The organism is Gammaproteobacteria bacterium, from assembly GCA_013003425.1.
Lineage (GTDB): Bacteria > Pseudomonadota > Gammaproteobacteria > Steroidobacterales > JABDKV01 > JABDJB01.
Genome location: JABDJB010000006.1, coordinates 1 through 57,086, shown reverse-complemented (window position 1 = coordinate 57,086; position 57,086 = coordinate 1). Strand labels below are relative to the sequence as shown.

Annotated in this window: 56 protein-coding genes (1 of these 56 running past the window's edge); 44 read left to right on the top strand and 12 right to left on the bottom strand. The window is 60.2% G+C overall.

The genetic code is table 11. The features are described from left to right. The gene (gene prfB, locus HKN06_00610; protein ID NNF59807.1) for a peptide chain release factor 2 occupies positions 1-456 on the top strand (it extends 715 nt beyond the left edge of the window). Within the gene, positions 1-456 belong to an annotated coding region that runs on past the window's edge; the region does not span the whole gene. A 2-nt stretch (positions 457-458) separates the two neighbouring features. After that, entirely contained in the window at positions 459-1,943 is a 1,485-nt protein-coding gene (gene lysS / locus HKN06_00605; protein NNF59806.1) for a lysine--tRNA ligase, read from the top strand. A gap of 286 nt (positions 1,944-2,229) precedes the next feature. On the opposite strand, the gene HKN06_00600 is transcribed toward lysS, so the two are convergent. Beyond that, positions 2,230-3,066, bottom strand: coding sequence for a folate-binding protein YgfZ (locus HKN06_00600; protein NNF59805.1), 837 nt, complete (start codon positions 3,064-3,066; stop codon positions 2,230-2,232). A 98-nt stretch (positions 3,067-3,164) separates the two neighbouring features. Between HKN06_00600 and HKN06_00595 the strand changes: the two genes are divergently transcribed. The 18 genes from HKN06_00595 to HKN06_00510 all read left to right on the top strand — a co-directional run bounded on the left by HKN06_00595 (position 3,165) and on the right by HKN06_00510 (position 16,035). Then, positions 3,165-3,323 (top strand): DUF1674 domain-containing protein, encoded by a 159-nt coding sequence (locus tag HKN06_00595; GenBank protein ID NNF59804.1) that lies wholly within the window; start codon positions 3,165-3,167, stop codon positions 3,321-3,323. 32 nt (positions 3,324-3,355) lie between these two features. Next, on the top strand, positions 3,356-3,742 hold the full coding sequence (gene sdhC / locus HKN06_00590; protein NNF59803.1) for a succinate dehydrogenase, cytochrome b556 subunit: 387 nt from the start codon (positions 3,356-3,358) through the stop codon (positions 3,740-3,742). Then, positions 3,743-4,129, top strand: coding sequence for a succinate dehydrogenase, hydrophobic membrane anchor protein (sdhD, locus tag HKN06_00585; protein NNF59802.1), 387 nt, complete (start codon positions 3,743-3,745; stop codon positions 4,127-4,129). It abuts the gene before it with no gap. Further along, positions 4,130-5,905 carry a succinate dehydrogenase flavoprotein subunit gene (locus HKN06_00580; GenBank protein NNF59801.1) on the top strand — a complete coding sequence of 592 codons (1,776 nt, stop codon included), beginning with the start codon at positions 4,130-4,132 and terminating at the stop codon, positions 5,903-5,905. It abuts the gene before it with no gap. Positions 5,906-5,915: 10 nt separating this feature from the next. Further along, positions 5,916-6,695 (top strand): succinate dehydrogenase iron-sulfur subunit, encoded by a 780-nt coding sequence (locus tag HKN06_00575; GenBank protein ID NNF59800.1) that lies wholly within the window; start codon positions 5,916-5,918, stop codon positions 6,693-6,695. Next, entirely contained in the window at positions 6,692-6,934 is a 243-nt protein-coding gene (locus HKN06_00570) for a succinate dehydrogenase assembly factor 2 (protein NNF59799.1), read from the top strand. Before HKN06_00575 ends, HKN06_00570 begins: the two co-directional genes overlap by 4 nt. Before the next feature lie 496 nt (positions 6,935-7,430). Further along, entirely contained in the window at positions 7,431-8,006 is a 576-nt protein-coding gene (gene rpoE / locus HKN06_00565; GenBank protein ID NNF59798.1) for an RNA polymerase sigma factor RpoE, read from the top strand. 8 nt (positions 8,007-8,014) lie between these two features. After that, positions 8,015-8,659, top strand: coding sequence for a sigma-E factor negative regulatory protein (locus tag HKN06_00560; GenBank protein ID NNF59797.1), 645 nt, complete (start codon positions 8,015-8,017; stop codon positions 8,657-8,659). Beyond that, a complete protein-coding gene (locus HKN06_00555) occupies positions 8,659-9,621 on the top strand; it encodes a hypothetical protein (protein ID NNF59796.1) in 963 nt (320 codons plus the stop codon). Before HKN06_00560 ends, HKN06_00555 begins: the two co-directional genes overlap by 1 nt. A gap of 12 nt (positions 9,622-9,633) precedes the next feature. After that, entirely contained in the window at positions 9,634-10,050 is a 417-nt protein-coding gene (locus HKN06_00550) for a Fis family transcriptional regulator (protein ID NNF59795.1), read from the top strand. Between the two features lie 56 nt (positions 10,051-10,106). Next, positions 10,107-10,295 (top strand): glutaredoxin family protein, encoded by a 189-nt coding sequence (locus HKN06_00545; protein NNF59794.1) that lies wholly within the window; start codon positions 10,107-10,109, stop codon positions 10,293-10,295. Between the two features lie 72 nt (positions 10,296-10,367). Beyond that, entirely contained in the window at positions 10,368-12,161 is a 1,794-nt protein-coding gene (lepA, locus tag HKN06_00540; GenBank protein NNF59793.1) for an elongation factor 4, read from the top strand. Positions 12,162-12,195: 34 nt separating this feature from the next. Beyond that, on the top strand, positions 12,196-12,987 hold the full coding sequence (lepB, locus tag HKN06_00535; protein NNF59792.1) for a signal peptidase I: 792 nt from the start codon (positions 12,196-12,198) through the stop codon (positions 12,985-12,987). Positions 12,988-13,000: 13 nt separating this feature from the next. Then, a complete protein-coding gene (locus tag HKN06_00530; GenBank protein NNF59791.1) occupies positions 13,001-13,366 on the top strand; it encodes a DUF4845 domain-containing protein in 366 nt (121 codons plus the stop codon). Positions 13,367-13,371: 5 nt separating this feature from the next. Then, entirely contained in the window at positions 13,372-14,046 is a 675-nt protein-coding gene (rnc, locus tag HKN06_00525; GenBank protein ID NNF59790.1) for a ribonuclease III, read from the top strand. Beyond that, positions 14,036-14,932 carry a GTPase Era gene (era, locus tag HKN06_00520; GenBank protein ID NNF59789.1) on the top strand — a complete coding sequence of 299 codons (897 nt, stop codon included), beginning with the start codon at positions 14,036-14,038 and terminating at the stop codon, positions 14,930-14,932. Before rnc ends, era begins: the two co-directional genes overlap by 11 nt. Positions 14,933-14,935: 3 nt before the next feature. Continuing rightward, positions 14,936-15,658, top strand: coding sequence for a DNA repair protein RecO (gene recO / locus HKN06_00515; GenBank protein NNF59788.1), 723 nt, complete (start codon positions 14,936-14,938; stop codon positions 15,656-15,658). After that, positions 15,655-16,035, top strand: a complete 381-nt coding sequence (locus tag HKN06_00510) for a holo-ACP synthase (GenBank protein ID NNF59787.1) — start codon at positions 15,655-15,657, stop codon at positions 16,033-16,035. Before recO ends, HKN06_00510 begins: the two co-directional genes overlap by 4 nt. Position 16,036: 1 nt before the next feature. Here HKN06_00510 and HKN06_00505 read toward each other — a convergent pair whose 3' ends face one another. After that, on the bottom strand, positions 16,037-17,887 hold the full coding sequence (locus HKN06_00505; GenBank protein ID NNF59786.1) for a response regulator: 1,851 nt from the start codon (positions 17,885-17,887) through the stop codon (positions 16,037-16,039). Positions 17,888-17,982: 95 nt separating this feature from the next. Here HKN06_00505 and rlmD point away from each other — a divergent pair, with 95 nt between their 5' ends. Genes rlmD through nagZ form a run of 3 tightly spaced genes read left to right on the top strand, consistent with a single transcriptional unit; the run spans position 17,983 to position 20,860 of the window. Next, positions 17,983-19,332 carry a 23S rRNA (uracil(1939)-C(5))-methyltransferase RlmD gene (gene rlmD / locus HKN06_00500; GenBank protein ID NNF59785.1) on the top strand — a complete coding sequence of 450 codons (1,350 nt, stop codon included), beginning with the start codon at positions 17,983-17,985 and terminating at the stop codon, positions 19,330-19,332. Continuing rightward, entirely contained in the window at positions 19,329-19,832 is a 504-nt protein-coding gene (locus HKN06_00495) for a L,D-transpeptidase (GenBank protein ID NNF59784.1), read from the top strand. Before rlmD ends, HKN06_00495 begins: the two co-directional genes overlap by 4 nt. Beyond that, entirely contained in the window at positions 19,829-20,860 is a 1,032-nt protein-coding gene (gene nagZ, locus HKN06_00490; GenBank protein NNF59783.1) for a beta-N-acetylhexosaminidase, read from the top strand. The genes HKN06_00495 and nagZ overlap by 4 nt, the downstream gene beginning before the upstream one ends. Here the strand turns inward: nagZ and HKN06_00485 are convergent. Genes HKN06_00485 through HKN06_00475 form a run of 3 tightly spaced genes read right to left on the bottom strand, consistent with a single transcriptional unit; the run spans position 20,857 to position 25,194 of the window. Beyond that, positions 20,857-21,396 carry a hypothetical protein gene (locus HKN06_00485; GenBank protein ID NNF59782.1) on the bottom strand — a complete coding sequence of 180 codons (540 nt, stop codon included), beginning with the start codon at positions 21,394-21,396 and terminating at the stop codon, positions 20,857-20,859. The genes nagZ and HKN06_00485 overlap by 4 nt on opposite strands. Positions 21,397-21,401: 5 nt before the next feature. Continuing rightward, positions 21,402-24,875, bottom strand: a complete 3,474-nt coding sequence (gene mfd, locus HKN06_00480) for a transcription-repair coupling factor (protein ID NNF59781.1) — start codon at positions 24,873-24,875, stop codon at positions 21,402-21,404. Between the two features lie 31 nt (positions 24,876-24,906). Next, positions 24,907-25,194: a hypothetical protein gene (locus HKN06_00475; GenBank protein ID NNF59780.1), complete on the bottom strand. Its 288-nt coding sequence runs from the start codon at positions 25,192-25,194 to the stop codon at positions 24,907-24,909. Positions 25,195-25,448: 254 nt separating this feature from the next. Between HKN06_00475 and HKN06_00470 the strand changes: the two genes are divergently transcribed. From HKN06_00470 to HKN06_00425, 10 genes are read left to right on the top strand one after another with little or no spacing between them, the layout of a single operon-like run. After that, entirely contained in the window at positions 25,449-26,690 is a 1,242-nt protein-coding gene (locus HKN06_00470) for a lipoprotein-releasing ABC transporter permease subunit (protein NNF59779.1), read from the top strand. After that, on the top strand, positions 26,687-27,934 hold the full coding sequence (locus tag HKN06_00465) for a lipoprotein-releasing ABC transporter permease subunit (GenBank protein NNF59778.1): 1,248 nt from the start codon (positions 26,687-26,689) through the stop codon (positions 27,932-27,934). The genes HKN06_00470 and HKN06_00465 overlap by 4 nt, the downstream gene beginning before the upstream one ends. Beyond that, positions 27,927-28,634 carry a lipoprotein-releasing ABC transporter ATP-binding protein LolD gene (gene lolD, locus HKN06_00460; protein NNF59777.1) on the top strand — a complete coding sequence of 236 codons (708 nt, stop codon included), beginning with the start codon at positions 27,927-27,929 and terminating at the stop codon, positions 28,632-28,634. The genes HKN06_00465 and lolD overlap by 8 nt, the downstream gene beginning before the upstream one ends. Before the next feature lie 35 nt (positions 28,635-28,669). Beyond that, complete coding sequence (locus HKN06_00455) at positions 28,670-30,991, top strand: DNA internalization-related competence protein ComEC/Rec2 (GenBank protein NNF59776.1); 2,322 nt, start codon at positions 28,670-28,672, stop codon at positions 30,989-30,991. Positions 30,992-31,047: 56 nt separating this feature from the next. After that, a complete protein-coding gene (locus tag HKN06_00450; GenBank protein NNF59775.1) occupies positions 31,048-31,677 on the top strand; it encodes a MotA/TolQ/ExbB proton channel family protein in 630 nt (209 codons plus the stop codon). Beyond that, positions 31,674-32,111, top strand: coding sequence for a biopolymer transporter ExbD (locus HKN06_00445; GenBank protein ID NNF59774.1), 438 nt, complete (start codon positions 31,674-31,676; stop codon positions 32,109-32,111). Before HKN06_00450 ends, HKN06_00445 begins: the two co-directional genes overlap by 4 nt. 1 nt (position 32,112) lies before the next feature. Further along, positions 32,113-33,870: a lipid A export permease/ATP-binding protein MsbA gene (msbA, locus tag HKN06_00440; protein NNF59773.1), complete on the top strand. Its 1,758-nt coding sequence runs from the start codon at positions 32,113-32,115 to the stop codon at positions 33,868-33,870. Positions 33,871-33,884: 14 nt separating this feature from the next. Further along, positions 33,885-34,862: a tetraacyldisaccharide 4'-kinase gene (locus tag HKN06_00435; protein NNF59772.1), complete on the top strand. Its 978-nt coding sequence runs from the start codon at positions 33,885-33,887 to the stop codon at positions 34,860-34,862. Between the two features lie 5 nt (positions 34,863-34,867). Beyond that, positions 34,868-35,605 (top strand): 3-deoxy-manno-octulosonate cytidylyltransferase, encoded by a 738-nt coding sequence (gene kdsB, locus HKN06_00430; protein ID NNF59771.1) that lies wholly within the window; start codon positions 34,868-34,870, stop codon positions 35,603-35,605. Then, a complete protein-coding gene (locus tag HKN06_00425; protein ID NNF59770.1) occupies positions 35,602-36,063 on the top strand; it encodes a low molecular weight phosphotyrosine protein phosphatase in 462 nt (153 codons plus the stop codon). The genes kdsB and HKN06_00425 overlap by 4 nt, the downstream gene beginning before the upstream one ends. A gap of 1 nt (position 36,064) precedes the next feature. Here HKN06_00425 and rne read toward each other — a convergent pair whose 3' ends face one another. Beyond that, positions 36,065-38,410 (bottom strand): ribonuclease E, encoded by a 2,346-nt coding sequence (gene rne / locus HKN06_00420; protein ID NNF59769.1) that lies wholly within the window; start codon positions 38,408-38,410, stop codon positions 36,065-36,067. A 383-nt stretch (positions 38,411-38,793) separates the two neighbouring features. Here rne and HKN06_00415 point away from each other — a divergent pair, with 383 nt between their 5' ends. Beyond that, on the top strand, positions 38,794-39,747 hold the full coding sequence (locus HKN06_00415; GenBank protein ID NNF59768.1) for an RluA family pseudouridine synthase: 954 nt from the start codon (positions 38,794-38,796) through the stop codon (positions 39,745-39,747). Positions 39,748-39,751: 4 nt separating this feature from the next. Here HKN06_00415 and maf read toward each other — a convergent pair whose 3' ends face one another. After that, positions 39,752-40,345, bottom strand: coding sequence for a septum formation protein Maf (maf, locus tag HKN06_00410; protein NNF59767.1), 594 nt, complete (start codon positions 40,343-40,345; stop codon positions 39,752-39,754). Between the two features lie 83 nt (positions 40,346-40,428). Here maf and HKN06_00405 point away from each other — a divergent pair, with 83 nt between their 5' ends. From HKN06_00405 to HKN06_00390, 4 genes are read left to right on the top strand one after another with little or no spacing between them, the layout of a single operon-like run. Beyond that, positions 40,429-40,941, top strand: a complete 513-nt coding sequence (locus HKN06_00405; protein ID NNF59766.1) for a hypothetical protein — start codon at positions 40,429-40,431, stop codon at positions 40,939-40,941. A 15-nt stretch (positions 40,942-40,956) separates the two neighbouring features. Then, positions 40,957-41,148, top strand: coding sequence for a 50S ribosomal protein L32 (rpmF, locus tag HKN06_00400; protein ID NNF59765.1), 192 nt, complete (start codon positions 40,957-40,959; stop codon positions 41,146-41,148). A gap of 4 nt (positions 41,149-41,152) precedes the next feature. After that, on the top strand, positions 41,153-42,169 hold the full coding sequence (plsX, locus tag HKN06_00395; GenBank protein NNF59764.1) for a phosphate acyltransferase PlsX: 1,017 nt from the start codon (positions 41,153-41,155) through the stop codon (positions 42,167-42,169). Continuing rightward, positions 42,170-43,135 carry a ketoacyl-ACP synthase III gene (locus HKN06_00390; protein ID NNF59763.1) on the top strand — a complete coding sequence of 322 codons (966 nt, stop codon included), beginning with the start codon at positions 42,170-42,172 and terminating at the stop codon, positions 43,133-43,135. A gap of 43 nt (positions 43,136-43,178) precedes the next feature. Here the strand turns inward: HKN06_00390 and HKN06_00385 are convergent, their stop codons facing one another. Continuing rightward, positions 43,179-43,355 (bottom strand): hypothetical protein, encoded by a 177-nt coding sequence (locus HKN06_00385; protein NNF59762.1) that lies wholly within the window; start codon positions 43,353-43,355, stop codon positions 43,179-43,181. Between the two features lie 182 nt (positions 43,356-43,537). Here HKN06_00385 and HKN06_00380 point away from each other — a divergent pair, with 182 nt between their 5' ends. The 4 genes from HKN06_00380 (at position 43,538) to HKN06_00365 (ending at position 47,894) form a co-directional block, all read left to right on the top strand. After that, positions 43,538-44,188 (top strand): cyclase family protein, encoded by a 651-nt coding sequence (locus HKN06_00380; GenBank protein ID NNF59761.1) that lies wholly within the window; start codon positions 43,538-43,540, stop codon positions 44,186-44,188. Positions 44,189-44,312: 124 nt separating this feature from the next. Further along, positions 44,313-45,713, top strand: a complete 1,401-nt coding sequence (locus HKN06_00375; protein NNF59760.1) for a diguanylate cyclase — start codon at positions 44,313-44,315, stop codon at positions 45,711-45,713. Between the two features lie 175 nt (positions 45,714-45,888). Next, positions 45,889-46,650 (top strand): phytanoyl-CoA dioxygenase family protein, encoded by a 762-nt coding sequence (locus HKN06_00370; protein ID NNF59759.1) that lies wholly within the window; start codon positions 45,889-45,891, stop codon positions 46,648-46,650. 620 nt (positions 46,651-47,270) lie between these two features. Further along, entirely contained in the window at positions 47,271-47,894 is a 624-nt protein-coding gene (locus tag HKN06_00365) for a DNA-3-methyladenine glycosylase 2 family protein (GenBank protein ID NNF59758.1), read from the top strand. A gap of 257 nt (positions 47,895-48,151) precedes the next feature. Here the strand turns inward: HKN06_00365 and HKN06_00360 are convergent, their stop codons facing one another. The 4 genes from HKN06_00360 to HKN06_00345 form a co-directional block, all read right to left on the bottom strand. Beyond that, the gene (locus tag HKN06_00360; GenBank protein NNF59757.1) at positions 48,152-49,177 is read right to left on the bottom strand and encodes a hypothetical protein; all 1,026 of its coding nucleotides are present in this window, start codon (positions 49,175-49,177) and stop codon (positions 48,152-48,154) included. Further along, a complete protein-coding gene (locus HKN06_00355) occupies positions 49,174-49,575 on the bottom strand; it encodes a hypothetical protein (GenBank protein NNF59756.1) in 402 nt (133 codons plus the stop codon). Before HKN06_00355 ends, HKN06_00360 begins: the two co-directional genes overlap by 4 nt. 9 nt (positions 49,576-49,584) lie before the next feature. Beyond that, positions 49,585-50,865: a PAS domain-containing protein gene (locus HKN06_00350; GenBank protein NNF59755.1), complete on the bottom strand. Its 1,281-nt coding sequence runs from the start codon at positions 50,863-50,865 to the stop codon at positions 49,585-49,587. A gap of 260 nt (positions 50,866-51,125) precedes the next feature. Then, complete coding sequence (locus tag HKN06_00345) at positions 51,126-54,860, bottom strand: DUF1302 family protein (protein NNF59754.1); 3,735 nt, start codon at positions 54,858-54,860, stop codon at positions 51,126-51,128. A 385-nt stretch (positions 54,861-55,245) separates the two neighbouring features. Here HKN06_00345 and HKN06_00340 point away from each other — a divergent pair, with 385 nt between their 5' ends. Both HKN06_00340 and HKN06_00335 read left to right on the top strand, forming a co-directional pair. Then, positions 55,246-55,905 (top strand): VPLPA-CTERM sorting domain-containing protein, encoded by a 660-nt coding sequence (locus HKN06_00340; protein ID NNF59753.1) that lies wholly within the window; start codon positions 55,246-55,248, stop codon positions 55,903-55,905. A gap of 81 nt (positions 55,906-55,986) precedes the next feature. Continuing rightward, positions 55,987-56,937: a phospholipase gene (locus tag HKN06_00335; protein ID NNF59752.1), complete on the top strand. Its 951-nt coding sequence runs from the start codon at positions 55,987-55,989 to the stop codon at positions 56,935-56,937. Positions 56,938-57,086 lie beyond the last annotated feature (149 nt).

The following is a 57,086-nucleotide window of genomic DNA, read 5'->3' as shown; positions in this document are numbered from 1 at the left end:
ACCTCTTTTGCGGCAGTTACGGTGACGCCGGAAATCGACGACAACATCGAAATTGAAATCAATCCGGCTGATTTGCGCATCGATGTGTATCGCGCCAGCGGTGCGGGTGGCCAGCATGTCAACACGACCGAGTCGGCGGTGCGTATCACTCATGATCCGACCGGGATAGTCGTGCAGTGTCAGAATGATCGTTCACAGCACCGCAACCGTGACACGGCGATGAAACAGCTGCGCGCCCGCCTGTACCAGCACGAACTCGATTCAAGGCGCGAAAAGGCGGCCGAGGCGGAGAAGGGCAAGGCCGAGATCGGCTGGGGCAGCCAGATTCGTTCCTACGTGCTCGACCAGTCACGCATAAAGGACCTGCGTACAGGCATAGAGGTTGGCAATACCCAGGCTGTGCTCGATGGCGCCCTCGACCAGTTTATCGAGGCCAGCCTGAAAGAGGGGCTTTAGCGATGGCGGAAAATGACGAACACAAGCTGATTGCCGAACGCCGGCGCAAGCTTCAGGCCCTGCGCGAGCAGGGTATTGCCTATCCCAATGACATCGAGGCGGCCGATACCGCGGCAGAGCTGCACCAGCGCTATGAGGGGCACGATGTTGCGGCGCTCGAGCAGGCCGAGCGCGCTGCTGTCGCCGGCCGGATGATGGCCAAGCGCGTGATGGGAAAAACCAGTTTCGTGGTGATCGATGACGGGACCGCACGCATCCAGCTCTACCTGCAGCGCGATTCGTTGCCCGACGGCGTTTATGCGGCCTTCAAGACCTGGGATGTGGGCGATATTGTTGCCGCCGAAGGGGGCATGTACCGCACCAATACCGGAGAGCTGAGCGTGCGTGCAGACCGGTTGCGACTGGTCACAAAGTCGCTAAGACCGTTGCCGGAAAAATTCCATGGGCTGAGCGATACGGAAACCCGCTATCGTCAGCGTTACGTCGATCTGATCATGAATGATGACTCGCGCGCGGTATTTCGTGCGCGATCGGCGGCGGTCAGTTTCATCCGTGGTTTCCTGGAGCAGCGTGATTTTCTGGAAGTGGAAACTCCGATGATGCAGCCGATCCCCGGTGGTGCAGTGGCGCGGCCATTTGTAACGCATCACAACACTCTGGACATGCAGCTGTACCTGCGCATTGCGCCCGAGCTTTATCTGAAACGACTGATTGTCGGTGGTCTTAACCGGGTATACGAGATAAACCGGAGCTTCCGCAACGAGGGCATCTCCACCCAGCACAATCCCGAGTTCACCATGCTCGAGCTGTACTGGGCTTTTGCCGATTACAACGACATCATGGCGCTTACCGAAGCCCTGGTGCGCGGCGCGGCTGAAGCATTGCTGGGCAGTGCCCGGCTGACCTACCAGGATGAGGAGCTGGACCTGGAAAGCGATTTCCGGCGTCTGAGCCTGGAAGAATCAGTCGCGCAGCGCAATCCTGACCTGGATGCCGGCCGGTTGCGGGAAGAAGACTACCTGCGCCAGCAACTCGATCGTCTCGGAGTAAAGCACGAGCCCGGACACGGTGCCGGCAAGCTGCTCACGGAGTTATTCGAGAAAACCGTCGAAGACACGTTGCTGCAGCCGACCTTTATCGTTTCTTACCCAACCGAAGTATCACCATTGTCACGCCAGAACGATGCAGATCCGTTTATCACCGACCGTTTCGAGCTGTTCATGGCGGGGCGCGAGATTGCCAATGGTTTTTCCGAGCTCAACGATCCGGAGGAGCAGGCTGCGCGCTTTCGCGCTCAGGTGGAGTTGAAGGCAAGCGGCGATGACGAGGCGATGTTCTACGACGAGGACTACATACGCGCGCTCGAATATGGCATGCCACCCGCCGGCGGGCTCGGTGTCGGCATCGACCGGCTGGTGATGCTGCTGACCGATTCGGCGTCGATCCGCGACGTGTTGCTGTTCCCGCTGCTGCGCCCCGAAGCCTGATCGATAAGCTGTGGGAGCGGCATCCTGCCGCGACTACCTGCAACCATGCGTTGTGGGAGCGGCAACCTGCCGCGATTACCTGCAACCATGCTGTGTGGGAGCGGCAACCTGCCGCGACTACCTGCAACCATGCTGTGTGGGAGCGGCATCCTGCCGCGACTACCTGCAACCATGCTGTGTGGGAGCGGCATCCTGCCGCGACTACCTGCCACCACTTCGTTACTTTGTGGTCAGCACTGTTTGGCCAAACGAGTCGAACCGGCCGTCGCCGGTTTAACGACGATGATCATGCAACCGAATAGGGTAGTGATGTCGGTGTGAGCCGGGAACCGTCGGCGGCAACGAGAACCGGCGGATTGGCAACCGCGGTGACGATTAGCGCTTCGCTTCCGGACTCGGCCGGCGCAGAGCGCACCACCGAGCCGCCGCGTTTGCCTTGCTCATCGTCGAGACTGGTGCCCGGTTCGGGTGCCGCGCCGTCGCAAACGTAGCGCTGCATACGACGCTTGGAGCGGCCGAGATGATGGGTGCGCGCGATGACTTCCTGCCCCGGGTAGCAACCCTTGCTGAAACTGATGCCGCCGATCAGGTCAAGGTTTATCATCTGCCCGGTAAAATCCCCGCGCGTCTGTTCGTATACCTGCGGCGTGCCGGCGCCGATGTCGAGCAGGTCCCATTGCCCGGTGCTGATCTCGCGCACCCCCTCGGCATGATGCGCGGCCAGCCGTTCCAGCAGCGGCTCACGTCTGGCATAAACCTCGTGGCGTTGGCCAGACTCATCAATAACTCCGGCAGCAGCAATCGTGTCGCTGCGATCGGCAAGGCTCACCTTCGAGCGAAACACGAAGACCTTGAGGCCGGCGAGCGTCTCAGCCACCAGACCGGCAGGCAGCATGAGCCAGTATGACGATGCCTTGCGCACCACGCGCGGACAGGCGAGGACGCGACCCTTGCGGTCGTGCCAGCCGGTCAGTACCGACTGCTCCGGGTCGAGCGCGTCTATGTCTGCCGACAGCTGCGACTGCAGGAACGGGCCGGCATCAGCGCCATCGATCTCGATGCAGCCATAGTGGCCGAGCAGACCAGCCGCGCGCGGGCCGTGTATAGGGATGTCATTTGCCATGAGTTACTGCTCATATTGTAACCGCGTTGCCTGCAGGTGGGTGGTTGGAGCACAATAACTGCCAGCGGGGCGTGCCCGGGCGGCCAACGGAGCAGCACATGAGCGGTGAGTCAAACGATCAGAAACCCAGGCCAGATGACGAGGCCGGGGCGCCGCCGGTCGATTCCGAGCCACCGCAGGAAATAGGCGGGCGCGACGGTCCCGACCCGACCCGTTACGGCGACTGGGAAAAAAATGGCCGCTGTATCGATTTCTGAAGCAATGATCCAATCACTCCGAGACCGGATGCATGTCTGAAGCAAACCGCCCGTTATCGCCACACCTGCAGATCTACCGCTGGCAGATCACCATGTTCCTGTCGATCATGCACCGCGCCACCGGAATGGCGATGGCGTTCGGCCTGCTGTTGCTCGCTTTGTGGCTGATCACCGCCGCCAGCGGGCCTGAGGCCTACACCAGGTTGCGCGAGCTGCTTGCGTCGCCTGTTGGAATTGTTGTTTTGCTCGGGCTGGCGTTCTCGCTTTTCCTGCACCTGTGTAACGGCGTGCGCCACTTGTTCTGGGATGCCGGCGTCGGTTTTGAAAAGAACCAGTACCGCGCTTCGGGCTGGATTGTTGTAGTCGCGAGCCTGGCGCTGACCGCCATCGCGGCGATGATTGCCACGGGGGTCAGCTAGATGAGCCAGCGCAGCGCATTGGGTCGTGTGCTCGGCCTGGGTTCGGCCAAAGAAGGTGCGTCGCACTGGTGGGCGCAGCGTGTTTCTGCGGTAGCGCTGCTGCCGCTGGGCTTGTGGTTTGTTTTCTCCGTTGCGTTTTTGCTGGGCAGCGGCCGGTCAGACTACCTTGGGGTGATTGACTGGATTGCCGGACCGGTCAACGCCGTCATGCTGATCCTGTTTATTGCCACGGTTACCTGGCACTCGTCGCTCGGAGTGCAGGTGGTTATCGAGGATTACGTGCACGGCTGGGCGAAAGTCACCTGGCTGGTACTGCAGAAATTCATCCACGTCGTCGTTGCAGCCGCGAGCATCTTCGCGGTGCTGAAAATTGCACTGGGAAGCTGAATGATGTCCGGCAACTACGAGTTCACCGATCACACTTACGATGTTGTTGTAGTCGGCGCCGGCGGCGCAGGGTTGCGCGCGACGCTCGGGCTGGCTCAGGCCGGTCTGGAAACGGCCTGCATTACCAAGGTTTTTCCTACTCGCAGCCACACGGTGGCAGCGCAGGGCGGTATCAGCGCCGCGCTCGGCAATATGGGCGAGGATGACTGGCGCTGGCACATGTACGACACGGTCAAAGGGTCTGACTGGCTCGGTGACCAGGACGCCATCGAATACATGTGCAAGGAGGCGCCTGCCGCCATCATCGAGCTGGAGCATTACGGCGTGCCATTTTCGCGTACCGAAGACGGTCGTATTTACCAGCGGCCATTCGGTGGTATGAGCACGCATTATGGCAAGGGCAATGCACAGCGTACCTGCGCCGCGGCAGACCGCACCGGTCATGCCATGCTGCACACGCTGTACCAGCAATCGTTGCGTCACGACGCATCGTTTTTCATTGAATATTTTGCCATCGACCTGCTGATGGAAGATGGCGCCTGCCGTGGCGTGGTGGCGATCGACCTGGCCACCGGTACGCTGCACCGCTTTCGTGCTCATAACGTGATACTCGCGACCGGTGGCTACGGCCGCGCGTATTTTTCCTGCACCTCGGCGCACACCTGCACCGGCGACGGCAACGCGATGGTGCTGCGCGCCGGTCTGCCGCTGCAGGATATGGAGTTCGTCCAGTTCCATCCCACCGGTATCTACGGAGCCGGCTGCCTAATTACCGAGGGTTCTCGTGGTGAAGGCGGCTTCCTTACCAACTCCGAGGGTGAGCGCTTCATGGAGCGCTACGCGCCGAACGCGAAGGATCTTGCGTCGCGCGATGTCGTCAGCCGCTCCATGACGATAGAAATTCGCGAGGGCCGCGGCATCGGTGAGCACCAGGACCACCTGCATCTCAACCTGCAGCACCTGGGTAGTGAAGTTATCGACGAGCGCCTGCCAGGTATCGCCGAGACGGCGAGAATTTTTGCCGGCGTCGATGTAACCCGTGAGCCCATCCCGGTGCTGCCAACCGTGCACTACAACATGGGTGGCATTCCGACCAATTATCACGGCGAAGTTGTGACGCGTGGTGGAGATGTCGTGCCGGGCCTGATGGCGGCAGGTGAAGCGGCCTGTGTGTCGGTGCACGGCGCCAACCGGCTGGGTTCCAATTCCCTGCTCGACCTGGTGGTGTTCGGTCGCGCAGCAGCACAGCGTTGTGCCGAAACCGTTACGCCCGGTGCCAAGCATGCGGCGCTGCCGGCAGATGCCGGCGACAAGTCGCTGGCACGGCTGGATAAGCTGCGCAACGCCAAAGGTGGCCGCAGAACATCAGAAATCCGGCTGGACATGCAAAAGTGCATGCAGGAGCATGCCGCGGTGTTCCGTACCGGCGACCTGATAAACGAGGGCATAGAAAAACTGGCTGCTATTCACAGTACCTTCGCCGATGTTTCGGTTGCCGACCGGTCGCTGATATGGAATACCGACCTGATCGAGACGATGGAGCTGGAAAACCTGCTCGACCAGGCCGTCGCGACGATATCTGCTGCCGGGCATCGCAGGGAAAGCCGTGGTGCCCAGGCACGGGAAGACTACCCGGACCGCGATGATGACAGCTGGATGAAGCATGTCCTTGTCTGGGTGGCCGACGGCAAAGCCACATTTGATTACCGCCCGGTCAACCTGCATACGTTGACCGATGAGGTAGACCCCATTCCTCCCAAGCAGCGCGTTTACTAGGAGTTACGCTATGGCGCAGTTCAGGTTGCCGGCCAATTCCAGGATCAGCCAGGGCAAGCATTACCCGGCCGAGGGTGCGCAACGCAAGCGCACCGTCAAGGTGTATCGCTACGACCCTGATTCGGGCGAAACGCCGCGCATGGATTCCTACGAGGTCGACCTCGACCGCTGCGGTCCCATGGTTCTCGACGCGCTGATCAAGATAAAGAATGAAGTTGACCCGACGCTGACATTCCGCCGATCGTGCCGCGAAGGAATCTGTGGTTCCTGTGCCATGAACATCGACGGTGGTAACACGCTGGCCTGCACCCGTGCGATCAGCGATTCAAAGGGTGATCTCAACGTTTATCCGCTGCCACACATGCGCGTGGTAAAGGACCTGGTGCCTGACCTGACCGGGTTCTACGCACAATACGCGTCGATTCAGCCCTGGCTCAAGACACGCACGCCGGCACCGCCGGATCGCGAACGGCTGCAGTCCAAGGAAGATCAGCAGAAGATTGACGACCCTTCCGCCTGCATCCTGTGCGCCTGCTGTTCCGCCAGCTGTCCCAGTTACTGGTGGAACAGCGATCGTTACCTGGGTCCGGCGATTCTGTTGCAGGCCTACCGCTGGCTCGTCGACTCACGTGACGAGGCGGCCGGTGAGCGTCTGGATCAACTGGAAGATCCGTTCCGCCTGTACCGCTGCCATACCATCCTCAACTGCACCAGCGCCTGCCCGAAAAACCTTAACCCGGGTAAGGCAATCGCCGAGACCAAGAAACTGCTGATGGAGCGGCGCCACTGAGTGAGCCGCGCGAGCTGGCACAGCTGCGCTGGCGCTGCCGGCGCGGCATGCGCGAACTGGACCTGTTGATGAGCGGCTGGCTGGACCGACACTATGCCGCCTCATCGCCCGGCCTGCAGGCGCAATTCCGCCGGCTGATCGACACACCGGACCCGGTATTGCTTGCCTGGCTCACCGGGCGCGAACGTCCTGACGACCCGGGTCTGGAGCAACTGATCGATGCCATGCGCGCAGACTGAGAGGTTTTGCCTGGGGCGCTCGAAGTGGCGCCAGCGCGCGTTGATCACCGGGCATCTCACGGCTGCGCTGGCTGTGCTGCACTGCAGCCTGCCGCTGGCGGCAGGTGGCCTGTTTGCCCTCGGCATCAGTTGCTGGCGCCTCCGGCGGCGCGCCTGGCCTGAGGAGCTGCAGCGGGACGCTGCGGGGGGCTGGTGGCTGTATCGGGCAGGCCGGCAGCGACGGCCGGCGCGTCTGGCTGCCGGACCGGTTCCTGGTGTGATCTCCGTCACAACTACAGGCCAATCTGAGATGTTGTTCGGTGATGCTTTCCGGTGCGGCGGGCAGCGTCGCCTGCGGGCACTGCTGCGGCACCAGAGCCGGGCGGCGGCGTGATAAAATGCCCGCTGGTGCGCCGGGCCTGGGTCCGGCGAAATTCTTTATGTTTCGCGAACTTTCCGCGGGGCAGCAGGTCTACCGAACAGGCTCGGAAACCAGGGCCGGAAGGGGTTTGCCCGGATGGGCAATAAGTCCAGCGACCAGCTCCTGGTAGAGCGGGTACAACAAGGCGACAAGTCGGCATTCGATGTACTGGTGCTGCAGTACCAGCACAAAATCGTCAAGCTGGTGATGCGCTATGTTAAAGACCCGACCGAAGCGCTCGATGTGGCTCAGGAAGCCTTCCTAAAGGCTTACCGTGCGCTGCCAAAATTTCGCGGTGACAGTGCGTTCTATACATGGCTTTACAGGATTGCGATCAACACCGCCAAGAACCACCTGGTGGCTGCCAAACGGCGGCCGCTGGAATACGACCTGGATCCGCAGGATCCGGAGCAGTACGACACTCAGGCAAGGCTGAAGGATATCGATACGCCGGAGGGCCTGGTGCTGAGTAACGAGATCCGCCGCACGGTGAACCGGGCGATTGAACATTTGCCCGATGATCTGCGAACGGCGATCATACTGCGTGAACTCGAAGGTATGACCTACGAAGAAATTGCGCAGACGATGGAATGCCCCGTGGGTACGGTACGGTCACGTATCTTTCGTGCGCGCGAGGCGATTGAAAAGAAATTACGTCCTTTGCTGGATTGAGCAGTTTTATGAGTGACGAACTAAACAGTCAGCTGTCTGCATTTGTAGATAACGAGCTGGCACCGGAAGAGTCGGAGTTGCTGGTACGACGCCTGTGTCGCGACGAGACTCTGCGTGACACCGCTGCGGCCTACACGCTGATCGGCTCCGCCATGCGCGGCGGGGAGGCTGCTGCGCCGGCCGATTTTGCCGGCCGGGTAATGATGGCAGTGGCAGGTCAGCAGGTGCCGGCAGTGAAAAAGCCGGCGGCTGCCGGTGGCAGCACCCGCAACTGGGGCCTGGCCGTCGCCGCTTCAGCGGTGCTTGCAGTGGTGGCATTGATGACGCTACCCAATCGAGATGCCGAACAGGTTCCCGCCATAGCCACAGTCACGCCGCCGCCAGCGGATTCAGTAACATCGGCGCCCGCAGATGCAAGGGAACTGGTGGCGGCAGGCGACGCCATGCTGACGCTGATGCCTGCTACGGACAACGTGACGCCGGCAAGTTTCAATGTGCCGGCAGTGCTGCCGTCTGCCCGGTATTCTGCAGAGAACCGCGCCCGGCTCAACAAGTACCTGTTGCGTCATGTCAGCACGACCGGAGCATCGCCGCAGGGAGTGGCGACGTTCCGCAACGTCGGTTTCGTTACACAGACTGAGGCAGACCGATAATGGAAATGCTGATCAGCCAGCTGTGCCTGTTGTCGGTATTTGCCGGAGCCAGCGGGCCGGCGGCGATGGACGGCGATCCGCGGCTCTGGCTGCAGAAGATGGCCGAGGCGGTGGAGAACACCAACTACGAAGGCACGTTTGTACACCGGCTGGCCGGCGATACGCTGGAAACAATGCGTATCATTCATCGCGTTGACGCTAACGGGCGGATTTCCGAGCGCCTGATATCGCTCGACGGCAGCGGACGCGAAATTATCCGTAACGACGACGAGGTGCGCTGCATCCTCGAGAAAGAAAAATCCGTTGTCGTGGAAAAAACCGAGGCCAGCCCGCTGCTTTCCTCGCTGCCCAGTTATCATGCCGAGCTCGATGCGCTGTATCGTTTTAAAACCGTCGGCCGAGAGCGGGTGGTCGACCGTGATGCACGGATCATCGAAGTCCGGCCGCGTGACGAATATCGTTATGGCCATCGCCTGTGGCTCGACGAGCAAACGGCCATGCCGCTGCGTTCGGCACTGATCGACAACAGCGGAGCTATTGTTGAAGAAGTCCTGTTCACGTCCATTACGCTGCGCGATGATATTTCCGATGCCGAACTGGCCCCACGTCTGTCCGCCGACGGTTACAAGCTCTACGGTAACAAGCCGGCATCGCCCCGGCCCGATGCGAGCCAGGAATGGAAGGCGCAGGCCCTGCCACGCGGCTTCAGGCTCACGGTGGCTCGCACCCACGACAGTGAGCAGGAAAAAGTGGAGCACTACGTGTACACGGACGGGCTTGCTTCAGTGTCGGTTTTTGTCGAGCAGGCTGCGGCAGACGCAAAGCCTGTAACCGGCCTGTCGACCATCGGTTCTGCCAATGCCTATGAAACGACAATTGACGGATACCAGGTTACCGCTGTCGGCGAAGTACCCCCGTCAACCGTCGAGATGATTGGCGCATCTCTCAAGCGCACCAGGTAGATTTTTACCGGCATGTTGCGTGAATCCGGACACGTAATCGCTGTAACCGGCGGCGCGGTCCAGGTGCGTGGCAAGGCCCCCTCAAGCTGTGCGCGTTGCGCTGCGGGTCGTGGCTGCGGTGGGGCTTTTTTCGGCCGTATTCTCGGCGATACCGCACAGACAATTACCGGGCAGCCGGTTGGTGAACTGGCAGCCGGTGATGAAGTGTGTATCGCGATACCTGAATCCACGTTGTTACATGCGGCGATATTGGCCTACCTGGTTCCACTGGCGGCTCTGCTGGCCGGGGCGGTGGCCGGCCACTTGCTGGCTGGCGAGACAGGCGCGGTTGCAGGCAGCATCGGTGGCCTGCTGCCGGCGATGTTATACGCGCGGCAACGGGTGAGAGCTTCGCGCCGCACACTGCGGCCCAGTGTGTACCGGCAGTGACGCCGCAGCGCCGGCTGCAGCTCTACCATCGGCGCGGCTGCCATCTTTGTGACGAAATGCTCGAGGCGGTGGAGCAGTTGTGTATTGGTCACAATGTTGCGGTCGAGGTCATCGATATCGACACTGATTCGCGCCTGGCCGAGCGTTTTGGCCTTGATATCCCGGTGCTGACCGCCGGATCCGCTGAGCTGTGCCGGCACCGGCTGGACCGCACGCGGCTGCAGCAGTGGCTGGGGCGGTCCTGAGAAGCGTGTCGCAGCCGCGAGCGGGCCGCTGACGTATATAATGAGCGGATTTTGAATCAGCTGGCGGCGTCTGTGGACCACATCCGGAATTTTTCTATCATCGCGCATATCGATCACGGCAAGTCGACGCTGGCGGATCGTTTTATCCAGCACTGTGGTGGCCTCAGCGAGCGTGAAATGGGTGACCAGGTGCTGGACAGCATGGATCTGGAGCGCGAGCGCGGTATAACCATCAAGGCGCAAAGCGTATCGCTGGATTACACGGCCGCCGATGGTCGCACGTATCAGCTCAATTTCATCGACACACCCGGTCACGTCGATTTTTCTTACGAGGTGTCGCGCTCGCTCGCGGCCTGTGAGGGCGCGCTGCTGCTGGTAGATGTCGCGCAAGGCGTCGAGGCGCAGACGGTAGCCAATTGCTACACGGCCATCGAGCAGGGTCTGGAAGTGATGCCGGTGCTCAACAAGATTGACCTGCCCTCGGCTGATCCCGACGGCGTGTGCAAGGAAATTGAAGAGATCATCGGGATCGATGCCACCGATGCCATCGCGGTCAGCGCGAAGACCGGCGCCGGCGTTGTGGAACTGCTGGAGGCAATTACACAGCGGATCCCGCCACCGGAAGGCAGCCAGGATGATCGACTGCAGGCGCTGATCGTTGATTCATGGTTCGATAATTATGTTGGCGTGGTGACGCTGGTTCGGGTGGTCAATGGCGTCCTGGCCAAAGGCGACAAAATACTGATGATCTCGACCGGTCGCTCACACCTGGTGGACCGCGTGGGGATCTTTACGCCGAAAATGGAAGACCGGTCCGAGCTGCGCGCCGGTGAAGTCGGTTTTGTGATTTCGACTATCAAGGAGATTGACGGCGCGCCGGTCGGTGACACGCTGACGCACGATCGCGACCCTTGTACGGAGCCGCTGGACGGATTCAAGCAGGCACAGCCACGTGTTTTCGCGGGTTTGTATCCGATCAACAGTGACGATTACGAGGCATTTCGCGAGGCGCTGCAGAAATTGCGACTCAACGATGCCGCGCTGCAGTTCGAGCCGGAATCCTCTGCGGCACTGGGTCTTGGATTCCGTTGCGGTTTCCTTGGCATGCTGCACATGGAAATTGTCCAGGAGCGACTGGAACGGGAATACTCAACTGATCTGATCACAACTGCCCCAACCGTAGTTTATGAAGTACAGACCACCGACGGTGAGGTGCTGCAGGTCGACAACCCGTCAGAGCTGCCGCCGTCCAACAAGACTGCCGAGATTCGTGAGCCGATCATTGCCGCCCACATACTGGTGCCGCATGAGCACGTGGGCAGTGTGATCGGACTGTGTGTGGAGAAACGCGGCATACAAAAGCGTATGCAGTACCTTGGGCACCAGGTATCGATAGAGTACGAGTTGCCGATGGCAGAGGTCGTGCTCGATTTCTTCGACCGTTTGAAATCGGTCAGTCGCGGTTTTGCCTCTTTTGATTATCATTTCCTGCGCTTTGAAGACGCGCCGCTGGTTCGGCTGGACGTGCTGGTCAATCGCGAGAGAGTGGATGCCCTGTCGGTAATCGTGCACCGTGACAGTGCCAGGGGGCGTGGCCGCCAACTGGTCGAACTGCTGCGCGAGTTGATTCCGCGGCAAATGTTTGATGTCGCGATCCAGGCTGCTATCGGCTCGCAGGTGATCTCCCGCAGCACGGTCAAGGCGCTGCGCAAGAATGTGACGGCAAAGTGCTATGGCGGTGATGTGAGCCGCAAACGCAAGCTGCTGGAGAAGCAGAAGGCCGGCAAGCGGCGCATGAAGCAGGTTGGATCGGTGGAGATCCCCCAGGAGGCTTTTCTTGCGGTGTTGCGTGTGGGTAAGAAATAGAGAATACTCAAAAGCTTAGGAGCGGTTTTTAGTAATGTTTATTGAACTGGTTTTAGTCGGACTGGCCTTGCTGACGGGCCTGATCTGGGGTGTCGACCACCTGTTTTTTCGTGCCCGGCGCCTGGCCGGCACGGTCGACAATACCGCGCCCGAGCCTGTGGTGGTGGAATACGCACGCAGCTTCTTCCCGATCATCCTCATTGTCCTGGTTATTCGCTCGTTTTTGTTCGAACCATTCCGGATTCCGTCGGATTCGATGATGCCGACCCTGCTCGATGGCGACTTTATCTTCGTCAACAAGTACACCTACGGACTGCGTCTGCCGGTGTCCAATACCCGGTTGGTGAAGTTCAGCGACCCGGACCGCGGTGATGTTGTGGTATTTCGCCTGCCGACTGATCCGGGCACCAATTTCATCAAGCGGGTGGTCGGACTGCCCGGTGACAAGGTCGAGTATCGGAACAAGCAACTGTTCGTAAACGGCGAGCGCATACCGAGCGAAGTAAACGGTGTGTACGACGGGCCAGGCAATAACCTGCCGTCCGGCCGCTATCGGCCGCGCGTCGTACACGAGGAATTGAACGGCATCCGGCACGACATCCTGCTAAGCCCGGGCCGCAACGGCAAGGAAGGAGTGTTCGTGGTACCCGAAGGCCACTACTTCCTGATGGGCGATAATCGCGACAACAGTCACGACAGCCGTTATCCCGGGGTCGGCTTTATACCCGAGAGTAAACTGGTCGGTAAGGCGGTACGGATCTGGATGAACTGGAACCTGCCGCACGCAGCACCAATCTGGAACCGTGTCGGCGACCAGATCATCTAACAGGAGCAAGAGCATGCGGCACAAGCAAACAGGCGTAACTTTGGTCGGGTGGGTCATCATTCTCGCGGTGATCGGTGTTTTCGCCCTCGCAGGGATGCGATTGATACCGATTTATGCAGAGAAGCTCGAGGTGATCTCGCTGCTCACTGCTCTGGAAGAGGAGTTTGATGGCAACCGGGTGTCTGGTACCACCTTGCGTAATGCAATAAAAACAAAGATGCAGGTCAAGGATATCAGCGTGATTCGTCATACCGACTTCGAAGTTACAGCAATAAAAAACGGCTACGAAGTGCACATCTACTACGAGCACAAGGCGCCGTTTATAGGTGACGTGGGCCTGTTCGTTACCGTCGACAGGAAGGTAGAGATAAAACGTTGAGGCCGCTGGCGCAGCTGCTGGCGCGTCTGGACTACGACTTTTCCGATACCGGTCTTGCCCGCGCCGCTCTGACTCACCGCAGCGCTGCCGGTGCTCACAATGAGCGGCTCGAGTTTCTCGGCGATGCCCTGCTGGATCTGGTTATCGCCGAGCAGCTCTACCAGCGCTGTCCCGATGCCAGCGAAGGCGACCTGAGCCGGCTGCGGGCAAGTCTGGTCCGGCGCGACACACTGGCATTCATCGCCGGACTGCTGGAGCTTGGAGACTATCTGGAGATGGGAACCGGCGAGCTGCGCAGCGGCGGCTTTCGTCGCAGTTCAGTCCTTGCTGACACCCTGGAGGCCCTGCTTGGCGCAATTTATCTCGATGGCGGCTATGACGCGTCGCGTCGCGTTGTATTGTCACTTTATGCCGAGCGATTGAGCAGCCTGCCCGATCCGGCGCAACTGCGTGACCCGAAGACGAGGCTGCAGGAGTACCTGCAGGGGCGCGGCGAGGCAAGGCCCGACTATCGCATTGCATCGGTAAGTGGCCGGGCTCACGAACAGAAATTCGAAGTTGTTTGCGAAGTAGATGCTCTCGCGCTGCAGGCAAGCGGACAGGGCAGCAGCCGCCGGCGGGCGGAGCAGCGGGCGGCGCAGGCGCTGCTGGAATTGATCGAGGCTGCCAGTGACGGCTGAGAATTTTCGTTGTGGTTTTGTCAGTCTTGCCGGGCGCAGCAATGTCGGCAAGTCGACACTGCTCAATGCGCTGGTCGGACAGAAACTCAGCATCGTCACCCACAAGCCGCAGACAACCCGTTACCGCCAGGCCGGTATCAGAACCACCGAAGATTCCCAGCTGATTTTTATCGATACGCCGGGGCTGCATCGTGCCGCCGGGCGGGCGCTTAACCGGGTGATGAACCGTACGGCGGTGCAGACGCTGAGCGAAGGGGATGTGGTCCTGTTTGTGGTCGAGGCTTTTCGCTGGACACACGAGGATAATGACCTGCTTGAGCACCTGCGTTCGCTTCAGGCCCCGGTCATCGCCGTCGCAAACAAGATCGACCTTGTAAAACCGCGGGAGAACCTGCTGCCACAGATAGACGCGCTGGCGCAGCGCATGGATTTTGCAGCAATAGTCCCGGTGTCGGCAAAGCAGGGCACCAGCCTTGACCGCCTGCAGGAGGTTATTGCCGGACTGCTGCCAGCCGGGCCGCCGCTATATCCGCCGGAGCAGACGACCGACAGGGACGAGCAGTTTCACGCTGCTGAAATTATCCGTGAACAGCTGCTACTGCGCTTGCAGCAGGAGTTGCCCTATGGTGTGCAGGTGGGAATCGAAAGCTATGAAATGCAACCGGATCTGCTGCATATCAACGCGATAATCTGGGTCGAGCGTTCTGCACACAAGGCGATTGTTATCGGCCGGCAGGGATCAATGCTGAAAGGAATTGGCAGCGCAGCACGGGTCGAGCTCGAGCAGCGGGCCGGCAGGAAGGTAAATTTGAAATTGTGGGTGAAGGTCCGCAACAACTGGTCGGATGACGCGGCAGACCTGCAACGATTTGGTTACGATAACTGAGCCATGCAACGTCAACGAGTGAACCTGCAGCCAGCTTACCTGTTGCACCAGCGGCCATATCGTGACAGCAGCCAGATTGTCGAACTCGTTACGCGTGATCATGGCCGGATCGGGCTGGTTGCGCGCGGGGCACGGCGGCCACGCGCGCGCTTGCGTGCGGTGCTGCAACCGTTCCAGCCCCTGCTGGTGTCATGGACTGCTCGCGGTGACCTGGGCACGCTGACGGCGTGCGAAGCAGTTACGGGCCTGCCCGCGCTGCCGCCGCAACATGCGAATAGCGGCTATTACATGAATGAACTGGTCGTGCGTTTGACCCGGCGACACGATGCTCATCCGGGGTTGTTTGCCTGCTATGCCGCCGGTCTGCAGGGGCTCGTGCACAGCGACTCGGAGGCGCGCGTGCTGCGCCTGTTTGAAAAGCGATTGCTCGACGAACTGGGCTACGGGCTGCAGCTTCAACGCACAGCAGCCGGGGAGTCAGTCGTTGGCGATGGCAGCTACAGTTACCGCGTCGAGCAGGGCATCGTGACAACTGACCCGGTGCACGAGCATGGACCGGTTTTTGCCGGTCATTCGCTGCTCGCGCTCGCGGCCGAGCGGCTGGATGACGATGCCGTGCTTGGAGATGTCAGGATACTGCTGCAACTGGCGCTTGAGCAGCACCTTGGCCCGCGGCCGCTGCAGGTGCGGCGCGTTGCCCGGGCGATGCGCAGGTCGTTACAGTGATTTTCGGAATCGGCACCGACATGGTCAGGATCGACCGGGTTGAAGCAGTGTATGCACGGTTTGGCGAGAAGTTTGTCAATCGTCTCCTGATGCCGCAGGAAATTGCTGAGTTTGCCTCCAGAAAGCGCAAGATACGTTTTCTGGCTATGCGATTTGCCGCCAAGGAGGCAATCGTCAAGGCGCTGGGAACCGGTTTCGGGCACGGCGTCTGGATACGCGATATCGGCGTGTTGCACAACGACTGGGGCCGTCCCGAAGTCATTTTTTCTGCGCGTGGCGAGCAGTTGTGTGAGCAGCTCGGTGCCGGGGCGGGCTATGTGTCGCTGTCAGATGAAGCCGGTTTCGCAATGGCTTTTGCGGTGCTGGAACGGCGTTGATTCAAAGGTCAGCGAGGCTGGCCAGCAGCTGCTCAATTTCATGCTGCAGTTCACGGCACAGTTCATCCAGCCCTTCTGTTTGCTGCCGCTGTAGCCTGCCTTCGATGGCGGCGGCGATCCGGCGCAGTTCGTCGAAGCCGCACAACGCGCCGATACCGTTGATCTTGTGCGCCGGTTCCAGGGCGGCGGGCAGGTCAGTTTCGGCGAGAGCCTGATGTAGCACACTCGCGTAACGTGGCAATTCAGCCTGCAGTTCCGTGCGCATTTCCGCATCGATGAAGTCGCGAACAACGGTCGTTTCTGGCGCAGGCTTTTCCGGTCGGCGCTGCTGCAGGTATTGCAGCAGTACCGCGGGACGTATCGGTTTCACCAGGCAGTCGGTCATACCCGCAGCCAGCGCCCGTTCACGCTCATCCGCAGCGGCGGTCAATCCAATAATCGGTGGCGTACCGCGCCAGGTCCGCTGAATGCGCTGCATTGCCGCGGCGCCATCGCAGCCCGGCATACGCATGTCCATCAGGACCAGGTCGTATGTGCCCGTTTCGAGCAGCTCGCAGGCAGCATTGCCGTCCGCACAGGCGTCGACCTTTGCGCCATGGTGCTGTAGCAATGTCTGCAGGTAGACGCGTCCGAAGCGGTTGTCTTCGGCCACCAGCAAACGCAAGCCGGCCAGCTGCAATTCCGACCGGGCCGGCTCTGCGGTACTCGTGAAGGGTTGTTGCAGCATCGTTGCGAGTCGCTGCGAAATCGATCGCATCGAGCTGTGCACCGGCAGGCAGTCGCCAGCAAACATTTGCGCCAGTTCTTTCAGCTTGTGTCCGGAGCCCGTGCTGGCCAGGCAAAGCACCGGGAGGTGGCCACGCAGTGCCTGCCAATCGGTTGCAAGCTGCTGCGGACTCTGCACGCCGTCTGAATTGACAACCAGCAGAGCCGCATCGTAAACAGGCCGCGTCGTGTCGAGCGATTCGCGCAGCGCAGGCAGGCTCGAGACTATACGCGTTGAGGCCCCGTCGCCCTGAAGGCTGCATGCAATGGCGTTAGCCAGCTCAATATCAGTTGCAACAACGACTACAGCACGATGCTCCAGCAGATTGGATCTCGCAGCGGTAGTCGTTAATTCCTCAGCTGGCTGCAGTGGAATTCGCACACAAAAGGTGCTGCCGTCGGCCGGCGTGCTGTGTACTGCAATACTGCCGTTCATCGCTGTACACAACGCACGCGTTATGACCAGCCCCAGACCGGTACCGCTGACATCGCTGTTTGGTGTCGCCAGGCGTGAGAACGGTTCGAAGAGCCTGTCAATGTCAGCCGGCGACAGGCCGATGCCGGTGTCGGTGATGCGTAATATCAGCTCGAAGCGCTGGCCGTCGTACGGATGGGCAGAGGCCCGTAAACGCACCTGGCCGGTGTTGGTAAATTTGATGGCATTGCCAACAAGATTTACAAGTATCTGGCGGATCCGCAGCGGATCGCCAACCAGGTTGACCGGTACGTCCTGGTCAACCAGGCGAATGAAGTCGAGTTTCTTGCTGTAGGCCGAGGGTGCCAGCATCTGTGACACGCTGTCGATGCAATCGCGCACAGAGAAGGGCTGGTTGTGGATGACCAGCTTACCGGCTTCCAGGCGCGCCAGGTTCAGGACATCGTTCATGATATCCAGCAGTCCTTGTGCCGAGCTTTCTATCGCCGCGATGTAGGTCTGCTGCGTGCCGGTCAGCACCGTTTCCGCCAGCAGCTCGACATAGCCAAGTATGGCGTCCATCGGCGTGCGCAGCTCGTGAGAAAGATTGGCGAGCAGGCCGGCGTGCAGCTCCGAGGCAACCTTTCGGGGTACGTCTGCGGACGTCTTCATGCCCGGTTTGCCGTTTTTGCCGTCAGCGCCCATCTGTCCATGTTGCGGTCTGCGGGCATGGGCGTCAAAACGGCCAGGCCTGTAGAATACCGCTCATGGACTTAGCAGCGACATCAGGGCAAGCCAAAGCGCTAAAACGTGGCGATACCGTCGAGTTATTCATTGACGGCCTCACCCATGACGGCCGGGGAATTGCTCGTCACAACGGCAAGGTGGTGTTTGTTGCAGACGCGCTGCCGCAGGAGACGGTGAGTGCGACGGTTGTGCGCAGGCGGCGAAAGCGCGATGAAGCACGTGCCGCCGAAATTATTTCGCCATCGCCGCAGCGGGTGAGCCCGGCCTGCGCGTGGTTTGGCAGCTGTGGCGGTTGTTCACTGCAACATCTTGACGCCAGCGCGCAGCTGGCAGTGAAGCAGGAGTGGTTGCTCGAATCCTTGCGTCGCATTGGCGAAATCGAGCCTGCTGAGGTTCTCGAGCCGCTGGCCGGTCCGGTTTGGGGCTACCGGCGCAAAGCACGCCTTGGTGTGAAATATGTGGACGGTAAACAGCGCGTGCTGGCCGGCTTTCGCGAACGTTACAAGCCTTACGTTACCGACATGCAGGGTTGCGAAGTGCTCGACCGCAGGCTTGCTGTGCTGATCGAGCCGATTCAGCAACTGGTTGCGGGGATGTCGATACGGCGACGTCTGCCGCAGGTTGAGATGGCGGCAGGAGACGATCGCGTCGTGCTTGTGATGCGCGTGCTCGATCCACCATCAGACGAAGACATGCAGCTGCTGCATGAATTCGAGAAAGACTACGCCATCGACCTTTGCCTCCAGCCGGGCAACCTTGACAGCATTGTCACGCTGCAAGGAGACCGGCCGCCGCCAATGCATTTCCGCCTGGCGTCACATGATGTCGAAATTGAATTTCAGGCAGTGGATTTTATTCAGATCAATGCCGCTATCAATGCCGCAATGATCGACCGGGTGGTCGACTTCCTGGCACCGGGTCCGGCCGACAATGTTCTGGATCTCTACTCGGGACTGGGAAATTTCACCCTGCCGCTGGCGCGCCGGGCCGGCTCGGTAACTGCTGTCGAGGGTGCCGCCGCGCTGGTTGCACGAGCCGCAGACAATGCCCGCCGCAACGGCATCGATAATGCCAGCTTCCATACTGCTGACCTGGCCGCAGATCCGGCCGGATCGGCGCTGCTGGAGCGCGAGTACGACCTGGTTTTGCTCGATCCGCCGCGCAGCGGTGCAGAAGCCGTGTGTTCCGTTGCGCAGCGGTTCAACGCACGGCGCCTGGCCTATGTGTCCTGTCATCCGGCCACGCTGGCACGAGACGCCGGCATCCTGGCTGCCAGCGGGCGCTACCGGCTGCAGGCGGCTGGCGTGATGGACATGTTTCCGCATACTGCGCATGTGGAATCACTGGCCCTGTTCGAGCGTGTGGCATGAAACCTGCGGTACGCATAGAGATCAGCCTGGAGGATCAGCGCCTGTACCTGCTGCAAGGCGGCGAACTGCTGCGGGTGTACGCAGTGTCAACGGCGCGGAACGGTGCCGGGCAGCGCAACGGCAGCGAATGCACACCGCTGGGTCGGCACATTGTCAGGGCGCGCATCGGTGCGGACCAGCCGGCGGGAACCATATTTGTCGCGCGGCGCCCGACCGGTGAGGTCTTCAGCCGCGACATGTTGTGCGAGTTTCCCGAACGGGACTGGATACTCAGCCGGATACTGTGGCTGAGTGGCGCCGAGCCGGGGCGTAACCGGCTCGGTGAAGTCGACACGATGCGCCGCTACATCTACATCCACGGCACGCCGGATGCGGTGCCGGTAGGTGTCGCCGGGTCGCATGGCTGTGTCCGCATGCACAATGATGACGTCATTGATCTGTTTGACCGGGTGCCGGCCGGTACACCGGTCAATATAGTCGCAGGCCCGGCCGGACTGTGACGCTCGGGCCGCTGATGGTCGACGTGGCCGGGCTCGAACTGAGCCCGGAAGACGTGGAGTTGTTGCAGCGCCCGGCAATTGGCGGGGTAATCCTGTTCAAGCGCAATTTCGAATCACTGCAGCAACTGCAGCATCTGACCGAACAGATTCACGCTGTACGCAAGCCGCCACTGCTGATCGCGGTCGACCAGGAGGGCGGCAGGGTGCAGCGGTTCGGCAATCCGTTTACCCGCCTGCCTTCAGCGGCTCGTATCGGGCGGCATCACGATGTCGACCAGGACGCGGCTGCCCGGCTGGCACGCAGCACGGGCTGGCTGATGGCAGCGGAACTGATAGCCAGCGGCGTTGACCTGTCCTTTGCGCCAGTTGTCGATATCGATCACGAGCTTTGCGCCGTGATCGGCGATCGCGCATTTCATCATGACGCGCACACAGTTGCAGAGCTGGGCAGCGCGTATATCAGCGGAATGCATGACGCCGGCATGGCGGCTACCGCCAAGCACTTTCCCGGGCATGGAGGCGTGGCAGGCGACTCACACCTGATGTTGCCGGTCGATGAGCGCAGCCTGGTGGATTTGCAGGCCGACATGCGACCCTATGAGCTGCTGATTGCCAATGGTCTCGATGCGGTGATGATGGCGCTGGTCGCCTATCCCGTCGTTGACGAGGTTCCGGCGTCGTTTTCCCGGCGCTGGATCCGGGACGAGTTGCGCGGCCGCCTTGGCTTTCGTGGCGCGGTGTTCTCCGACGACTTGTCCATGGCCGGTGCCGCCGATGCCGGCAGCATGCGACGGCGGGTCAACAAGGCGCTCGATGCCGGCTGTGATGTGGTTCTGATATGCAACGATCGTGCGGCAGTGGAATCGGTTGTTGACCGGATCGATACGCACAATCCGGCCGCACAGGCCCGTATGGCCAGCCTGCACCGGCGTCACCGGATTACCTGGGAAAAACTGAAATACTCGGGGCGCTGGCAACGCGCACGCGACCTGATAGACGCGCACCCGGCGCTACAGCTGGACGGCTAGCCGTCAGACGGTGCCCGGCTGATCAGGGCAATGACGCCAAATTGTGGATGATCGAAATAGTGGATCTGGCCACTGCGTAGCCGTCGCGCCTGCTGCAGCGTGTAGCTGATGCCGGTGCCCGGGTCCATTTGCAGGTCCAGCTCGAGACGCAGGAATCTCTCCAGCGATACCCGCACTGTGCCGGCCGCGTAGCCGCCACGGCGGTTACCTGCGACCGATACCGCCGGCGCATCCTCTCGCCCTTCGACCGGCTGGCGCCAGCCGTAGTGAAGTATTGGTGACCAGTCACGTGAGCGCAGCAGCTTCTGGCTGATGTTGCCCAGCCGCAGCTCTTCGGGCGCCAGCGGTGGAAAGCGACGACGCCGGATGCGTTGCTCTTCATCTTCCTCGTTGCGCTCGACCTGCAACTCCGAATCGTCCGGGGTGAGGTGACGGAAAACTATCAGCTCGATGTCAAACTGCGGCGGCGCCGGTGCTTCTTCCGCTGCAAGCGATGTGGCAAGAAGTGCCAGCAATATGGCGAGGTACCTGGACATGCGGCTCAGTTTAAACGATCGGACGCCGTGACGGGGCTTTCGGTGGCTGCCAGCTGCGTGAGCAGTTTCTCAACATAGTCGGCCCGGTCTTCAAATTCAGCCAGTTCGCGGCTGAAACGCAGGCGTGCCGGTCCGTCCAGCTGGTAACGCTCGGGATCATCCTGAACCAGTCGCACCAGTTCATGCGGGTCGATGGTGGTGCGCGCCCCGAACTCGATAAAGCCGCCACGGGCACCGGCACTGAGTCGTTCGATACCGAGTGGGGCCGCGGCCAGCTTCAGCTGTGCAATCCGGAACAGGTGTTTTGCAGCGTCCGGCAGCAGACCGAAGCGGTCGATCATCTCGACCTGCAGCTGGCGCAGGTCAGCGGCATTGGTGGCGCTGGCAATTCTCTTGTACAGCACCAGGCGCATGTGTACATCCGGCAGGTAGTCATCAGGCAGCAGGGCGGGCGTGTGCAGGTCGACCTCAGGCCCGCGATGCAAAGGTTCCATCAGGTCGGGTTCCTGGCCGCTTTTCATTGCGGATACGGCGCGTTCCAGTAATTCGATATACATGGAAAAGCCGATCTCATGTATTTGCCCGCTCTGTTCCTCGCCCAGCAGCTCGCCGGCGCCGCGTATCTCGAGATCATGAGTGGCAAGGGCAAAACCCGCGCCAAGATCCTCAGTCGATTCCACTGCCTCGAGCCGCTTTATGGCATCGGCGGTGAGCGACTGGCGTGGCGGTGTTACAAGGTAGGCATAAGCACGATGATGCGAACGACCTACCCGGCCGCGCAGCTGGTGCAGCTGCGCCAGGCCGAGGTGATCGGCGCGATCGATGATTATGGTGTTGGCCGTAGGTACGTCGAGCCCGCTTTCAATGATTGTGGTGCAGACCAGCACGCTGAAACGGCGGTGATAAAAATCGAGCATTACCTGTTCGAGCTCTTTTTCGCGCATTTGACCGTGCGCGATACGGAGATCTGCTTCCGGTACCAGCTCTTCGATGCGCTCGGCCACGCGCGGTATGCTTTGAACGCGGTTGTGCACCACAAACACCTGGCCACCGCGACGAATCTCGCGCACGCAGGCTTCGCGCAGCGTGGCGTCATTCCATTCGCTGACAAATGTTTTTACCGCCAGCCGTTCTGCTGGTGGCGTCGTGATCAGTGACAGGTCGCGCACGCCACCCATGGCCATATTCAGCGTGCGCGGGATGGGTGTGGCCGTTAGTGTCAGCACGTCGACCTCGGCGCGCAGTTCCTTGAGTTTTTCCTTGTGGCGAACGCCAAATCGGTGCTCTTCGTCGATGATGACAAGGCCCAGGTCCCTGAAAGCCACCTTTCTCTGCAGCAGCTTGTGGGTGCCGATGACAATATCAACCGTGCCGGCCGCCAGACCGTCAATCACTGCCGTGTTTTCCTTGCCGGTGCCGAAACGCGACAGCATTTCAACGCGTACCGGCCAGTCGGCAAAGCGGTCACGAAAAGTCTGCAGGTGTTGTTGGGCAAGCAGCGTGGTCGGCACCAGCACTGCGACCTGCGCGCCGCCATGGACTGCATAGAATGCGGCCCGTAACGCGACTTCAGTTTTACCAAAGCCAACATCGCCACAAATAACACGATCCATCGGCCGGCTGGAGCGTAAATCGCCGATAACCTGTTCGATGGCGGATGCCTGGTCCGGCGTTTCTTCAAACGGAAAGCCCTGAACAAACGCGCGATACTCGGATTCTGTCGTGCTGAATGCGCGGCCCGAGCGTGCGGCACGCCGGGCGTAGACATCCAGCAGCTCGGCAGCGGCGTCACGTATGCGTTCTGCCGCGCGCTTGCGCGCACGCTGCCACTGGTCACTGCCAAGCTTGTGCAGTGGCGCAGTTTCCGGCGCGCTCCCGGTATAGCGGCTTATCAGATCCAGCGCATGAACCGGGACATACAGCTTGTCGCCTTCAGCGTATTCAAGCGTGAGAAACTCGTTACTCACGCCGGCAACCTCGAGATTCTGCAGGCCAATGAAGCGGCCGACACCATACTCTTCGTGCACCACCGGCGCCCCGGGCCGCAGGTCGGTGAGATCGCGAATAATTGTCTGCGGGTCGCGCGACGGGCGGCGCCGTTGCACGGCTCGCGCTGATTTGCCGAACAACTGCTCACCAACGACCAGCGCGACATCATCGAGCAGCAGGCCGCGCTCAACCCCGGCGGTAGTGATGGCAAAGCGCTCGCTCGTTTCAAGGAATTCACTCCAGCCGGCCACGCGTACCGGCCGGATGCCGTGGGGTGCCAGCAGGTCAAGCGTTGATTCACGGTAGCCATCTGATTCGGCGACAAACAGCACCCGGCCGTCGTAGCGATCGAGAAACCCGCGCAATGTCTGTGTCGGGTCCGCGGCCCGTGCCCTGATCTCGAGTGGGGGAGGCGCCTGGCTGGGAAAGTTTGCCGCTGCAGAGGGTTGCTTGACGGCGCTGAACGTCAGTTGCCCGAAGCGGTCGAGCGCTTCGGCAAGTTCTTTTTCGGTGACAAATGCCAGCTTCGGCGGCAGCAGCGGCCGTTCCACATCGTGGGCCCGCTGGTCGTAGCGCTGCAGGGTATCTGCCATGTAGGCGGCCAGGGCGCCATCGACGTCTTCATCGCGTACCACCAGGGCAGTCGGGGGCAGATACTGCGGCAGCGTCGCGGTGGAATCGAAAAACAGCGGCAGGTAGTACTCCAGACCGCCCGGCGTAATGCCGTCGGAAACTTCGCTGTAGATCTTGCTGCGTGTCGGATCGCCCTCAAAGTGACGGCGAAAGCGCTGACGAAACCCGCTGATGGCCGCTTCATTCATCGGGAATTCGCGTGCCGGCAGCACCTGTATTGATTCGTGGCGATCGCCTGACAGCTGTGTGCCCGGGTCAAAACCTCTGATGCTGTCGATTTCATCGTCGAACAGGTCGATTCGTACCGGGCTGTCGCCACCCATCGGGAAGATATCGATCAGTGAACCGCGCACCGCGAACTCGCCATGCTCCATCACCTGGCTGACGTGACGATAGCCGGCGCGTTCAAGCCGGCTCTGCCATTGCGGCAGATCAAAGTTGTCGCCGCGCCGACACAGCAGGCTGCCGCTGGTGACGTATTCCACAGGGGGCAGGCGCTGCAGCATCGCGGCAGCCGAGGCCACCACGATGCCGCGCTCCAGGGTAGGCAGCCGGGCAAGCGTCGACAGGCGGCGTGAAATGATGTCGGGATGCGGCGAGAAGATGTCGTAGGGCAGATTCTCAAGGTCGGCAAATTCGAGCACCGGCAGGTGCTCACCGGCAAAAAACCGCAGCTCGGTCAGTAATCGCTCGACCTGGCGAACATCATGGCCCACGACCAGCAGCGGCCCGGCATGATTGCCGGCGGCTTCGACCAGCGCCAGCGACGCGGCGCATCCATACAGCCCGCCCCATCGTGCCGGCCCGGCAGGCGGCAACCGTGTGGCACCGGCAAAAAGATTTCCCTCCGGTCTCATGAGCCGGGACTATACAGGCTGGCAGTGAAGACTAGCTGGCCGGACGCTTGGCCACGGAATGGATGACGCGCTTGTACTCGAAGTAGACGATAAATTGCTGGTATTCCCAGCGCGTGATCGGCGGATCACCCACCGGTGCCCGGCGTGATGTCGGGCTGCCGTAGCTGGCCTCGACCGATTCCATGGTCATTCCGCGGGTGGGAATGGACTGGTTCAACCCGATCTGTGTGGGTTCGCTGAGCAGCGTCTGCCCGATCGCGGTAACCGCCGCGGCAAACAGAACAATCAGGGCGGCAACGCCTAGGGGTCTTTTCAGCATCCAGGGTGTCTTCATAACCGGGGAGGCGTCAAAATATACCAATCAGCGCCAGCTACTCAATGGATTTTTGCAACTCCAGCCTGGGGAATATTGTTCACAAGTGCGCTAAGATTAGTGATACAAGATACTGAGGGATCTGGAAAAAATATGGTTTTAGCCAACCCGGCAGGCAGCGCTAACTATCGGTTCCTAAGAGGATGCTGCGCTGCCGCGGCGGCCCCGCAGCCGGGCCGCTCTGTGCTTTAATCCCGCCGATGTTCCACCCGCTCGAGCTGTTCGTGGGGTTGCGCTACCTCGGTGCCAGGCAGCGCAACCTGTACGTTTCCTTCATTTCCGTCATCTCGCTGCTCGGGATCGCGGTTGGCGTCCTGACGCTGATCGTGGTGATTTCCGTGATGAACGGGTTCGGCAATGAACTGCGTGGCCGGCTGCTGAGCCTGACCGCGCACGTGACAGTCAGCGGGCCGGGTCGTGGACTTGCCGAACCGCAGCGGGTAGTGGAGCGGGTGGCGGCACATCCCCTGGTCAGTGACGCCACCGCCTTTGTCGATGGTGAGGCGCTGCTGGTCAACGGCGTTAATCTCAATGGGGTGATTATTCGCGGGCTGGACCCGGCGGCCGGCAGCCAGACGCTCGCAGGAGCGGTCGACGCCGCGGTGCTGGACACGCTGCAGCCTGGCTCCGACCGGCTGATTATCGGTGCCGAACTGGCCCGGACAGCCGGCGTGATCGAGGGCGACGAAATTACGGTGATGATTCCCCGCAGCTCGGCCAATGGTTCTATCGCGCCCCTGCTGCGGCGGTTCAGGGTTGCAGGCGTTTTCGAGGTGGGTATCGCCGAGCATGATTCGTCCAGCGTGCTGATGCATATCGAAGATGCTGCGGATCTTGTCGGCTTGCCGCAAGGGCAGGTCAGTGGCGTCCGGCTGACGCTGAGCGATATTTTTCGCGCCGGGCAGGTGGCTGACGAGCTGGCTGCCAGCCTCAACCCCGAACTGCGCGTCAGTGACTGGACACGCGAGCAGTCCAGCTACTTCCGCGCTATCCGGATTGAAAAAGCGATGATGTTTGTCATCCTGCTGCTGATCGTCGCGGTTGCGGCATTTAATATAGTCGCAACCCTGGTGATGGTTGTGGGTGACAAGCGCACCGACATTGCGATCCTGCGCACCATGGGTATGCGGCCGGGCGGCATCATGCGGATTTTCATGGTGCAGGGCACTCTGATTGGCCTGATTGGCACCGCGCTGGGTCTGGTGGCCGGCGTCAGCCTGGCACTCAACGTCGAAAACCTGCTGCCGCGGATGGAGAGCTGGCTGGGTATCAACCTGTTGCCGAAAGACCTTTATTACATTACGTCTGTTCCATCTGACCTGCGCTGGCCGGAAGTCGGACTGATTGTGCTGGCGGCACTGGTCCTGTCAGTTGTAGCGACTATCTATCCAGCCCGGCGTGCGGCAAAGACTCACCCGGCTGAAGCGTTGCGCTACGAATGAAGCAGCTGTACGAATTGCTGGTTGGTATTCGCTATGTGCGGCCAAAAACACGCAGCGGCTTTGTCTCGTTTATTTCAGCGATATCGATGCTTGGCATTGCAATCGGCGTCGCCGTGCTGATCGTGGTGCTGTCAGTCATGAACGGTTTTGAAGGTGAGCTGCGTGAGCGGATACTGGCGCTGGCCTCGCACGCCACGATTACGGGTTTTGACGACAAGCTGCCGCAGTGGCGTGCGGTACAGGCGCACGCGCTCGAGCACGAAAGCGTCACGGCCGTAGCGCCATTTATAGAAGGCGAGGGCATGCTGGTTAACGGTGAGCTGCTCAGCGGCGTACTGGTTCGCGGCATGGACCCGGTGGCGGAACGAAATGTTTCAACGCTTGGCGGTTTGATGCAGCAGGGCAGTCCTGATGATCTCGTTGCTGGCGAGTATCGGGTTCTTATCGGTGCCGCGCTGGCCGAAGTGCTTGGGGTGGCTGTTGGTGACAAGGTCTTGCTGCTTATTTCACGTGCCAACGTGACGCCGGCAGGGATCATGCCACGCATGCGTCGATTCACCGTGACCGGCATATTTTCCGCCGGCATGCATGAGTTTGATCGTGGCCTGGCCTTTGTGCACCTGGAAGATGCGGCAAAGCTTTACCGGCTCGGTGATGCCGTCAGCGGCGTGCGTCTGCGCCTGGCGGACATGTACCAGGCGCCGCAGGTCGTGACCCAGGTCGCGCGCGAGATCGGCGGGGGGGTTTTTGTCAGCGACTGGACGCGCAAGCATGCCAATTTCTTTCGTTCCATCCAGTTGACCAAGACAGTGATGTTTATAATTTTGCTCCTGGTCGTCGGTGTGGCCGCATTCAATATCGTTTCCACGCTGGTAATGGTGGTAAAAGACAAGCGCAGCGATATCGCCATCCTGCGTACACTCGGCGCATCGCCAGGCAGCATTATGAGTGTGTTTATGGTGCAGGGGACATTGATCGGCGCGATCGGTACACTGCTCGGCGTGGTTCTGGGTATTCTTGGCGCTCTCAACATCGAAGCAATAGTGCGCTGGCTGGAAAGCCTGCTGCACACCGAGCTGGTATCGCCCGAAGTTTATTTTCTAAGTGACCTGCCGGCGCGCATCGAAGCAACCGACGTTACACAAATTGCGCTGACCGCATTTCTGCTGGCACTGCTTTCCACCATTTACCCCGCCTGGCGCGCGGCCCGCACCCGCCCGGCCGAGGCATTGCGTCATGAATGATGCCGGTCCCGCCGATCTGGCTTTGCGCTGTGAGAATATTTCTCGCAGTTATCCGCAGGCCAGCGGCCGCCTTGAGGTGCTGCGGGACATCGAACTGGACGTGGCGCCCGGGGAGAGGATTTCGATTATCGGTGCATCCGGTAGCGGCAAAACTACGTTGCTGCAGATTATGGGCGGGCTGGACGATCCCACCTCCGGCCGCATCTTTATAAATGGCCGCGACCTGAGCCAGCTCAGCGATGCCGAACGCGGCGAAATGCGCAACCGCAGGGTGGGTTTTGTCTATCAGTTCCATCACCTGTTGCCGGAATTCAGCGCGCTGGAAAATGTCGCCATGCCGCTGCTCATTCGCCGCGTCGAAGTGGCAAAGGCGCGCCAACAGGCAGCCGACCTGCTGCAGCGGGTAGGGCTGGGCGAGCGCCTGGAACACAAGCCGGCGCAGCTGTCGGGCGGTGAGCGGCAGCGTGCAGCAGTTGCCCGTGCTCTGATCACCGGGCCGGCGCTGGTGCTGGCCGATGAGCCAACCGGCAATCTCGACGGCCGCACCGGTGCCCGGGTATTCGAGACGATGCTCGAACTGAATCGCGAACTGGGCACCAGCCTGGTGGTGGTTACCCACGACATGCGAATCGCCCGCCACATGGACCGCATCCTCACGCTCGAGGAGGGAGTGCTGCGTCCAGCGTCGGTTGACGGCTGATATTTTCACGTTAAATCTGCCGCCGCCGTATAGAAATGCGGCTGGTTCATGCCGCGTTCGCCGGTCACAGTCGCGCAGTGTGGCGCCGATTCGATTTACCGCTGGTGGCTGTCGGTTTTCTTGCTGGCAGTGCTGCAGTTTTCGCGCTGCCACAGTTGTTACCGGATGCGCTGGTGATCCTCGTGGCGGCGTTGACCATTGCGCTCGCGGCATGGCGTCGCACGCCCGCTGCGATGTTTGCTGCGACATTGCTGGCGGGTTTTGCCTGGACGCACATCGTTGCGCACCGGCAGCTGGTCGGCCTGCCGCTCGAGGGCACGCTCGACACGCAGGTAGTTGTACGTGTCGCTGATGTCGTGCAGCGGGACGGTTCGACACTCGGATTTGTCGCTGAAGCAAAACTGCCTGGAGCAGGCCTGCGCCGTGTCTGGCTGCGCTGGTACGAATTCCCGGCCGGTGTGACGCCACCACGCCCGGGCGACTTGTGGCAACTCGATGTGCGCTTGCGTGCGCCGCACGGGCTGGCCAACCCTGGCCGACGCTTCCGTGCGGATTTCGCCTTTCGTTCCGGGCTTGCCGCCAGCGGCTATGTCCGCGGCTCTGAAAACCGGCGGATAGCTACCGGCAGTACCTTGTTACTGGCATCTCAGCGCGACCGCCTGTCGCGGCAGCTGGCGGCGGGACTTAAATCGGATACTGGCGGCGCCCTGGTTGTTGCCCTGGCAATTGGTGACCGCCAGCATCTGAGTGACGGCCACTGGCAGGTGCTGCGCAACACGGGTCTGAGCCACCTTGTTGCGATCAGCGGTCTGCACATTGGTATCGTCGCCGGGCTTGGCTACCTTGGCGGCACGTTGCTGGGCGGGTTGTCGCGTCGCGGCATCCTGTTGGGCTGCGGACTATCCGCACTGCTCGCGGTCGGCTATGCCGCACTGGCAGGTTTTACCATTCCGACGAGGCGCGCCCTGCTGGTCGTGCTGGTCCTGTTGTTGTGCCGGCTTTCCAGGCGCGATGCCCGGCCAGCCCAGGCACTGGCGGCCGCGTTGTTGCTGGTACTGGTGTTCGATCCGCTGGCACCGCTGGAAGCGGGTTTCTGGCTTTCGTTCTTTGCCGTCGTAGTCCTGCTCTATGCAGGTGGTGGCGACGGTTCATGGTTACGGCGGCTGTGGTCCGCGCAGCTGGCAGTTTTTGTCGGTCTGGCACCGTTGCTGTCTCTGCTGTTCGGCCAGGTTGCGCTGGCTGCGCCGCTGGTGAATCTGATGTTGCTGCCGCTTTTCAGTCTGGTTCTGATACCGCTGGTGCTTGGCGGAGTCGTTGTTTTCTTCCTGCATGCCGAAACCGGTTTGCTGGTGCTGGCCCGGGCAGCCGCGTTGCTGGATGGTGTATGGCCCGCGCTGCAGTGGGTCGCAAACTTCGAAGCGCTGGTTTACTACCCTTCGCACGTGCCCGCTTCAGTGCTTTTTATTGCGGTAATTGGCAGTGCCTGGCTGCTGGCTCCGCGTGGCTGGCCGGCCCGCTGGCTGGGGTTACTGATGCTGCTGCCTGCAGTGTTGCCGGCGGACCACAGGCCCGCACCCGGGGCATTCGAACTGACAATGCTGGATGTCGGTCACGGACTGGCGATAGTCGTGCGTACCCGGCGGCACGTGCTGCTATACGATACGGGTCCGCGCTGGCGCAGCGGGCGCAGCGCATACAGCAGCGCTATCAGGCCATTCCTGCGGCTGCAGGGGAATGCCGCGGTTGATCGCGTTGTTGTAAGTCACTCCGATAATGATCATGCCGGTGGCCTGGATGAGGTCCTGGCCGATTTTCCTGCTGCCAGGGTGCTGGGTAGTGGCGTCGCAAACAAGGTGCGGTGTCAACGCGGGCAGCGATGGTTCTGGGATGGCCTGGCATTTGATGTGTTGCACCCGCCGGCTGGTGACGGCTGGACCGGTAACGATGCCAGTTGTGTGGTCCGTATCAGCAATGGTAAATCCTGCGTGCTGCTGACCGGCGACATCGAAGCTGCAGCGGAACGCAATCTGGTAGCGCGCCGGTATGACCGGCTGCGCTGTGCACTGCTGGCAGCTCCGCACCACGGCAGCAAGACATCGTCCACGGCAGGTTTTGTAGCGGCAACCGGCGCGAGTCATGTGCTGGTTTCGGTTAACAAGACGAATCAGTGGGGCTTGCCCGGCGCCACAGTCGTGCAGCGCTGGCAGGATGCGGGTGCGGCCGTCTACCTGACTGCCAATGCCGGCGCCATTTCAGCTCATGTGTCAAGGCATGGAGAAATCGGCATCAGCCGGCATCGCTGCAGGAATGCACGCTTCTGGCGTCCCCGCTGCGCTTTAGTTCAACCCGGCAGGTGAAGTACTATGGGCCCGCCTCGAGGGGTTTCATACCGTCATTCTGGCAGAGGGGTCGTATGTTCGAGATAGTCAGAGCGGGTGGCTGGCTGATGCTGCCACTGGTGCTCTGTTCAATAGTGGCTGGAGCAATAATCGTGGAGCGCCTGTGGACGCTGCGGCGCAAACGCGTGCTGCCCACGGACCTTGCTGCCAAAGTGTGGTACTGGGTCGAAAAGGAACAGCTCGACGATCGCCATATCCATGCCCTGCGTGATAGTTCACCGCTGGGCCGGATTCTCGCTGCCGGGCTGGGTGCTCGCGATGCAAATCGCGACGTGATGAAAGAGAGTATCGAGGATACCGGCCGTCATGTCGTGCACGAACTGGAACGTTTCCTCAATCCCCTCGGCACCATTGCCGCCATTTCGCCCTTGCTGGGGTTGCTTGGCACCGTCATCGGCATGGTAAAGGTGTTTGGCGCCATCCAGGCGCATGGCGTGGGTAACCCGACCGTGCTTGCTGGTGGCATCTCGGAGGCGCTGATTACTACCGCTGCCGGGTTGTCCGTCGCTATTCCGGCATTGATGGGTTACCGCTATCTGCGCGGACGGGTAGATTCGCTCGTGGTGCAGATGGAGCAGGAGGCAATAAAACTGGTCGAGGCCCTGCATGGCGGCGATCGGCGCGCGGCGGAGCGCGGTGCGTGAACCTGCGGGCACGCCAGGCTGAGGAGCCGGAGGTAAATCTGACCTCGCTGATTGACGTGGTGTTACTGCTGCTGGTGTTTTTTATGGTGTCCACCAGCTTTGTGCGCGAATCAGAACTAAAGATCACTTTGCCGCAAACGCGCGAGGCTGCAGCTCCGGAGCAGGCGACGGTAGAAGGAATGGAAATCACCGTCACGGCCGAGGGAGGTTACCTGCTGAACCAGCAGGAGCTGATCAACAACCGGCCCGGAACCCTGAGGCGCGCAATCATCCGCATGTATGGTGACGATCGCGACCGCCCGGTTACTATCCGGGCCGACGCCCGCGCAACTCATCAATCGGTAGTCACTGCAATGGATGTAGCAGGCCGGCTGGGTTTTGTCCGTATCAATATTGCCACGGTCAATGAAGGGCCGGGCAACCAGGCTAACTGACATGTCTGAAATGCAGACTGATACCGGCGTGGTCTACCGGCGCCTGCTTGGTTATGCCAAACCCTATTGGCCGCTGTACAGTGCTGCGATCGCCGCAATGGTCGTCTACGCTGCGACCGATACCGGTTTTGCTGCCCTGATGCGGCCGCTGCTCGATGGCAGTTTCATCGAGAAAGACCCCGACACCATACGCATAATTCCGGTGCTGATGGTCGCGCTGTTCCTGGCACGTGGTCTTGCCGGTTTCGTGGCGAACTATTGTCTGAACTACGTCGGCCGCCATGTAATAAAGAAGCTGCGCGGCGAGGTATTCGAAAAATTCCTGTTATTACCCACTGCCGTGCACGATCAGAGCTCGACCGGTGTCTTGCTGTCCAAGCTTACCTATAACATCGAGCAGGTTGCAGAAAGCACGACCAATACAATAACAGTGATCATTCGCGACACGTTGACGATCATTGGCCTGGTGATCTGGATGTTCTATCTCAATGTGCAGCTGGCATTGTTCATTTTTCTGGTCGGACCTATGATCGGCTGGCTCATGCGTATCGTCAGCGCACGGTTTCGCCGTTACAGCCTGCGTATCCAGGACTCGATGGGTGACGTGACGCGTGTGGCCGAAGAAGTCCTGTCGAGTCATCGTGTCGTCAAGGTTTTCAATGGCCAGGAATACGAGCGGCGCCAGTTCGAGCGGGTCAATGAGAAGAACCGCCGGTTGTTCATGCGCATGGTGGCAGTACGGGCGATCAGTATCCCGGTCATCCAGCTTATTGCCGCGTTTGGCATGGCCGGAATCGTTTTCCTGGCAACACGGCCCGAAATGCTCGAACAGCTTACCGTGGGCACGTTTATTTCATTTTTTACCGCCATGCTGATGCTGATGGGGCCGCTCAAGCGGCTGACAAACGTCAACGCAAACCTGCAGCGTGGCATCGCCGCGGGCAAGAGTATTTTTGAAATCCTGGACACCTCGAGCGAGCCGGCTGGTGGCGAGCGGAGGCTGGATCGGGCGCGCGGCGACATGGCATTCGAGGGCGTGCAGTTCAGTTACGACGCAGCAAAGGGTGATGTGCTTTCCGGTATTGATCTTGCGGTGGCGGCAGGCCAGACCGTCGCGTTTGTCGGACGCTCCGGCAGCGGCAAGAGTACGCTGATAAACCTCCTGCCACGTTTTTACGATGTCACTGGCGGCCGTATTCTCATAGACGGGCACGATATCAGGGAGTATCGCCTGGCGGACCTGCGCCGGCAGATTGCACTGGTCAGCCAGGATGTAACCCTGTTCAACGAGACCATTGCCCGTAACATTGCCTACGGCACAATGGAGCGTGCTGATGAGGCGGCGATCGCCGCTGCCGCAAAAGCTGCCCACGTAACGGAGTTTACTGACACGCTGCCGGACGGGCTGGACACCCTGGTCGGCGATCGCGGCGTGCTGCTTTCAGGTGGCCAGCGCCAGCGTGTTGCCATTGCACGCGCACTGCTCAAGGATGCGCCGGTGCTGATTCTCGATGAGGCAACATCGGCGCTCGATAGCGAGTCCGAGCGCCACATCCGTCAGGCGCTGGATGCACTGATGCAGCACCGCACGACTCTGGTTATTGCGCATCGGCTGTCGACGGTGGAAAACGCAGACCTTATCGTCGTGCTCGACAGTGGTCGTATAGTCGAGACGGGCACACATGCCAGCCTGATCGAGCGGGGCGGACACTACGCCTCCCTTTACCGGATGCAGTTCGACGAAGAGCCGATAGAGTGAGCCTCGAGCACAAGCTGCTCGACACCTGGTATGGCGGTAACAGATCTGGCTGGTGGCTCGCGCCGCTGGGGGCGTTGTTTCATGCGGTGAGCGCAACGCGTAGCGCGTTGTATCGTCGCGGCGTCCTCGCCAGCAAACACCCGACCGCGCCGGTGGTGGTGGTTGGCAATATCACAGCCGGGGGCACCGGCAAGACACCCCTTGTCATCTGGCTGGCTGAGCAGTTTGCCGCAGCCGGTGTGCGCGCTGGCGTTCTGCTGCGTGGATATGGCGGCAAGTCATCGCGATGGCCGCTGCAGGTCGAAGCAAATACCGATCCTGCGCTGGCTGGAGACGAAGCGGTCCTGATCGCACGCCGCACCGGCGCGATGGTTGTTGCTGCTCCCGATCGCGCGGCGGGCGCAGCACAACTCGCGGCTGCAGGTGTCGACGTTATTGTCTGTGATGACGGGTTACAGCACTATCGGCTGGCGCGCGACTGCGAAATTGTCGTTGTCGATGCCAGCCGCGGCTTTGGTAATGGTCGCTTCATCCCGGCCGGGCCACTGCGTGAATCAACTGATCGCCTCGGAACGGTCGATGCCGTGGTGGTAAACGGCGCCGGAGGTGACTGGCCTGACTGCCTGCGGATGCACGTTGTCGGAGATCGCGTGGTGAGCATTGGCGACGGCAACAGCAGACCGTTGGCGGAATTCAGTGGCCAGCGGGTGCATGCGGTAGCCGGCATCGGCAACCCGGCGCGTTTCTTCGCGCTACTGGAGGCTGCCGGGCTGAAGCCGGTGCGTCACGAATTTGCGGATCACGCTGTATACCGGCACAGTGATTTTGACTTTGGTGACGAGCTGCCCGTGGTAATGACGGAAAAAGACGCAGTCAAGTGCAATGACTTTGCGACTGCAGGGATGTATTTCCTTAAGGTCGACGCGGTGCTGGACGATGCGGCAGAGCTGCGGCGTCGCGTGTCAGCCGCAACCGGGCTGCAGCTGGGCTGAGATTGATGGCATTCAAGGTAGTCATACCCGCGCGTTTTGCTTCGAGCCGTCTGCCAGGCAAGGCGCTGCGGCAGCTGTGCGGGCGCACCATGCTCGAGCACGTCTGGCGGATTGCCACTGCCAGCGCTGCTGACGAAGTCATCGTGGCAACCGACGACGAGCGTATAAGGGATATCGCGACGCAGCTCGGGGCGGCCGTGATCATGACGGCAGCCGATCACCCGTCCGGCACTGACCGCATAACAGAGGTCGCGGTCAGCCGCGACTGGGGGCCGGACACTGTTGTGGTCAACGTGCAGTGCGACGAGCCGTTGCTGCCACCGCAGCTGATCGATCAGGTTGCCGGCCTGCTGGCTGGCGGGGCTGATATTGCAACACTGGCGGTGCCACTCACCGGTGACGATGACTTTCGCGATCCGAATGTGGTGAAAGTCGTGATGGCGCAGTCCGGTCGGGCGCTGTACTTCAGCCGCGCGCCGGTACCGTTCCACCGTGATGCGCCGGATGAGCCGGCTGGCATGCTGCGTCACATCGGGCTTTACGCCTATCGCGTCGATGGGTTAAAAAAGCTGTGTGAGATGCCGCCGTGCCAGCTTGAACTTACCGAACGGCTGGAGCAGCTGCGGGCTCTGTGGGCCGGCATGCGCATCGATGTTGCACTGGCCGCGGCGCCGCCGGGGCCAGGTGTTGACACTGCAGAAGACCTGGCGAGAGTAGAAGCGATGATGGAGGGCAAGTCATGACACGCGTGCTGTTCGTGTGCATGGGAAATATCTGTCGCTCGCCGATGGCCGAGGGCGTATTTCGCAAGCTGGTCGAGGAAGAGGGCCAGCTCGATATCGAAGTCGATTCGGCCGGCACCCATGGTTACCATGCTGGCGATCCGCCCGACCCGCGCGCTGTGGCTGCGGCACAACGACGCGGCATCGATATAAGCATCCTGCGGGCGCGCAAGGTTAGTGATACGGACTTCGATGACTACGATATTGTTGTTGCCATGGACCGCAACAACTATTCGTTACTGTCACATCGTTACCGCAAGAGTGCGGGTCGCTTATCCCTGTTTATGAAATACGCCGGTCAGCGCGACGCCGACGTGCCCGACCCGTACTACGGCGGACAACGCGGCTTCGAGCATGCTCTCGACCTGATTGAGCGCGGCGCCCGCGGGTTGCTGAAAGACATCCACCGCAGGCTCTGACTCACTCGTCGCGCCGTGGCCCGGGCCGATCCGGTGCGGATGACCATACCGTGTAACTGCCGCCGTCCTGTTGAGTTGCCGGCTGGTTCGAAGAACTCCCGGCTTCCTGTTTTGGCTTCTCTGCAGTTGTCTGCTTCGGTTTGTCCGCATCCGGCTGCTTCGGTTTGTCTGCTGCTGGCTGTTTCGGCTTGTCTGCAGTGGGCTGTTGTTTTTCGGCCGCTGGCTGCGACTGCTGCTGCTGGCCGTTACCGCGATCGCCCGCCGTAGACTGTGCGTCACCCTGAGGACGCCGGTTGCGATTGCCGGAACGCCGGCCGCCGCGCCTGCGACGACCTCGTGAACGCCGGCCGTCGGTTTTGCCTTGATTCTGACCCTGGCCCTGGCCCTGCTGTTGTTCCTGCTTTTGATCAGATTGTTTTGATTCCGCGCCCTGATCCTGTTGCCTGGGCTGCTGGCCCGACTGGCGCTTCTGCCCGCCGGATTTCTTGCGCTGCGTCTTGCGGCGCTGGTCGCCATCATGCGCCTGCCGCTGGTTCTGCTGCCGACCACGACCACCACGCGGGCGGCGCCGACGTTGCTGTTGTTGCTGTTGCTGGCTGCTGCGACGCGGCTTGGGCGCTGTTGGCGCGGGTTCCTCGCCGGCACCGAACAGCGCGCGCCACATGCGCACGAATATTCCTGGCTTGGCCGGACCGGCCGGTGCTGCCGCGGCCGCTTGCGGTACGGGCACCGGTGCGGGCGCCGGCGATTCAGGCACCACGACTTTCACTGCCGGCTGTTCCGGCGGCCTTTCGCGTTTGGCACCGGCGGCATCAGCCGATTCCTCTTCCAGCGACGGCATGCGATAGCTTGCCGCAGCGTTCTCCGGCAGCCGTACTTCGTCGTCGCGTACGCGGCGAATGGTGTAGTTGGGTGTTTCCAGTTCCGGTGTTGGTACGATTACGACCTGAATGTCGCTGCGCTGCTCTATGGTGTTTACCCAATCGCGCTTTTCGTTAAGCAGGTAAGTACTGACGTCTACCGGTAATTGCGCGATGACGCGCGCGGTTCGTTCCTTGCGGGTTTCTTCGCCGATCAGGCGCAGAATTGCCAGCGAAAGTGATTCGACATCACGTACGGTGCCATGACCGTTGCAGCGCGGGCAGACAATGGCGCTGGATTCACCCAGCGATGGCCGCAGCCGCTGGCGTGACATCTCCAGCAGGCCAAAGCGTGAAATTCGCCCGATCTGCACCCGTGCCCGGTCCTGCTTGACGGCATCGCGCAGCCGGTTTTCCACGTCGCGCTGGTTGCGGTTTTGTGACATATCGATGAAATCGATAACGATCAGGCCGCCGATATCCCGCAGTCGTAATTGTCGGGCTATCTCGTCGGCAGCCTCGAGGTTTGTCTGGGTTGCCGTCTGCTCGATGTCACCGCCCTTTGTTGCACGGGCAGAGTTGATATCGATTGATACCAGCGCCTCGGTCGGATCGATGACGATACTGCCGCCGGACGGCAGGCGTACCGTGTGCGAAAACGCCGATTCGATCTGGCTCTCGATCTGGTACCGGGTAAACAGCGGAACCGGGTCTTCGTACAGTTTCAGCTTGTTGATGTTGTGCGACATCACCGTCTGCATGAAGCCGCGCGCCTCTTCAAAGACGGTCTTGTCATCAACCAGTATCTCGCCGATATCCTTGTCCAGGTGATCGCGTATCGCCCGGATTATTGCGTTGCTCTCCTGGTAGACCAGGAATGGAGCGGGGCGGTCGGTGGTGTCCTGGATTGCCTTCCAGATAGTCAACAGGTATTCGAGGTCCCAGCCCAGTTCGTCGATGCTGCGGCCGACGCCGGCGGTACGTACGATGAGCCCCATGCCCTCAGGCACGTCGAGCTGTGAGATGACCTCGCGCAGCTCGTTGCGTTCGTCACCGGCGATCCGGCGGGAAACGCCACCGGCGCGGGGGTTGTTTGGCATCAGCACGATAAAACGGCCTGCCAGGCTGATAAAGGTTGTGAGTGCAGCGCCTTTGTTGCCACGCTCTTCCTTGTCGACCTGTACGATCAGCTCTTGTCCTTCGCTGAGTACGTCCCTGATGTTGACGCGATTGCCGGCATCAGGAGTCTGGCGAAAATAGCTGCGGGATATCTCTTTCAGCGGCAGGAAGCCGTGTCGTTCGACGCCGAAATCGACGAACGCAGCCTCCAGGCTGGGCTCGATCCGGGTAATCTTCCCTTTATAGATGTTGGCCTTTTTCTGGCTGCGTGACGGAACCTCGATATCGAGGTCGTACAGTTTCTGGCCATCGACCATTGCAACGCGCAGTTCTTCGGGCTGAACCGCGTTGACCAGCATTCTTTTCATGCTGCCCCTTCCTTAAATTTTCAAAGGGGCTGTAGTCCAGGATCAGCCGCCGGGAGCGGCCTGGAGGCGAAGGTTTACTCGACCAAATCGATCCGCTTTATTCATATGCGGTTGGGAGGAAAATCCTCAACTCTGTCCTGTGCCGCAAGGCCGTCGTTATGACAGCATCCAGCACAGCGAAAAATCCGGAACAGAACAGCCCTGATTCGTCCTGCAAGGACGTGTTTCAATTCATGCGACCGCGGCGTATAGCTACCGGTCCGGTCGCGGCGTTCTATCTCAAGCATGTGACGGGGGCACCCAAAAGGTGCCGGCTAGCAGCGCCACCGCGGTACTATAGCAAAGGCACTTTGGCAGCTGCAATGCATAAATGATTGAATACTATGACCGATTCGGGTGGTAAAACCGGGCACCCGCGGGCCCGCACGGTGACGGTGGCCGAGGATTTTGCCGGCCAGCGCGTCGATAATTTTCTCGCCCGCGAGCTGCGTGGGGTGCCGCGCAGCCGTATCTACCGCATTTTGAGGCGTGGCGAGGTGCGGGTGAACCGCGGCCGGGTGCGCCCCGGGCACCGCCTGGAGGCCGGTGACCTGGTACGTATTCCGCCATTGCGCCTGGCCACACCCGGAAATGATGCCCTGCCGCCGGCGCTGAGCCGCCGTCTCACCGACGCGGTCATATATGAGGATCAGCGTCTGCTGGTGATGGACAAGCCGGCCGGTGTGGCGGTGCATGGTGGCAGCGGCCTGAGCCATGGCGTAATCGAGGCTTTGCGCAAGCTGCGCACGGATTGTCATTCGCTCGAGCTGGTACACCGTCTCGATCGTGAAACCAGCGGCTGCCTGATGATCGCAAAGAAGCGCAGCGAACTGCGTGCGCTACACGAGCTGCTGCGCAACGGGGCGATGGAAAAACGATACCTTGCGCTGCTGGCGCGCCGCCTGCCGGAAGACCTGGTGGTAGTTGACACGCCGTTACGCGTGGTACGGCGTAATGGAGAGCGTTTTGCCGAAGTGGCTGCCGATGGGCGCCCGGCACATACGGAATTCCGGCGGTTGCAGAACTTTCGTCATGCGACGCTGGTAGAGGTGCTGCTGGGCACCGGACGGACTCACCAGATACGTGCTCACGCTGCATCGATAGGCAACCCGGTAGCGGGGGACGAGCGTTACGGTGATGCCGGCGCCAACAAGCGCTTTGCCCAAGGCGGACTACGCCGGCTGTTCCTTCACGCCCACGCGCTGCGCTTCGAGCGTCCGCACAATGGTGAAGATTTCCAGGTCAGCGCACCGCTGCCGGATGACCTGCGTGAAGTGCTGGACAGCCTGAAGCTCTAACGGCTCAGGGAACCTGGTAACCGGCACGACGCAGTGCCGATGCAAGCCAGATTAACGGCAGCCCCATAATCGCTGTCGGGTCTACGGTCTGGATGCGCCAGAACAGGCTGATGCCGAGACCCTCGGCCTTGAACGCGCCCGCACAATCGAATGGCCGCTCGGCTTCGAGATAACGCTGTATTTCCTCGGCATTGAGCGAGCGAAAATCTACCCGCGTGCAATCTGTATGGTGCTCGTTAATGCCGCGACCGGTGTCCATCACGCTGACCGCAGTGTAGAAGGTTACTTCCTGGTCAGATGATTCCAGCAGCTGGGTACGCGCGGTTTCAAAGTCACCAGGTTTACCGAGAATGTTGTCGCCACGGGTGGCAACCTGGTCGGAGCCGATTACGACCGTGCCGGTATGCGCCGCGGCAACGGCACGGGCTTTTTCGCGCGCCAGCCGGGTGGCCAGGTGCTCGGGCGTTTCGCCGCCATGGCGGGATTCGTCGATATTTGGAGCAATGCTGTCGAACCGCAAAGCGAGGCGGTTGAGCAGCATCCGGCGGTACTTCGAGGCAGACGCCAGCACCAGCGCCGGGCCATCGGGATGATTCAAAGGTTTTTCCTAGTGATTACAGCCAGTTATGTACAGTTCTTTGCTTTGACACTGCGTAACAGGGCCACTATTATAGCGCGCTTATGTCCGCGTTATGGTTCGAGAAACTCCCGCTGGCCACATTGGCCGGTGATGCTTCAGCAGGCAGCGTTGAATTGCCGCTTGCGGCGTTGCCGCGTCTGGCAGAAGCAGTTCTGCCTGACACCGGTCCGGTAACGGTAAGTTGTCAACTGAGTGGCGATCAGCCGTTGCTGCTTGATGCACGGGTCAATGGGCGAGTGCGAGTTGCCTGCCAGCGTTGTCTCGAACCCTTACAGATCGAAGTCGATGACGAATTGCACCTGGCGCTGAGCACGGTCGATATCGACAGTGAACAGTTACCGGCTGGTTACGAACTGCTGGTTGTACCCGATGGCGAACTGCGGCTGGCCGACCTGATGGAAGACGAAGTGCTGCTGGAGTTGCCTCTGGCGCCACGGCATCCGGCAGGCGAGTGTGGTGCTCTGACCGGAGACCTGGAGCAGCTTGAGAAGCCGGCGGCAGAAACGACTACACCTTTTTCTGGTCTCGCAGACATGCTGCGCGACCGGCATTAATTCCTGGAGAGAGAAATGGCAGTACAAAAGAGCCGCAAGACGCCTTCGCGGCGTGGCATGCGACGGTCGCACGATGCGTTAAGCAAACCCGCATTGTCGATCGACCCTACTACCGGTGAAACTCATCGCCGCCACCACGTCACCGCCGACGGTTACTACAAGGGCAAGCGAGTGATCGAAGTCCTCGACGAGGACACCGAAGACTAGGGCCATGCCGGGACACTCCCAGCGTCCGGTGGTAATTGCCGTCGACGCAATGAGTGGCGATCGCGGGCCTGACGTTGTGGTCAAGGCGGCGCAGGCTGCGCTGCAGCGACACTCCCACGTTTCTATAGTGCTGACCGGGCCCGAGCCGGTGCTGGCGGCTTTGCTGGGCGAGATTGATTTGCCTCGCGGCAGGGTGAGTATCGAGCCTGCTGCCGAGGTCGTTGCCATGGACGACAGTCCGGCCAGGGCGCTGCGTGGAAAGAAAAATTCCTCAATGCGACGCGCGCTGGAGCTGGTCAAGGCCGGCACGGCAGATGCCTGTGTCAGCGCCGGTAACACCGGTGCGCTGGTGGCCAAATCCCGCTATGTACTCAAAACCATGCCGGGTATCGACCGGCCGGCGATAGTCTCTGTTATCCCGGCGCGCGCCGGCCACACCTGCATGCTCGATCTTGGTGCCAACCCGGATTGCAGTGCCACGCACCTGCTGCAGTTCGCCGTGATGGGGTCGGTGATTGCAGGGGATATTTTCGAGATAGATTCGCCGCGGGTGGGGCTGCTGAACATAGGCGTCGAATCCATCAAAGGCACTGAGGTAATCCAGAAGGCCGGTGAGCTGTTGCAGGGCTCGACCCTGAACTACATTGGCTATGTAGAAGGTAACGATATTTTTTCCGGCCGGGCCGATGTTGTGGTCAGTGACGGGTTTACCGGCAATGTCGCCCTCAAAACCATCGAAGGTGCGTACCGTGAAATTCTCACGGTGCTGCGCGAAGAATTTGCCAGTGACCCGTCAGCCCACAGCCGTCTGGCCGCCCTCGGCGCCCGGCTCGACCCGCGGCGGTATAACGGTGCCAGCCTGGTCGGTCTGCGTGGGGTGGTGATCAAAAGTCATGGCAACGCTGACGAGTTTGCGCTGGCCAATGCCATCGACCTGGCCATGCTAGAGTCGGAAAAAGGCGTGCCGGACCAGATCGGCGAGCAGCTGGCGCAGATGTTCCCGGATGCGGAGGTTTCCTGAATGTATTCACGTATAGCCGGTACCGGACGCTGTTTACCCGACAAAGTTCTTACCAATGCCGACCTGGAAAAAATAGTCGATACCACCGACGAATGGATTCGCAGCCGCACCGGTATCGAACGACGTCACGTCGTATCCGAGGGTGAAACCACCGGTACGCTGTGCGAAGGTGCTGCGCGGCAGGCAATGGAGGCCGCCGGCGTCGGCGCTGATGACATAGACCTGATCATTGTCGGCACGACGACGCCGGACCAGGTTTTTCCCAACATGGGTTGCCTGCTGCAGGAGCGGCTTGATATCCACGGCTGCCCGGCGTTCAGTCTCGAAGCCGCATGCACCGGGTTTATCTACGCATTGAGCGTGGCCGACAATTTCGTGCGTGCAGGCACGGCGAAATGCGCGCTGGTGGTGGGTGGCGAGACGCTGACAAACATGGTGGACTGGAACGACCGTGCTACCTGTGTGTTGTTCGGTGACGGTGCCGGCGCGGTGATACTCGAGCCGGCCGAAGAGCCGGGCATCGTCTCGACCCATCTGCATGCCGACGGTGCTTACAAGGACCTGCTTTATTTCCCCGCAGGTGTCGGTCAGGGCATGGACAGCATGCGTCAAGAGAATTGTTCGATACAGATGAAGGGTAACGAGGTATTCCGCGTCGCCGTCAATACGCTCGGGTCAATCGTCGAGGAAACCCTGGCGGCAAACAGGATGACCCGGTCTGACCTCGACTGGCTGATTCCGCACCAGGCCAACCACAGGATTATCCAGGCCACCGCTCGCAAGCTGGGTATGTCGATGGAGAAAGTGATCCAGACGGTACAGGATCACGGCAACACGTCGACAGCGTCCGTACCTATGGCGCTGGACGTTGCCGTTCGCGAGGAAAAAATCAAACGCGGTGATTTGATGTTGCTGGAAGCCTTTGGTGGCGGCTTTACCTGGGGCTCAGCGCTGGTTCGTTACTAGACCTGAAACAGGTTCTGCGACGCCCACCGGCGTTGGTTCGCTATTAGTCTTTAATAAGGTTCTGCCACACTGCATCAGTGCGCCAGCTCCCCGTCGGGTTCTGATCTTCGTCGGCCGGTTTGGCCTCAGCTTCCTTGATGTGCTTCTGCCAGACTGTAAACGGGTCCCAGTCCCGTGCTTCTTTGCTGCCGGCATCCGGCTTTGATCTTTTGTCGCTCATGGTCGCCCCCCGTTGTCCTTATTGAGCCACTTTACAGTCTAGTACACAATTTGTGACTATTCTGTGAACCAGTTCACATCGCAAGCCGTCAGACCCCCCTGCAACGCTGGGTAACAGCGTCGCAAACACGCCCGTAACGTGACAAAGTTCACGTAATTCACTGGATGTCGCGGCAAGCAACTATGTCAAGCCTGGTTGATCTCAGCCACCGGATCGTCAGCGGTGTGCAGACCTATCCCGGTCTGCCGGCGCCGATCGTAGACGCTTATCTGAGTCACCAGGACTCGCGACCACATTACACCGATGGCACCGAGTTTCAAATCGGGCATATAGAGATGGTTATGAATACGGCGACTTATGTTGACTCTCCGTTTCATCGGTTTCGCGAAAAGCCCGATATCGCAGCGTTACCGCTGCACCGACTGGCTGACCTGGAGGCTGTTTGCATTCATACACACGGTGCCTGCCTCGACGTTGCTGCGCTGCACGGACTCGATCTGCGCAACAAGGCTGTACTGATTCACACTGGCTGGTCGCAGCACTGGGGCACACCGCACTACTTTGAAAACCACCCGTTTGTGACACGCGACGCTGCACAGTGGCTGGCGGACAAAGAGGTAAAGCATGTCGGTATTGACTCGCTGAATATCGACTGCATCAAGGATGGTACCCGTCCTGCCCATACGATTTTGCTTGGCGCGGGAATCCCGATTACCGAGCACCTGGCCGATCTTGGTGCATTGCCAGATGCGGGCTTTCGCTACTTTGCTGTGCCGGTCAAAGTGGTTGGTGCCGGCTCGTTTCCGGTGCGGGCGTTCGCCATTATTCCCTGAATGGCAGGGAACATCGTCCCAATGTTACAGAATGATGGTGTGTTCGTTGCAATTCGAGACTTAAAACTATTAAGTAGCGTCCTCCACAATTGCCGCTGCCGCTTCATATATAAGCCCCAGTTTAATGACCTCGATAGCTCGTCAGCCCGACAACTCCGAAGAGCTCGAGTGGTGCCACTCGTTGCTCGCTGCTATTGCAGCTATGCAGCAGCAGTTGCAGCCGGGTTCACGCCACAGCGACAGCATTAACTGCATTCTGTCCCGGTCACTCGAGTTGACTCACAGCAGCGGCGGTATGCTCGCCAACGTTGTTGGCGGCGAACCGTGCCGGCTGACCGATGTCGTACCGGCCGACGTTCCGCGGGAAGATACGCTGGTCGATTTTGATCGGCTTGCCCGTACGGCAATCGACCGCAAGCGTGCCGTGTTCTCCGATCAGGATGAGGGGACTGCTGCGTTGCCATTGAGTATCGGTAGCGTCGTGCACGGCGTGCTGGTGTTGTCTGGCGCGCCGCTGCGTTGGAAGCCGGAGCTGGTTGAATCGATGTCGCCATTTACCGGCACCGCTGCTGCAGTACTGCGCCAGTTCCAGGAGGACCTGAGCGCGCCGCAGGTTGACGCCGTGTTTGATCACCTGGCTGATGGCATCCTGACGGTCGATGTCGAGGGTCGTGTCGAATCAATGAATGCGGCCGCCGAGCAGATGTTCGGCTACAGCCTGGACGAGGTGCTGGAACAAAGCGTAAGGATGCTGTTGCCGGAGCCCTATGCCAGCCGTCATGACGAGAACCTGGAGCACTATCGCCGCACCGGCGAAATTCGCATCATGGGTTACGGCCGCGAACTGGACGGTCAGCGCAAGGACGGGACAGTCTTTCCGCTGGATATCTCGGTGAGCCAGATCGAGATCCAGGGTCGTGACGTATTCGTTGTCATCGCCCGTGACATCACCGAGCACAAGGCGCAGCAGCAGCTGGTGGAACTGGAACGCGCCAACTCGCAGACGCTGGAGCTTCTGGTGCGAATCGATGCAGTGACCGGTATTGCCAACCGGCGGCATTTCGACGAGGCACTGACGACGGAAGTGCGGCGGGCTGCTCGCGACAGTAAGCCGGTGGCGCTGGTGCTTTGTGATATAGACTTTTTCAAAGCGTTCAATGATCGCTACGGCCATCCGGCCGGTGACAAGGCGCTGCATGCGGTTGCCAAGGCCATTGAAAGCTGTTTCCAGCGTGCGGGTGAGGTGGCGGCACGCTACGGCGGCGAGGAATTCGGCATCGTGATACCCGGTGCCAGCCTGGAACAGGCAGCCGAACTGGCCGGCAAAATGCACCGGACCGTAGCTGGCCTGTCGATACCGCACAGTGCCTCGCGGGTCGCTGATCACATCACCCTCAGTATCGGTATCGCCAGCGCAGTACCCGGGCCCCATTTTGACCAGCATCGGCTGGTGGAAGAGGCCGACCGGGCGCTGTATCGCGCCAAGGGTGCCGGCCGCAACCGCATCGAGCTGGCGCGCCAGTAACAGCAGACCCGTCCGCCCGTCCTGGACTACGATCAGGGTTGTTACACAACCCGGACGATCTTCAACAACACAGGGGATGTCGGCGGCAACCGTATTGAACTGGCCTGAGCCGACAGCGGGCGTGGTGACCGCTCCCGCGCTACCATTAGGCTGAACCTGAAACCGGATGGCTGTAATGCAGGCAACTGAGCCCCTTGCGATAAAGCGCTTTGAACGCGACGGCTACCTGGTGGTGCCTGGCCTGGTCGATGCAGCGATCCGCCGGCGCATGCTCGACGTGGTTAACGGCGCGCTGGAACCGTTGCAGGGTCCGGCCGAATTCGAAACAGAGGTGGGCTACCCTGGCTCGCCCGCGAGTCGCAGCGCCGCCGGCGGTGACACCGTGCGACGCCTGCTGCACGTCTATTCTCGTGATGACGTGTTTCGCCAGTGGGTTTCCAGCCCTGACGTGGTGGCGTGGCTGCGGGTGTTGATGGGCAGCGAGCAGGTAATGCTGTCGCAGGGTCATCATAACTGCGTCATGACCAAGTACCCCGGTTACAGCAGTCGCACGATGTGGCATCAGGACATCCGCTACTGGTCATTCGACCGGCCGGAACTGGTGTCGGTATGGCTGGCACTGGGGGCCGAGCGCGAGATCAACGGCGCGCTCAAGGTGATACCGGGCAGCCACGTGACAGCTTTTGATCGTGGCCGGCTCGATCGTGATCTGTTTCTACGCCCCGAGCTGGCACAGAACGCGGAGCTGATCGATCAGGCTCGTGTAGTCGAGCTGGAACCGGGCGATACGTTGTTCTTCCACAGCCGCCTGTTTCATTGTGCCGGCCGTAACGACAGCGATACGGTCAAATACTCGGCAGTTTTTACCTACCACACCGCGGACAACCGCCCGATCCCCGGCACACGCTCATCAAACTATCCGTCAATTGCCGTGTGAACGCGGGAGCGGCTGTGGGAGCGGCTGTGGGAGCGGCTTCCAGCCGCGACTACCTGCAACAGGGTTGTGCAAGAGCGAGCTGCTACAAGTTTCCGTGGGAGCGGCTTCCAGCCGCGACTACCTGGAACAGGGTTGTGCAAGAGCGAGCTGCTACAAGTTTCCGTGGGAGCGGCTTCCAGCCGCGACTACTTGCGACCAGGTGCAAACCCTGTGGCAGGTTTTGGATAGGGTTCGCGGCTAAAGCCGCTCCTGCAGGGAATCTTTGACACCACGCGAGAGGCGGGCTTCGTGGGAGCGGCTGTGGGAGCGGCTGTGGGAGCGGCTTCCAGCCGCGACTACCTGGAACAGGGTTGTGCAAGAGCGAGCTGCTACAAATTTCCGTGGGAGCGGCTTCCAGCCGCGACTACTTGCGACCAGGTGCAAACCCTGTGGCGGGTTTTGGATAGGGTTCGCGGCTAAAGCCGCTCCTACAGAGAATCTTTGACACCACGCGAGAGATTCTTCGCGGCTGAAGCCGCCCCTACAGGCGATCATTGGCACAACACGCGACAGCGAATCTTTGGCATCATGCGGAGACATCAGCGGCTAAAGCCGCTCATGTATGAGACTAACAGGTAGTAATGTCAGCACCATCTCTCAATGAAGCGACAATGGCTGCGGCGGTCAAACAACTGTGCGTCAGTGATCCCGTACTGGCTCGCGTTATCCAGGATCGCGGGCCACCACCTTTCTGGACACGTTCGCGCGGCTGGCAAACGCTCGTACGCATCATTCTCGAGCAGCAGGTATCACTTGCATCGGGACGCTCGGCCTTTCGTCGGCTGCGAGCCGGCGTCAGCCCGTTTTCCGTGACCACTCTGGCCGCCACTTCGCTCGAACAGCTGCGCGGTTGCGGTCTGACACGCCAGAAGGCCGGTTACGTACAAGGGCTGGCCCGTCACGTTGCAGACGGTGATCTGAATCTGTCAGTCGTGGCCCGGCAGCAAGACGATGAAGCCCGCGCAGCGCTGTGTTCGATTCGTGGGATTGGCCAATGGACCGCTGACTGCTACCTGTTGTTTGCGCTACGGCGTCCTGATGTGTGGCCGCCGGGTGACCTGGCCCTTCTGCGCGGTATCGAGGATCTGTACCGAACCCGGAGCGAACGTCGAATCGCACGTCTTCTGCGTACGTGGCAACCCTGGCGCGCCGTAGCAGCACGAATCCTGTGGCACGACTACCTGGAGCGCCGTCGTCGCATGTAGGAGCGGCTTCAGCCGCGAACCCCATCCAAAACCCGCCACAGGGTTTACACCTGGTCGCTAGTAGTCGCGGCTGGAAGCCGCTCCCACGAAGCCCGAAGAACCTCTCGCGTGGTGCCAACGATCGCGTGTAGGAGCGGCTTCAGCCGCGAAGAATCTCCCGCAGGGTGTCAATGATTGCGTGTAGGAGCGGCTTTAGCCGCGAATGGGGGTGAATTATCGTGGCGGGGCCTGCACGGGGTTCGCGGCTGAGGCCGCTCCTACAACCGTGTCTGCTGTTGTTCGAGTTCGACGTAAAACAGGAACAACGTGCCGTTGTAGCGCGGGGACGCGTCGGCTGGTGTGGTGCCCAAATCAATTTCCGCGTCGGCCAGGAACAGGGCGCGCAGGTCACCATCGATGCTGAAGATGCTGAAACCGGTATCGCCGGCCGGATCGTAGTTTTCCAGCAGCACACTGCCTTCAAGAAAATGACTGCGGCTGCTGTCGCGGCAGTTCTCGTAGCGTGCTTCGAAGGCATCGCCGTCACCGATGCTGCCCGCACCAGAGCCACTGGCGTCCGTAGTCCAGAACAGCACCGACTCCCCATTGCCGTCGGCTGCGGTGTTGTCACAGGTCAGCGCGAGCGACTGGTTAAGATTCATGCCTTCCAGGACAGTCTTGTTGTCTTCGACATCGGTAATAATGTCTTCCAGCAGCAGCGATGTCCGCAGGACCACCTCGATCATGTTGTAGGCGGCTGACGCCATACGCAGATCGAGAGCGGCGTCGTTGTCATCTTCCAGTGCAGCAAAATCAGACCAGCTGTAGCTGTCCGTAGTCATGCTGTCACCGACGATGGTTTCGACGCCGTTGGCTGTTACCGACACGAGTGTCGTCGTGCCGTCGAACAGCGTGCTGAACTGTCCCGCGGTGGGGTTTCGGTCCAGACCGACATCCAGCGGTGCCGTGACGTTAAAATCAGCGGTGCCTTCCAGCAGTTCATCGGTCGTCTTTGCCGTGACGTTGAGCGTAAAGCGGCTGGTGTTGTTGAGCTCGACAAAACTGCGGTCCAGCGTAAGGGTCGCACCCTGGGTGCTGTCGTAGCGACCGCCCAGCAGCATGTCGTCGATTTCCACCAGCCGGCTGTCCACCTCGCGACCGAGCGGTGTTTCCAGTGAGGCTATGGTGAAATCGACGGTGACCGGAACCGGCGGGTCCTCAGGGTCCTCGTCGGTCAATGTGCTGGCAATGATAGTTGCCAGGCCTGTCAGCCACACCAGTGCGAGCAATAAGCGTCGTGTCATCGATGATCCCTTCGTGTCACGACCAGCACCGTCCAGGCTGCCGCGGTGGCAAGCAGAGCGGCGGCCAGGTCGGCAATATCAAAGGTGCTGCGACTGGCGTATCCATGCAGCAGGGTGATTTCAGCGAAGCGCCCGAGCTGCAGCACTTCGGCAACAAATTCCGCGCAACACCAGCACAACAGGGCAGCGACCGGCCGGCTGCTGGCAAGCACCGCGGCCGCAATGCCAAAACCGAACGTATGGAGGAACGTGGGCAGCTGGCCGGAGTAGGGCGGTGCCAGCGCCATTCCGGTCGCGAATACGCTCAGCGGCCGGGCATAAAGGTACACGGCGCAGCCAAGCAGCAGCGCGCCGGTGGCAGCGATCAGCGGGATGTGCCGGTAGCCGAGTGGATGCATAGCCTGTGATTATGCGCCGCCGTCGTCATGGCCGGCAATGCGTTCTGCTGCAGCCTTCTTCTGCAGCTTACGCTCTTTCTTTTCCGTGACATCAACCATGAAGCCGCGCAACTTTGACGGCTTGGCATTCTCGTCACGCACCACGTTGACGATATCGTGCACCCACAGCACCCGCTCGTCGGTGGTGACAATGCGGTATTCATGGTCGAAATTCTGCAGCCGGCGCGAGTTGTTGCGGCGGGTCTTCATTGCCTTCTTGCGGTCGTCAGGATGCACCAGTTTTTGTGACCAGAAATCTTCCTCATACCAGGCTGATTGCGGGTACCCGGTAAACTCTTCCGCCAGTTCGCCGACGAAAGTCAGCTGGTGTGTGCTGGCATCGCCTTCCCAGGGGATCAGGCGCAGAACTTCGGCAAGGTCGTGAAAGCGGTCCTCGCTGGCCTGCAGCGCAGTCGCAGCACGGGTACGGGCTCTCTCGGCAGTAACGCGGTCGGTCACGTCATGCAGGATGATCAGGTTGCCGGGCTGGCCGGAACGGGCGACATATTCCGAGGCCGTGATCTCGACAAAATGCGGATGCTCGCTGTCGCCGCCAATGCGAAAGTGTCCGACATAGGTTTCGTTGTCATTCAGAGCACGATCCAGCCGGATGCGGTCGACCGGCATGAAAAAATTCTTGAATGGCGTATCGAGCACGTCGCGCTCGCTGACGTTGAGTATTTCGCTGCCACGCCGGTTCAGTGTCTGGATGCGGCCGTTGGCATCAAGCGTGAGCATGCCGATGGGGGCATTATCGAGCACGCTGTCGAGATACTGGCTGGCATCCCAGGCCTGGCCCGCGCCGCCGGCTGATTTTGGTGCTTCCAGCCGCCGCGAATAGCTGCAGCGACGGTGGGCTCGGTTGACGCTACGGCCGATCACATCTTCCAACTGCTCGATATTGTCGACAGACAGCAGCTTGACCGCATCGGCAAGAAACGGGCTGAACTCGATTTGGCGCCGGTAGGACTCGGCCTGGTCGCTCTCGGCCAGGATGATGATCTGGATATTGCGGTCCAGTTTCTGGATGTGCTGTGCGACTCGTACCGGCTCTTTCAACGCGACGCCCAGGACTACTACTTCGCAGTCCAGCGTGCCAAGGCTGGAAGCGGTCAGTAGCTGCTCGACACTGTCGAGCGTCAATACCTCCAGCCGAGGCGTCGCCTTGGCCGATACGCGCTGCACTCGTTCCGGCTTCACCTCGACAAAGGTGACGCGGCTGCGTAATGAATTGTCGCCTGCAGTCTGCATCAGATTATTCCTGCTGCCGGGCAAGCTTATAATTGCTCCGCCGGGCTTGAGATCGCGCATTGTGCACCCATCAGTGCCGACTGCCAACCTCTTGCATGGTGTCTGACGGCGCATGTGGGAGCGGCTTCAGCCGCCAGGCTTTCCCGCGCGGTGTTTCGCCGCACGTGTAGGAGCGGCTTCGTGGACAGCCCGCGCGGTTTTCCACGCACCAAAAAAAAGCCCCGCAGAACGGGGCTTTTTTGCATCCATCGACGATGCAATCAGAACGTAAACTTCACGCTGGCCGCAACAAAGTCGCGGTCATGGATTTCGTTCTGGAACCCGGCGCCAAAAAAGCGCGAGTAACTCATGTCGAACTCCCACTGGTTCTGATAGGTGAAGCGGTTGCCGATCGTCAGCGCCTTGCGACCCGCAATAAACGCACCGGCCGGCCCTGGTGTAATGCCATCAACATCGTGCTGCCAGGCAAGGCGTGGTGACATGTTGAAAGAACCGAACACATTGCTGTAATCGAGACGTCCGGCAAGGCGGTAGCCCCAGGAATTCTGGTCCGGGAAGTGCTTGGCGGGCAGGAGGGGTTTGCCTGGATGCGCGCGCTCGGCAAGCGTGATGCCGAGGGAAGGGATAAAAGAATCGTTACCACTGACTACAGTTCCCGGGGCGTCAAATCGAAGTTCATCCTTATCCGGAAAATTGTGTACATGATGGAAAGCGACTTCGAACAGCCCCACGGCCAGGTCGGCACCAAACTTCGGTCCAAACAGCCGGGTCAGGGCCATGTCGGCCTGGGTGTAGTCGCGGCGCAGGTAGCCGTTGATTGTAGTCAGCGGTGGCGTATTCGGGTTGAACTGCGGGCTACCACCGAGGAATGAAAAACTGCCGAGCTGGCCGAATTGTGCGAACGGCTGGCGCAGGGGGCTCAAACCAGCGAACAGCACTTCCAGGTCGTCAATTTGTAGTGGCCGGTTCGCATGGTGCGCGATTTCTCCCTGCAGCGCGGTTTGTCCAATTGTGGTGTTGATGCTGGCCGCAAACATCTGGATGTCTTCGGGGTAGCTGGTGAAAAACTGGGCTGTCCCGCCTGCCGGTGTACCGAAAGGATCGGCGCCGGTTGAAGGCGTGTTGGCGAATGCATCGGTCGCATAAGCCGTTGCAAGCACGGTAACATCGCCACCCGTTACCGCGGCGTTGGCTATGCCCTCAACCATGTACTGCGGCAGGTTTACACCAAGAGCTACGGCAGCATCGATCGCGCCCTGGACATCGCCCGGGTTGGCTGCGAAGTATTGGCCAGCAGCATCCAGTATAGCTGGCGTATTGACGCTTACCCCGGCCGCAATGTTCAATCCTTCAAACGAACCGGTGCGGGCGCTGATTAGCGGCAAACGACTGTGGTAGTTGAAATAATAGAAGCCGAACTCGGTTCCGTTATTGAAGTCCGGGGCAAAGTAACGTAGCGCCCAGCCCCACTGGCCGTCGTCGGAAGGAAATACCGATGGGCCACGCGGGATGCTGTTGAACCCACGATCAAACGGGAAGAAATCCGGATTCGGGAAATCAGGCGTGTCGCCAAATCCCAGCCGTACTTCACTGCCGCCCGCAACAGCAAAATCATTAGTTGAGAAATACGTGCCAACAGCGTCGGGATTGGTCTTATCCCAATCGTACTGGTAAACAACTTCCAGGTCGGCGTTCGGTGTCAGGCCAATCGAAAAGAACACGAGGTCCTGAGGCAGAAGTGCTTCCCGCAGTTCAGCGCCAGGCACCCGCAGTGCACTGACGTTGATGTGATTGATGACGTTCGCGCCGCCCTGGATGAATGTGCTCTCGCCCCAGTTGATTACCTGCTCGCCGATGCGAATTTCAGCAGGCCGTTCACCGATATCAAACCGCCAGGATACGAACGCATCGAGCAGATCCCCGTCTGTTCCAGCAAGGTCCAGGGCCGCATCACTGAGCGGAGTGCGCTCCCGCTTTTCGTTTTTCAGCTCGAAATCATAAAAATAAAAGCCACGCATAAAAAGACTGAAATTGGAGGGGCCGTAATTCAGCTCCAACTCACTCGTGAGCTTCAATGCGTTGCTGTAAATGCTGCGATTGAAGTTCTGGGTGCCGTCATCGCCGTTTACCGAGAATTTGGTGCCGCCGTTGACCAAGCCAACAAGATTGTCTGCCGCAGCCTGCAGCCGATAGCCCAGGCCGTAAGACACGGTGGTATCCCAGCTGCCGTACCAGTCACCGGAATCAGATTCAAACGACACGGCGCTGGCCGAATGAGGCAGGGCCGCAAGCACTGCAATACTGAGAACCCTGCCTGTAGCTTGCATTAGATCTCCTTTCACGATTGCGATTGCTGCTGCACCTGCGTTACGTCGCAAGAGCAGCAATAGAAGCCCCATTCCCAGAAGCAGCCATCCCGCTGAACCAACCCCGCCCACGTCTTTCCGGACGAATTCCGGTGGAACCGTGAGCGGCGCGACGGCGCCGGCTGACAACAGAATGACGGTGGTTGTGTCAGCGCCACGTGTCAGGGCTGCGCTGTTACTGACTATCGTAATCGATGCGCTCTTGTTGCCGGCGACGACAGGGGTGAACACAACGCCGATAGTGCAGCTGGAGCCAGTCGCGACCGAACCGGTGGTGCAATTTTCGGTAACGGAAAAGTCGCTGGCATCGGAACCACCAAGTGTCACCGAGTTGATGAACAGATCTTGGGTACCGGTACTTTCGATGGTGATGTCGGTGCTCGCTGAATTGCCGAGTATCACTGAATCGCCGTCGCCGACATCAATATCCAACGCGGCTGTATCCAGTCGCGCGCCGCGGAATACGAACCCGGACAGGTTCACCTCCGGTGGCGTACTGCCGGTGTCATTGGAATTTATTGTCATTGTGCCCTGCTTGTCCGGTTCGGTAAGGGGCGCAAATACTACAGTTACGGTACAGCTTCCACCCGGTGCGATGGGGGCCGCTTCGCAGTCCTCTGTGCCTGCTGTTGTTGTATCGACACTGAACTCACCGTCCCCGCCGGCAAAGCTGATCGTGATGCTCAGGTCCTGGTCACCGCCATTACTTACCGTTGTGGTCGCTCTTGCCTCTGACAGGACATCGATCGGTGCCGCCGGGCTGCCGAATGACAGTGTCAGCGGATCGACTTCGATGTTCGGGCCGGCAAAAAGAACCGAGCCGGTTGTATTAACCGTCGTCGGCGAGTTGCTTGCTGTCGAAACGATGTTGAAAGAAGATTGCGAAAGGCCGGCCGCAGTTGGCGTAAATGCGACCTGAATCGTGCAGAATTCTGTGGGTAGAAGAATCTGCCCAATAATGCACCCGTTCATCGTTATTTGAAAAGGCGGAGCCAGCGTTGCGACGGACGTAATGGTTACAGAATCAACTCCGGCTGTATTGTCGCCGATGTTTTGAATGTCAACACTCAGAAACGCAGGCTGATCAAGTGGAACCGGGCCAAAATCGACCGGGTTCGGTGTTGCGCTGAGGGTAGGGGGTCTCAGGAACCCTGCCGTGCCGCCGACACCGCCAAGGAATACCGTTGTTGCCGAAAACGTGCCGGCAGTGAGATCGAAGTTGATCGGTATTTCAATTCCGAACGTCGGCGAAAAGGTAGTGATGTCGAAACTGCCGCCCGCGGGAAAGCCAAAGGCGTCAAACTGGATTGCAGCCGCATCAATGCTCAGCACCGGGACGTGACTGCCAGGGCCAGGGCAGGCCCCGGGTGGGGGCGCGGACGAAAAACAAAAGCCGCCAACGTTTACGTTGATTGCGTTGATGTCACCAGTACCGGCGATACCGCCAGGCCCGGGATTGTTGATATCGACCGGGCCGCCCACAGCGGTACCGGCAGGCGTCAATCCGGCTAACGCACCCGATGCGGCGGTGACGACACCATCGTAATTAAAGACTTCGGCGTTTGCGTTGGCTGCCAGCACCACGGCCAGGCCGAAGCCTGCCCAGCTCGGAATACGTTGTTTGGTCATTGTTCAATCCTGTAATCCCCATTGCAGGCTTGTTGGGCCAGGTGGCCCGCAGCCCGGTTTTTTTGGCCTCTCCCACGGCTGGAGCCTGCGCCCAGCACCAGAAAACGCCTGCGCTGAATCATCCGGCGATTTGCCACAACTGTCAAGACAGTTCCCGTCCGGTCCTTATTGATTTCCATAGAAAAATTACCCGGCCAGGCGATGGGGGCCTGGGCTGCCCCCGATACTGTGAACAACTGTAATCCTCACGTCGCTCAGCACGTTATGTGAAGTCGGTTGCTGTTTGTCTGTGCAGGGTGGTATACAATTGTGACGCTGTCGACGGTGGGGTTCCCCGGTCGGCGCTAATGACAAGTAGAAATTTTTTCCTGATTGGGGATATGCAATGACAAAAACACGCATTTCAACCGCATTGGCGGCTCTTTTGCTACTGGGCATGGTTGGTACTGCCAGCGCAGCCAGCTTTACTTACGTTGGTGCAATTACTGCCGCCGACGGTGCAGTAGCTGGCCTGTTGTGCGGCGATACTGATCCAATGTGCGACGCGACCTTTGCGGCGTTTCCGGACGGCGTACCGTTTGGCGGTGTTGTAGATTTTAACGCCGATGGCAGCATTAACACGCTGTGGTTCCAGGTCGGTGAGTTTTTCTTCGGTGATTCATTCACTGGCAACTGCCTGCCGCCGACTGATGCAACGTGCATGGTTACCGACCCGGCCTACGAAAACAATCCGTTCGATCCGTCTGCTGCGCCGGCCGCCTTTGCACCGATTCGCGCGAATACGATTATGAGCACTGTAGGACTCGTGGGCGGTTTTCCGACCAGTGGCGCCTTCTCGTTCGTGGCGTTCAGCCCGACTTTCGGTTTCGACCTCGGCACCATCACGGGCAATCTGGACGATGGTTCGTTCGCTCTTGACGCTGGCTTCCTGGGCGGTGCATCCGGCACGGGCGCATTCGTTGGAGCTCCGATTCCGATTCCGGCAGCCGCATGGTTGTTTGGCTCAGCGCTGATCGGTCTGGCCGGTCTGCGTCGCCGCAGCTGATACGATCAGTATGGAAAAAACCCCGTCTTTGACGGGGTTTTTTTTATCTATCCGAAGTAAAAAAAAGCCAGGTTTACTGCTATGAAACATCTTCAAAAATACCTGATACTCGCAGCGCTCTTGATTGCTGCGCCCGCTAACGCAACATCATTCAGCCAGATCGTCGTGTTTGGCGACAGCCTGTCAGACGTTGGCAATCTATCGCTAACGCTCGGCGGGACCGTCCCCGGTGCACCTTATGACAACGGTTATTTCAGCAATGGCCCGACCTGGGTGCAGACGCTGGGTACGATGCTCGGTCTTGGCCCGACCAGCCCGTCGGTGACGCCAGGTGGCACGAATTATGCTTATGGTAGTGCGCGCACCGGCGTTGGGGTCTTGGGCTTCATACCGAGTCTGATTACCCAGTCAAATCTGTATCTCAACGATGTTAGTGGGGTGGCTGACTCCAATGGGCTTTATATCATTTGGGGGGGTGGCAACGATGTCCGTACCAATGATGCGGATACTGCAAATACGGCCACTGACATAGCCAGTATTGTCAGCAACCTGATTGCGGCTGGCGCTACCAATTTTCTGATCCCGAATCTGCCGAATATTGGCCTGACCCCGGAGTCACTCGGTCCGGGGGATGGGGCACCCGGTGGCGATGCCGCTACAATGACAGCATTGACTTTGGCCCACAATAACGCACTGGCTGATCAAGTGGCCGCACTGGCAGCAGCAAATCCGACATTGAATATACAGCTGTTTGACGTGTTTTCGATTTTCAACGGGATGATCGATAACCCTGAAAGTTTTGGCTTCAGCAACGTCGATACAAGGTGCTACGATGAAGACGCCGGAACTGTGTGTGGCAACCCGGAGGAGTTTGTATTCTGGGACGGCATCCACCCGACGGCGGCCGCGCATGCGTTTTTGGGAGACCTGGCATTCGAACAACTCAGCAGTACAGTAGTACCGATTCCGGCAGCCGTGTGGCTGTTCGGCTCGGCCCTGTTCGGCCTGGTCGGAGTGCGTCGCCGCGCCTGAATTAATCTCCAATTCGATACAGTATCAATATTTTCAAGCCCTGCTTTTGCAGGGCTTTTTTTTACCGATGGAGCGGCAACTGTGGTGTCCCGATGTCCCGATGTGCCGATGTGCCGATGTGCCGATGTGCCGATGTGCCGATGTGCCGA

Bases quoted from the DNA above. Each gene is read 5' to 3' on its own strand.
- lysS (NNF59806.1), top strand. From the start codon at position 459: ATGGCGGAAAATGACGAACACAAGCTGATTGCCGAACGCCGGCGCAAG.
- HKN06_00600 (NNF59805.1), bottom strand. From the start codon at position 3,066: ATGGCAAATGACATCCCTATACACGGCCCGCGCGCGGCTGGTCTGCTC.
- HKN06_00595 (NNF59804.1), top strand. From the start codon at position 3,165: ATGAGCGGTGAGTCAAACGATCAGAAACCCAGGCCAGATGACGAGGCC.
- sdhC (NNF59803.1), top strand. From the start codon at position 3,356: ATGTCTGAAGCAAACCGCCCGTTATCGCCACACCTGCAGATCTACCGC.
- sdhD (NNF59802.1), top strand. From the start codon at position 3,743: ATGAGCCAGCGCAGCGCATTGGGTCGTGTGCTCGGCCTGGGTTCGGCC.
- HKN06_00580 (NNF59801.1), top strand. From the start codon at position 4,130: ATGATGTCCGGCAACTACGAGTTCACCGATCACACTTACGATGTTGTT.
- HKN06_00575 (NNF59800.1), top strand. From the start codon at position 5,916: ATGGCGCAGTTCAGGTTGCCGGCCAATTCCAGGATCAGCCAGGGCAAG.
- rpoE (NNF59798.1), top strand. From the start codon at position 7,431: ATGGGCAATAAGTCCAGCGACCAGCTCCTGGTAGAGCGGGTACAACAA.
- HKN06_00560 (NNF59797.1), top strand. From the start codon at position 8,015: ATGAGTGACGAACTAAACAGTCAGCTGTCTGCATTTGTAGATAACGAG.
- HKN06_00555 (NNF59796.1), top strand. From the start codon at position 8,659: ATGGAAATGCTGATCAGCCAGCTGTGCCTGTTGTCGGTATTTGCCGGA.
- HKN06_00550 (NNF59795.1), top strand. From the start codon at position 9,634: ATGTTGCGTGAATCCGGACACGTAATCGCTGTAACCGGCGGCGCGGTC.
- HKN06_00545 (NNF59794.1), top strand. From the start codon at position 10,107: ATGCTCGAGGCGGTGGAGCAGTTGTGTATTGGTCACAATGTTGCGGTC.
- lepB (NNF59792.1), top strand. From the start codon at position 12,196: ATGTTTATTGAACTGGTTTTAGTCGGACTGGCCTTGCTGACGGGCCTG.
- HKN06_00530 (NNF59791.1), top strand. From the start codon at position 13,001: ATGCGGCACAAGCAAACAGGCGTAACTTTGGTCGGGTGGGTCATCATT.
- recO (NNF59788.1), top strand. From the start codon at position 14,936: ATGCAACGTCAACGAGTGAACCTGCAGCCAGCTTACCTGTTGCACCAG.
- HKN06_00505 (NNF59786.1), bottom strand. From the start codon at position 17,887: ATGAAGACGTCCGCAGACGTACCCCGAAAGGTTGCCTCGGAGCTGCAC.
- rlmD (NNF59785.1), top strand. From the start codon at position 17,983: ATGGACTTAGCAGCGACATCAGGGCAAGCCAAAGCGCTAAAACGTGGC.
- HKN06_00495 (NNF59784.1), top strand. From the start codon at position 19,329: ATGAAACCTGCGGTACGCATAGAGATCAGCCTGGAGGATCAGCGCCTG.
- HKN06_00485 (NNF59782.1), bottom strand. From the start codon at position 21,396: ATGTCCAGGTACCTCGCCATATTGCTGGCACTTCTTGCCACATCGCTT.
- mfd (NNF59781.1), bottom strand. From the start codon at position 24,875: ATGAGACCGGAGGGAAATCTTTTTGCCGGTGCCACACGGTTGCCGCCT.
- HKN06_00475 (NNF59780.1), bottom strand. From the start codon at position 25,194: ATGCTGAAAAGACCCCTAGGCGTTGCCGCCCTGATTGTTCTGTTTGCC.
- HKN06_00470 (NNF59779.1), top strand. From the start codon at position 25,449: ATGTTCCACCCGCTCGAGCTGTTCGTGGGGTTGCGCTACCTCGGTGCC.
- HKN06_00465 (NNF59778.1), top strand. From the start codon at position 26,687: ATGAAGCAGCTGTACGAATTGCTGGTTGGTATTCGCTATGTGCGGCCA.
- lolD (NNF59777.1), top strand. From the start codon at position 27,927: ATGAATGATGCCGGTCCCGCCGATCTGGCTTTGCGCTGTGAGAATATT.
- HKN06_00455 (NNF59776.1), top strand. From the start codon at position 28,670: ATGCGGCTGGTTCATGCCGCGTTCGCCGGTCACAGTCGCGCAGTGTGG.
- HKN06_00450 (NNF59775.1), top strand. From the start codon at position 31,048: ATGTTCGAGATAGTCAGAGCGGGTGGCTGGCTGATGCTGCCACTGGTG.
- msbA (NNF59773.1), top strand. From the start codon at position 32,113: ATGTCTGAAATGCAGACTGATACCGGCGTGGTCTACCGGCGCCTGCTT.
- kdsB (NNF59771.1), top strand. From the start codon at position 34,868: ATGGCATTCAAGGTAGTCATACCCGCGCGTTTTGCTTCGAGCCGTCTG.
- HKN06_00425 (NNF59770.1), top strand. From the start codon at position 35,602: ATGACACGCGTGCTGTTCGTGTGCATGGGAAATATCTGTCGCTCGCCG.
- rne (NNF59769.1), bottom strand. From the start codon at position 38,410: ATGAAAAGAATGCTGGTCAACGCGGTTCAGCCCGAAGAACTGCGCGTT.
- HKN06_00415 (NNF59768.1), top strand. From the start codon at position 38,794: ATGACCGATTCGGGTGGTAAAACCGGGCACCCGCGGGCCCGCACGGTG.
- HKN06_00405 (NNF59766.1), top strand. From the start codon at position 40,429: ATGTCCGCGTTATGGTTCGAGAAACTCCCGCTGGCCACATTGGCCGGT.
- rpmF (NNF59765.1), top strand. From the start codon at position 40,957: ATGGCAGTACAAAAGAGCCGCAAGACGCCTTCGCGGCGTGGCATGCGA.
- plsX (NNF59764.1), top strand. From the start codon at position 41,153: ATGCCGGGACACTCCCAGCGTCCGGTGGTAATTGCCGTCGACGCAATG.
- HKN06_00390 (NNF59763.1), top strand. From the start codon at position 42,170: ATGTATTCACGTATAGCCGGTACCGGACGCTGTTTACCCGACAAAGTT.
- HKN06_00385 (NNF59762.1), bottom strand. From the start codon at position 43,355: ATGAGCGACAAAAGATCAAAGCCGGATGCCGGCAGCAAAGAAGCACGG.
- HKN06_00380 (NNF59761.1), top strand. From the start codon at position 43,538: ATGTCAAGCCTGGTTGATCTCAGCCACCGGATCGTCAGCGGTGTGCAG.
- HKN06_00375 (NNF59760.1), top strand. From the start codon at position 44,313: ATGACCTCGATAGCTCGTCAGCCCGACAACTCCGAAGAGCTCGAGTGG.
- HKN06_00370 (NNF59759.1), top strand. From the start codon at position 45,889: ATGCAGGCAACTGAGCCCCTTGCGATAAAGCGCTTTGAACGCGACGGC.
- HKN06_00365 (NNF59758.1), top strand. From the start codon at position 47,271: ATGTCAGCACCATCTCTCAATGAAGCGACAATGGCTGCGGCGGTCAAA.
- HKN06_00360 (NNF59757.1), bottom strand. From the start codon at position 49,177: ATGACACGACGCTTATTGCTCGCACTGGTGTGGCTGACAGGCCTGGCA.
- HKN06_00355 (NNF59756.1), bottom strand. From the start codon at position 49,575: ATGCATCCACTCGGCTACCGGCACATCCCGCTGATCGCTGCCACCGGC.
- HKN06_00350 (NNF59755.1), bottom strand. From the start codon at position 50,865: ATGCAGACTGCAGGCGACAATTCATTACGCAGCCGCGTCACCTTTGTC.
- HKN06_00345 (NNF59754.1), bottom strand. From the start codon at position 54,860: ATGACCAAACAACGTATTCCGAGCTGGGCAGGCTTCGGCCTGGCCGTG.
- HKN06_00340 (NNF59753.1), top strand. From the start codon at position 55,246: ATGACAAAAACACGCATTTCAACCGCATTGGCGGCTCTTTTGCTACTG.
- HKN06_00335 (NNF59752.1), top strand. From the start codon at position 55,987: ATGAAACATCTTCAAAAATACCTGATACTCGCAGCGCTCTTGATTGCT.